The sequence below is a fragment of the Streptomyces sp. NPDC104309 genome, assembly GCF_055584025.1.
In genome coordinates this window covers 1-57113 of the sequence record NZ_JBVJMV010000046.1, presented here as the reverse complement: position 1 = coordinate 57113, position 57113 = coordinate 1, and the positions used below count along the sequence as shown (strand labels likewise).

48 protein-coding genes and 5 pseudogenes (1 of these 53 running past the window's edge) are annotated in these 57113 nt (G+C 68.3%); 25 read left to right on the top strand and 28 right to left on the bottom strand.

Going from position 1 to position 57113, the window contains the following annotated elements:
- From ACZ68L_RS38705 to ACZ68L_RS38695, 3 genes are all read right to left on the bottom strand, one after another.
- Window positions 1-1338 carry the 5' portion of an Ig-like domain repeat protein gene (locus tag ACZ68L_RS38705; RefSeq protein WP_469587298.1) on the bottom strand. It extends 651 nt beyond the left edge of the window, so 1338 of the gene's 1989 nt are visible here — the first part of the coding sequence; its start codon is at window positions 1336-1338; its stop codon lies off the left edge, out of view.
- 142 nt (window positions 1339-1480) lie between these two features.
- On the bottom strand, window positions 1481-1717 hold the full coding sequence (locus tag ACZ68L_RS38700) for a DUF397 domain-containing protein (RefSeq protein WP_469587294.1): 237 nt from the start codon (window positions 1715-1717) through the stop codon (window positions 1481-1483).
- Window positions 1714-2550 carry a helix-turn-helix domain-containing protein gene (locus ACZ68L_RS38695; RefSeq protein ID WP_469587318.1) on the bottom strand — a complete coding sequence of 279 codons (837 nt, stop codon included), beginning with the start codon at window positions 2548-2550 and terminating at the stop codon, window positions 1714-1716. Before ACZ68L_RS38695 ends, ACZ68L_RS38700 begins: the two co-directional genes overlap by 4 nt.
- A 175-nt stretch (window positions 2551-2725) precedes the next feature.
- Between ACZ68L_RS38695 and ACZ68L_RS38690 the strand changes: the two genes are divergently transcribed.
- The gene (locus ACZ68L_RS38690) at window positions 2726-3112 is read left to right on the top strand and encodes a hypothetical protein (RefSeq protein WP_469587316.1); all 387 of its coding nucleotides are present in this window, start codon (window positions 2726-2728) and stop codon (window positions 3110-3112) included.
- Here ACZ68L_RS38690 and ACZ68L_RS38685 read toward each other — a convergent pair whose 3' ends face one another.
- From ACZ68L_RS38685 to ACZ68L_RS38675, 3 genes are all read right to left on the bottom strand, one after another.
- Window positions 3113-4927 carry a serine/threonine-protein kinase gene (locus ACZ68L_RS38685; RefSeq protein ID WP_469587292.1) on the bottom strand — a complete coding sequence of 605 codons (1815 nt, stop codon included), beginning with the start codon at window positions 4925-4927 and terminating at the stop codon, window positions 3113-3115.
- Between the two features lie 361 nt (window positions 4928-5288).
- A complete protein-coding gene (locus ACZ68L_RS38680; protein ID WP_469587288.1) occupies window positions 5289-5777 on the bottom strand; it encodes a MarR family winged helix-turn-helix transcriptional regulator in 489 nt (162 codons plus the stop codon).
- A complete protein-coding gene (locus ACZ68L_RS38675; protein WP_469587285.1) occupies window positions 5774-6367 on the bottom strand; it encodes a type 1 glutamine amidotransferase family protein in 594 nt (197 codons plus the stop codon). The genes ACZ68L_RS38680 and ACZ68L_RS38675 overlap by 4 nt, the downstream gene beginning before the upstream one ends.
- Before the next feature lie 193 nt (window positions 6368-6560).
- Between ACZ68L_RS38675 and ACZ68L_RS38670 the strand changes: the two genes are divergently transcribed.
- The 3 genes from ACZ68L_RS38670 to ACZ68L_RS38660 all read left to right on the top strand — a co-directional run bounded on the left by ACZ68L_RS38670 (window position 6561) and on the right by ACZ68L_RS38660 (window position 9852).
- Entirely contained in the window at window positions 6561-7925 is a 1365-nt protein-coding gene (locus tag ACZ68L_RS38670) for an aminotransferase class III-fold pyridoxal phosphate-dependent enzyme (protein WP_469587283.1), read from the top strand.
- Window positions 7926-8037: 112 nt separating this feature from the next.
- Window positions 8038-8832, top strand: coding sequence for a GntR family transcriptional regulator (locus tag ACZ68L_RS38665; protein WP_469587281.1), 795 nt, complete (start codon window positions 8038-8040; stop codon window positions 8830-8832).
- A gap of 372 nt (window positions 8833-9204) precedes the next feature.
- The gene (locus tag ACZ68L_RS38660) at window positions 9205-9852 is read left to right on the top strand and encodes a hypothetical protein (RefSeq protein ID WP_469587312.1); all 648 of its coding nucleotides are present in this window, start codon (window positions 9205-9207) and stop codon (window positions 9850-9852) included.
- A 190-nt stretch (window positions 9853-10042) separates the two neighbouring features.
- On the opposite strand, the gene ACZ68L_RS38655 is transcribed toward ACZ68L_RS38660, so the two are convergent.
- Window positions 10043-10837 carry an SLATT domain-containing protein gene (locus ACZ68L_RS38655; RefSeq protein WP_469587276.1) on the bottom strand — a complete coding sequence of 265 codons (795 nt, stop codon included), beginning with the start codon at window positions 10835-10837 and terminating at the stop codon, window positions 10043-10045.
- A 359-nt stretch (window positions 10838-11196) separates the two neighbouring features.
- Between ACZ68L_RS38655 and ACZ68L_RS38650 the strand changes: the two genes are divergently transcribed.
- From ACZ68L_RS38650 to ACZ68L_RS38640, 3 genes are all read left to right on the top strand, one after another.
- On the top strand, window positions 11197-11532 hold the full coding sequence (locus ACZ68L_RS38650; RefSeq protein ID WP_351086067.1) for a YbaB/EbfC family nucleoid-associated protein: 336 nt from the start codon (window positions 11197-11199) through the stop codon (window positions 11530-11532).
- Window positions 11533-11593: 61 nt separating this feature from the next.
- Window positions 11594-12193, top strand: a complete 600-nt coding sequence (gene recR, locus ACZ68L_RS38645) for a recombination mediator RecR (RefSeq protein WP_469587274.1) — start codon at window positions 11594-11596, stop codon at window positions 12191-12193.
- Window positions 12194-12306: 113 nt separating this feature from the next.
- A complete protein-coding gene (locus ACZ68L_RS38640; protein ID WP_469587270.1) occupies window positions 12307-12966 on the top strand; it encodes a DUF5063 domain-containing protein in 660 nt (219 codons plus the stop codon).
- Between the two features lie 270 nt (window positions 12967-13236).
- Here ACZ68L_RS38640 and ACZ68L_RS38635 read toward each other — a convergent pair whose 3' ends face one another.
- A complete protein-coding gene (locus tag ACZ68L_RS38635) occupies window positions 13237-14292 on the bottom strand; it encodes a DUF2785 domain-containing protein (RefSeq protein ID WP_469587268.1) in 1056 nt (351 codons plus the stop codon).
- A 233-nt stretch (window positions 14293-14525) separates the two neighbouring features.
- Between ACZ68L_RS38635 and ACZ68L_RS38630 the strand changes: the two genes are divergently transcribed.
- The 4 genes from ACZ68L_RS38630 to ACZ68L_RS38615 all read left to right on the top strand — a co-directional run bounded on the left by ACZ68L_RS38630 (window position 14526) and on the right by ACZ68L_RS38615 (window position 19328).
- On the top strand, window positions 14526-15797 hold the full coding sequence (locus ACZ68L_RS38630; protein WP_469587265.1) for an aspartate kinase: 1272 nt from the start codon (window positions 14526-14528) through the stop codon (window positions 15795-15797).
- Window positions 15794-16858: an aspartate-semialdehyde dehydrogenase gene (locus tag ACZ68L_RS38625; protein ID WP_469587262.1), complete on the top strand. Its 1065-nt coding sequence runs from the start codon at window positions 15794-15796 to the stop codon at window positions 16856-16858. The genes ACZ68L_RS38630 and ACZ68L_RS38625 overlap by 4 nt, the downstream gene beginning before the upstream one ends.
- Window positions 16859-17217: 359 nt before the next feature.
- Entirely contained in the window at window positions 17218-17790 is a 573-nt protein-coding gene (locus ACZ68L_RS38620; RefSeq protein ID WP_351086048.1) for a SigE family RNA polymerase sigma factor, read from the top strand.
- Between the two features lie 116 nt (window positions 17791-17906).
- Window positions 17907-19328 (top strand): hypothetical protein, encoded by a 1422-nt coding sequence (locus ACZ68L_RS38615; protein ID WP_469587259.1) that lies wholly within the window; start codon window positions 17907-17909, stop codon window positions 19326-19328.
- 75 nt (window positions 19329-19403) lie between these two features.
- On the opposite strand, the gene ACZ68L_RS38610 is transcribed toward ACZ68L_RS38615, so the two are convergent.
- Together ACZ68L_RS38610 and ACZ68L_RS38605 are read right to left on the bottom strand one after the other, a co-directional pair.
- Entirely contained in the window at window positions 19404-20288 is an 885-nt protein-coding gene (locus ACZ68L_RS38610) for an SURF1 family protein (protein ID WP_469587256.1), read from the bottom strand.
- Between the two features lie 398 nt (window positions 20289-20686).
- Window positions 20687-22717, bottom strand: a complete 2031-nt coding sequence (locus tag ACZ68L_RS38605; protein ID WP_469587253.1) for a S9 family peptidase — start codon at window positions 22715-22717, stop codon at window positions 20687-20689.
- Between the two features lie 71 nt (window positions 22718-22788).
- On the opposite strand from ACZ68L_RS38605, the gene ACZ68L_RS38600 reads away from it, so the two are divergent.
- Window positions 22789-23625 carry a class I SAM-dependent methyltransferase gene (locus ACZ68L_RS38600; RefSeq protein ID WP_469587250.1) on the top strand — a complete coding sequence of 279 codons (837 nt, stop codon included), beginning with the start codon at window positions 22789-22791 and terminating at the stop codon, window positions 23623-23625.
- Between the two features lie 77 nt (window positions 23626-23702).
- A complete protein-coding gene (locus ACZ68L_RS38595) occupies window positions 23703-24092 on the top strand; it encodes a nuclear transport factor 2 family protein (RefSeq protein WP_469587247.1) in 390 nt (129 codons plus the stop codon).
- A 290-nt stretch (window positions 24093-24382) separates the two neighbouring features.
- Here the strand turns inward: ACZ68L_RS38595 and ACZ68L_RS38590 are convergent, their stop codons facing one another.
- Together ACZ68L_RS38590 and ACZ68L_RS38585 are read right to left on the bottom strand one after the other, a co-directional pair.
- Entirely contained in the window at window positions 24383-25189 is an 807-nt protein-coding gene (locus ACZ68L_RS38590; protein ID WP_469587245.1) for an SGNH/GDSL hydrolase family protein, read from the bottom strand.
- A 641-nt stretch (window positions 25190-25830) separates the two neighbouring features.
- Window positions 25831-26001, bottom strand: coding sequence for a hypothetical protein (locus tag ACZ68L_RS38585; protein ID WP_469587241.1), 171 nt, complete (start codon window positions 25999-26001; stop codon window positions 25831-25833).
- Between the two features lie 356 nt (window positions 26002-26357).
- Here ACZ68L_RS38585 and ACZ68L_RS38580 point away from each other — a divergent pair, with 356 nt between their 5' ends.
- Window positions 26358-26861 carry an FBP domain-containing protein gene (locus tag ACZ68L_RS38580; protein WP_469587239.1) on the top strand — a complete coding sequence of 168 codons (504 nt, stop codon included), beginning with the start codon at window positions 26358-26360 and terminating at the stop codon, window positions 26859-26861.
- 195 nt (window positions 26862-27056) lie between these two features.
- On the opposite strand, the gene ACZ68L_RS38575 is transcribed toward ACZ68L_RS38580, so the two are convergent.
- The 3 genes from ACZ68L_RS38575 to ACZ68L_RS38565 form a co-directional block, all read right to left on the bottom strand.
- The gene (locus tag ACZ68L_RS38575) at window positions 27057-27203 is read right to left on the bottom strand and encodes a hypothetical protein (protein ID WP_469587236.1); all 147 of its coding nucleotides are present in this window, start codon (window positions 27201-27203) and stop codon (window positions 27057-27059) included.
- On the bottom strand, window positions 27200-27382 hold the full coding sequence (locus ACZ68L_RS38570) for a hypothetical protein (protein ID WP_469587232.1): 183 nt from the start codon (window positions 27380-27382) through the stop codon (window positions 27200-27202). The genes ACZ68L_RS38575 and ACZ68L_RS38570 overlap by 4 nt, the downstream gene beginning before the upstream one ends.
- A 69-nt stretch (window positions 27383-27451) precedes the next feature.
- Window positions 27452-27688, bottom strand: a complete 237-nt coding sequence (locus ACZ68L_RS38565; protein WP_469587231.1) for a hypothetical protein — start codon at window positions 27686-27688, stop codon at window positions 27452-27454.
- Between the two features lie 531 nt (window positions 27689-28219).
- Between ACZ68L_RS38565 and ACZ68L_RS38560 the strand changes: the two are divergent.
- A pseudogene (locus ACZ68L_RS38560) lies at window positions 28220-28509 on the top strand (ATP-binding protein); the annotation flags it as partial.
- Window positions 28510-28526: 17 nt separating this feature from the next.
- On the opposite strand, the pseudogene ACZ68L_RS38555 reads toward ACZ68L_RS38560, so the two are convergent.
- Window positions 28527-29303: pseudogene (locus tag ACZ68L_RS38555) on the bottom strand (class I SAM-dependent methyltransferase).
- Window positions 29304-29417: 114 nt separating this feature from the next.
- Between ACZ68L_RS38555 and ACZ68L_RS38550 the strand changes: the two are divergent.
- The 3 genes and pseudogenes from ACZ68L_RS38550 to ACZ68L_RS38540 all read left to right on the top strand — a co-directional run.
- Window positions 29418-29537 (top strand): annotated as a pseudogene (locus tag ACZ68L_RS38550) (GNAT family N-acetyltransferase); the annotation flags it as partial.
- Window positions 29538-30334: 797 nt separating this feature from the next.
- Complete coding sequence (locus ACZ68L_RS38545) at window positions 30335-30523, top strand: hypothetical protein (protein WP_469587228.1); 189 nt, start codon at window positions 30335-30337, stop codon at window positions 30521-30523.
- A 203-nt stretch (window positions 30524-30726) separates the two neighbouring features.
- Window positions 30727-31230: a very short patch repair endonuclease gene (locus ACZ68L_RS38540; protein ID WP_469587227.1), complete on the top strand. Its 504-nt coding sequence runs from the start codon at window positions 30727-30729 to the stop codon at window positions 31228-31230.
- Between the two features lie 124 nt (window positions 31231-31354).
- Here ACZ68L_RS38540 and ACZ68L_RS38535 read toward each other — a convergent pair whose 3' ends face one another.
- The 3 genes from ACZ68L_RS38535 to ACZ68L_RS38525 are packed head-to-tail and all read right to left on the bottom strand — an operon-like array spanning window position 31355 to window position 39659.
- On the bottom strand, window positions 31355-36391 hold the full coding sequence (locus ACZ68L_RS38535) for an FtsK/SpoIIIE domain-containing protein (RefSeq protein WP_469587224.1): 5037 nt from the start codon (window positions 36389-36391) through the stop codon (window positions 31355-31357).
- On the bottom strand, window positions 36388-37827 hold the full coding sequence (locus tag ACZ68L_RS38530; protein ID WP_469587222.1) for a hypothetical protein: 1440 nt from the start codon (window positions 37825-37827) through the stop codon (window positions 36388-36390). The genes ACZ68L_RS38535 and ACZ68L_RS38530 overlap by 4 nt, the downstream gene beginning before the upstream one ends.
- Entirely contained in the window at window positions 37827-39659 is a 1833-nt protein-coding gene (locus tag ACZ68L_RS38525; protein ID WP_469587220.1) for a hypothetical protein, read from the bottom strand. The genes ACZ68L_RS38530 and ACZ68L_RS38525 overlap by 1 nt, the downstream gene beginning before the upstream one ends.
- A 143-nt stretch (window positions 39660-39802) precedes the next feature.
- Between ACZ68L_RS38525 and ACZ68L_RS38520 the strand changes: the two genes are divergently transcribed.
- The 4 genes and pseudogenes from ACZ68L_RS38520 (at window position 39803) to gltX (ending at window position 43750) form a co-directional block, all read left to right on the top strand.
- Window positions 39803-39964 (top strand): hypothetical protein, encoded by a 162-nt coding sequence (locus tag ACZ68L_RS38520; RefSeq protein WP_469587218.1) that lies wholly within the window; start codon window positions 39803-39805, stop codon window positions 39962-39964.
- Window positions 39965-40161: 197 nt separating this feature from the next.
- On the top strand, window positions 40162-41307 hold the full coding sequence (locus ACZ68L_RS38515; RefSeq protein WP_469587216.1) for a DNA cytosine methyltransferase: 1146 nt from the start codon (window positions 40162-40164) through the stop codon (window positions 41305-41307).
- A 145-nt stretch (window positions 41308-41452) separates the two neighbouring features.
- Window positions 41453-41551 (top strand): annotated as a pseudogene (locus ACZ68L_RS38510) (very short patch repair endonuclease); the annotation flags it as partial.
- 825 nt (window positions 41552-42376) lie between these two features.
- Window positions 42377-43750, top strand: coding sequence for a glutamate--tRNA ligase (gltX, locus tag ACZ68L_RS38505; RefSeq protein ID WP_469587307.1), 1374 nt, complete (start codon window positions 42377-42379; stop codon window positions 43748-43750).
- A gap of 7 nt (window positions 43751-43757) precedes the next feature.
- Here gltX and ACZ68L_RS38500 read toward each other — a convergent pair whose 3' ends face one another.
- The 9 genes from ACZ68L_RS38500 to ACZ68L_RS38460 are packed head-to-tail and all read right to left on the bottom strand — an operon-like array spanning window position 43758 to window position 53040.
- Window positions 43758-44744 carry a glycosyltransferase gene (locus ACZ68L_RS38500; RefSeq protein ID WP_469587214.1) on the bottom strand — a complete coding sequence of 329 codons (987 nt, stop codon included), beginning with the start codon at window positions 44742-44744 and terminating at the stop codon, window positions 43758-43760.
- Complete coding sequence (locus ACZ68L_RS38495; RefSeq protein WP_469587210.1) at window positions 44741-45355, bottom strand: HD domain-containing protein; 615 nt, start codon at window positions 45353-45355, stop codon at window positions 44741-44743. The genes ACZ68L_RS38500 and ACZ68L_RS38495 overlap by 4 nt, the downstream gene beginning before the upstream one ends.
- 5 nt (window positions 45356-45360) lie before the next feature.
- Window positions 45361-47085 (bottom strand): carbamoyltransferase family protein, encoded by a 1725-nt coding sequence (locus ACZ68L_RS38490; protein WP_469587208.1) that lies wholly within the window; start codon window positions 47083-47085, stop codon window positions 45361-45363.
- A 22-nt stretch (window positions 47086-47107) separates the two neighbouring features.
- Window positions 47108-47899, bottom strand: coding sequence for a radical SAM protein (locus ACZ68L_RS38485; RefSeq protein WP_398252696.1), 792 nt, complete (start codon window positions 47897-47899; stop codon window positions 47108-47110).
- Between the two features lie 17 nt (window positions 47900-47916).
- Entirely contained in the window at window positions 47917-49038 is a 1122-nt protein-coding gene (locus tag ACZ68L_RS38480) for a hypothetical protein (protein ID WP_469587204.1), read from the bottom strand.
- Window positions 49038-50147, bottom strand: a complete 1110-nt coding sequence (locus ACZ68L_RS38475) for a radical SAM protein (RefSeq protein ID WP_469587202.1) — start codon at window positions 50145-50147, stop codon at window positions 49038-49040. Before ACZ68L_RS38475 ends, ACZ68L_RS38480 begins: the two co-directional genes overlap by 1 nt.
- Before the next feature lie 3 nt (window positions 50148-50150).
- The gene (locus ACZ68L_RS38470) at window positions 50151-51149 is read right to left on the bottom strand and encodes a D-2-hydroxyacid dehydrogenase (RefSeq protein WP_469587199.1); all 999 of its coding nucleotides are present in this window, start codon (window positions 51147-51149) and stop codon (window positions 50151-50153) included.
- Complete coding sequence (locus ACZ68L_RS38465) at window positions 51146-52465, bottom strand: glycosyltransferase family 4 protein (protein WP_469587196.1); 1320 nt, start codon at window positions 52463-52465, stop codon at window positions 51146-51148. Before ACZ68L_RS38465 ends, ACZ68L_RS38470 begins: the two co-directional genes overlap by 4 nt.
- Window positions 52466-52524: 59 nt before the next feature.
- Window positions 52525-53040: an ATP-binding protein gene (locus ACZ68L_RS38460; RefSeq protein ID WP_469587193.1), complete on the bottom strand. Its 516-nt coding sequence runs from the start codon at window positions 53038-53040 to the stop codon at window positions 52525-52527.
- Window positions 53041-53243: 203 nt separating this feature from the next.
- On the opposite strand from ACZ68L_RS38460, the gene ACZ68L_RS38455 reads away from it, so the two are divergent.
- From ACZ68L_RS38455 to ACZ68L_RS38445, 3 genes and pseudogenes are all read left to right on the top strand, one after another.
- Window positions 53244-54689 (top strand): carph-isopro domain-containing protein, encoded by a 1446-nt coding sequence (locus ACZ68L_RS38455; RefSeq protein ID WP_469587191.1) that lies wholly within the window; start codon window positions 53244-53246, stop codon window positions 54687-54689.
- A 10-nt stretch (window positions 54690-54699) separates the two neighbouring features.
- Window positions 54700-55671: an FAD-dependent oxidoreductase gene (locus ACZ68L_RS38450; RefSeq protein ID WP_469587188.1), complete on the top strand. Its 972-nt coding sequence runs from the start codon at window positions 54700-54702 to the stop codon at window positions 55669-55671.
- Between the two features lie 55 nt (window positions 55672-55726).
- Window positions 55727-56942, top strand: a pseudogene (locus ACZ68L_RS38445) (damage-control phosphatase ARMT1 family protein).
- The last annotated feature ends 171 nt before the right edge of the window (window positions 56943-57113 follow it).

Below are 57113 nucleotides of genomic sequence, written 5' to 3'. Positions count from 1 at the left end.
GACCTTGCCGGAGCCGGAAGCCGCGGAGTGGGTCGCGTCGCCCGCGTACGAGACCTTGTAGGTGACCTGGCCGCCCGCGGTCGGGGTGTCGGAGAAGGAGAAGCTGCCGTCCGACTTCAGCGTCACCGAAGGGAGCGCCTTGCCGTTGGGCGACTCGATGTCGGTGCGCGTCACCGTGGCCTTGGCGCCGGCCGGGAACGCACCGTCGGACTTCACCCGGCCGGTGACGGTGAGCTTCTTGCCGAGCGCCGACTTCGCCGGGGCGCTGACCGTGACGGTGGTCGCGGACTTGACGGCGTCGGTGAGTACTCGCAGCGAGCGGACGCCGTTGTTGTTCTCGGTGACGGCGAACAGCCTGCTGGTGTCCGGCGCCCAGGCCAGCCCGGCCGGCACCAGGAGGTCCGATCCGCTGCTGGTCCCGGTGTTGGGGAAGTCGTACGTCCGGATCGGCTTGGTCGTGTCCTGCTTGTAGATGTACACGTCCGGCTCGTACGAGCCGTCGATGCCCGCGGCGACCGTCCCGTCCGGCGCGATGTCGACGGCGTTGGGGTACGCGTCGGAGGGGTACGAGGTCCCGAGCGTGAGGTCCGAGGTCCGGTAGGCCTGGTGGCGGTACGGGTACCCGCTGGCCACCACGACCTGCTTGCCGTCCGGGCTCAGCGCCAGGTCGCGCATGTTGGCCCCGTCGGTGCGGAGGTACGCGGTCCGTTCCGCCGCGCCCGAGGCCACGTCGTACACGGCCAGCTCCGTCGGGCTCTGGCCCTCGATACCGGCGGCCAGGGTGCCCGGCGCGCCGGGCGAGGAGGCCAGGGTCGGGGCCGAGTACCAGGTGCGGTTCGGCTCCTGGTCCAGGGTGACGACCGGCTCGGCGCCGGACAGGTCGAGCGAGCCGAGGTTGCCCTCGGTGGCCGCCCCGTAGCCGAACCAGAGCTTGCCGCCCGCCAGCGCCGGGTAGGCGGGGTGGGTGTTCGCGCCGGTCGCGTAGCGGGCGGACTCCACCAGCGCGGAGGTGTCGATCGCCGCGATGGAGTCGGCTCCGCGCACACCGGCGTACAGCGTGCCGGAGTCGGCGGACAGTTCGAGACCGGTCACGCCCGGCAGGGACGAGATCGTGGCGACGACCGAACCGTTGTAGTCGGCGACGAGGACCTTGCCGCCGGTCGGGTCACTGATGAAGACCCGCTTGTGCACACCGTCCGCGACGATGTCGCCGACCGATGCGGCGGGAAGGATCTTGCTGGAGTCGGCAGCGGCCGGATTCGCCGCACCGCCGACCAGGACCACTGAGCTGAAGAGGACCGCGAGCGAGGTCGCGGCCGAGATTCTGCGCGTACGCAAAATGATGTCTACCCCCACGGTAAGAGGGCCGCGTGGCACCCGGAGATGAGAGCGGGGTGCGGCCCGCCACCGCAGGGTATGGCATGGCGTCCACATCTCGTACACATTTGCGGGGCCGGGGCGACCCCGACCCCGCGCATCGTCAGTTCGCCCAGGTGAGGAACGTCGACCAGGCGTCGGGGGCGACCGCGAAGGCGGGCCCTTCGGGCACCTTGGAGTCCCGGACGTGGACGGCGTGGGGGCAGGTGGCGACCTCGATGCAGTCACCGCCGTTGGCTGCGCTGTATGAGGATTTGTGCCAGTCGAAGGCCACCTCGATGCATTCGCCGCCGCTGGAGCTGCTGTAGCTGGACTTGAACCACCGCAGAGTGTTACTCATTCCTCTACTCCTGCCAACCGCTCGATGAGGTCCAGCGATTCACGAGGACCCATGGCCTGTGACCGGATCTTCGCATAGCGCTGGGCATATGTACTCACCTTCCCCGGGTCGCTGATCAGCAGACTCTCGTCCTGCGGCTCCAGGTAGACGAGGTGCTCGTGTTGCGGAGTCTCCACCAGGGTCATCTCGCCACGGTCGCCTGCGTACTCTCCGAACTTTCCGCAGTCCAGTGCCAGCACGTGGAACGTGACGTTACGACGGCGGGCACATTCTGCGAGGTACCGCATCTGTGCCCGCATGATGTCTGCGTTGCCGATGACCCGGGTGAGCACCGACTCTTCGAGGATCAGCTCGATCATGGGCAGCGGTTCCCGGTCGAACAGCGTTTTGCGGACCATGCGAGCCTCCACCAGCTGCTCCACCCGCTGTTCCGGCAGCGGAGGATAGCCGCCGCCGACCAGTGCCCGTGCGTAGTCCTCCGTCTGGAACAGACCGTGCACCACGTGCATCGAGTACAGATGCAGGCTCAGTGCTGCCTGCTCCAGAGGCGCATGAGGCTTGAACTGCGGTGGGTACGCCTCCATCCGCATGTAGATCCTCGCCTGCTCGAACACGCCCATGCCGTCTCCGAGCACTCGCTCCAGCCCCGCCAGCATCTCGTCGCTGGCAGGTTGCGCGCAGGTCTCCATCGCGCTCACGGCCGCTGCCGAGAACCCGATTTCCCTGCCGAGTTGTTCCTGGGTCAACTTCTTCCGGATACGGGCTTTCTTGGCGACATCCGCCACCAGCTTTGCCGTCGGACTCGCCGTTTCCTTGTTTTCCGCTCGCGCCATCGTGATCCCTTTTCGACTCAACCGGTCTCAACCGGTCACTACCCGGCCCCACCGAACTCGACTGAAGTTCAGGGGAGTTCGCGCAGGTCAACGAGTGTGCGACGCCCCTCGTCAGTCAAGGGAAACGCTAGCCAACCGGGGACAGAATGGCCCCGTGAATGCACCGAAAAGTGAACTGAACCTTGAGTGGATTCCGGCCTCCGGATTTCAACTGCGCAAAGCGGGTGTGCAATTCGACGCCGTGCGCGTGGACGGGGACGAAGGGCGGCGGCTGGCCGAGATGATGGAGGCGATCACGGGCGGCGAGCCGGGGCCTGTCGTCACCGAGGCGAACGGGCGGCGGGCGGTGTACTTCCTGGTCCCGGCAGGGAGCACGGCCCACAAGTCCTGGCCCGGCGAGGTGACGGTGCTGAACTCGTGTGCGGGCCGGATCAGTTACGTGCCGATCCCCGCCCTGGCCGGCCGTACCTGGCCGTTGGCCTGGCACTTTCCGCCGACGGCGCCCGACAGGTTCGTCCACGCCCTGTTACTGCTCAACGCGGCGTCCGCGCTGCTGGGCTGATCAGTCGGTCTTGGTGTACGTGATCCTTTCGCCGGTGTCCGTGATCTCGCGGCTCAGGGTGCCGTCCGGGAGCAAGGTGAGCGTGGTGGCCTTCCCGGCCGTGCAGGACGACATGGGTTCGCCGACGGTGACCGTGGAGGGGCCGACCTCGACGGGGCCGCTGGGGGACGGTTCGGAGGTCAAGGCTGCCTTGAAGACGCAGTGGTAGGAGCCGCCGTTGTCGAGCGGGCCGTCCGCGATGAGGCTGAGGACAGGCTCGCCCACCGCGCCCTGCTGGATGACGAGCTTCCGTGTGGAGTGGCCCGAAGGGTTGTCGATGGAGCCCGACCAGGTGCCGAGGTAGCCGACCGGGATGGGGCCGTCGCCGTTCTTCTTCTCGTCGGAGGGGGAGGCGTCCGAGTCCGGGGAGGACGCGGTGGGGGACGGCTTGGGCGCCGGGCCCTTGTCGCTCATGAGCGTGTACACGGACCCGCCCGCGCCGATGGCGACGACTATCGCGATCACGATGAGGGCGATCGTCGCCGCCTGTCCGCGCCGGGCGGGTTCGGGACCGGGCTGCGGAGCTGCGCCGGGGTGGAAGGGGCCGTACGGGGGCGTGGCACCGAAGCCCGCCTGGTGCGGCGGCGCCGGTTGCTGAGGCTGTTGCCGCGGATATCCGTAACCGGCGTGGCTCTGCTGGGTGGGCGGCTGCTGCGGATAGCCGTACGAAGGGGAGGGCGGCGGCCCGGAGGGTTGGGCGGACGACGGCGTGCCGACCGTCGTGGGGGGTATGTGGACGGCGCCGGGCGGCGGCTCGGGGGCGGGACGGTCGATGGGCGGTGCGGGTGCGGCCGGCGTCGGCGGTGCCTTGTCCGGGACGGGGTCCGGTCCGGCCGTCTCCTCCGGGTCCTCGGAGTCCAGCAGTTCCACGGCGTGGCGCCCGAGTTGGGCTATGAGCGAGCCCGGGAGCCAGGGCTCCGCCGTATCGCCGTCGGCCAGGCGTTCCAGGAGGGCGTCCGTCGTCGGACGGGCGGCCGGGTCCTTGTGCAGGCAGTCCCGGACCAGTTCGACGAGGTCCACCGGGACGCCGGTCAGGTCCGGCTCCTCCTGTGCGATCCGGAACATCTGCGCGTGCGCGCCGCTGTCGGACGTCCCGAACGGCTGGCGGCCGGTCGACGCGTACGCCAGGACCGAGCCCAGACAGAACACGTCGCACGCCGGGGTCACGCGCTCGCCCCGTACCTGCTCCGGCGCCATGAAGCCGGGTGAACCCACCAGGGCCCCGGTGCGGGTGAGTCCGCCGTCGGTGACGGTGTCGAGCGCGCGGGCTATGCCGAAGTCGATGACGCGCGGTCCGTCGATGGTCAGCAGGATGTTGGAGGGCTTGAGGTCGCGATGGACGAGCCCGGCGGCGTGGATGGCCTGGAGAGCGTGGGTGAGACCGGCGCCCAGGATGTGGACCGAGCGCTCGGGCAGCGGACCGTACGCCCCGGAGGCATTCCCCACGGGGGCGCCCGCGCGGCTGGTGACGGTGGCCTGGAGGGAGGGCCCGGCGACGTACCCGGTCGCGACCCAGGGCACGGCCGCCTCGGTGTCGGCGTCCAGCACGGGGGCGGTCCAGACGGAATCGACCTGGCGGGCGGCCCGCACCTCCTGGCGGAAGCGGTCGCGGAACTCCTGCTCCTCGGCGAGCTCACCGCGTACCAGCTTGATCGCGACGGTCCGGCCACGGTCGGACCGGGCCAGATAGACCTGGCCCATACCGCCCGCGCCGAGCCGGCCCAGCAGCCGGTAGGAGCCGATGCGTTGCGGATCGGCGGGCCCGAGCTTCTGCATGGTGTGCGTCCTCCCCGTGCGGCGGTACGCCGGAACGCGTCGAGAATAGCTGCGTGCGTCGCGCCCCGGCGGGCCCGGGATTTCGGGGCCGTCGGTGGATACCCGGCGACTCCTCTCCGGTTCCGTCCGAGGCCGCAGGACGGGCCGGAAGCACCCGCCCGCACTCCCTTTCGGTCCGTTCGGCGACCGAGGACAGAGACGGCCGCCCGACGGTCCCGGTTCCCACAGCGCGCCCCGCCGCTCGGGTCCACCGCTCAGGCTCCCTGTTCACCCCGGCCGTTCATCCGCTCGGGCCCACTGCTCAGGCTCCCTGTTCACCCCGGCCGTTCATCCGCTCGGGCCCACCGCTCAAGCCCGCTGTTCACCCTGGCCGCTCATCCCCGCCCTCGCTCCCGGTCACCGCCTCCACGGCCGCCGACAACCGCTCCAGAACCCGTGCCGTCTCCGCGAACTCGGCCTCCCCGAGTTCCGCTGCCAGCCGCGCGGCGAACTCCGCGTGGCCGGGATTGATCCGGGACACCGCTGTCCGGCCCTCCTCCGTGGGGCGCAGCAGCTTCGCGCGCCGGTGGGCCGGGTTCGCTACGTACTCGGCGAGCCCCCTCCCGACCAGCAGATCCGCGATCCGCTGCACGCTCTGCCGCGTGATCCCCATGGCGCGGGCGATCCCGGACACGGACAACGGCTCCGCCAGCACCGCTCCGAGGACCTGCCACCACGCCGCGGTCAGCCCGGCCGGCCGGGCCAACGTCTCAGAGACCGCGAGGAATTGACCGTTCAGCCGGAAGACGCCGAGCGCGGTGCGGCTGAGCGCGTCCCGCTCCTCGCGCTGTTCGCGCTGTTCATGGCTCATCCCTGCAACACCTCGTATGCACGCGCGTCCGAGTCGTGGAAGAGCCGGTACCAGGCATCCAGCTTCGCGCCCTCGTACACCCCGAGCCGGGCGAAGACCTCGCGGGCGAACGCGACCGGTTCGGTCGGGCCGGCCGTGATGAGGTCGCCGTCCGTCACCGCGTCCGCGTCGACGTACCGCTCACCGCCCCCGTATCCCGTGGCCGCCAGGTAGAACGAGACCGCGCTGGTGTGGGTGCGGTCGTCGAGCAGCCCCTCGCGGGCCAGCCCCGCCGTCGCACCGCAGATCGCGGCGACCGGCACCCCCGCGTCCAGGAAGTCGCGGGCCGTCCGGGCGAAGGGGGCGAGGTCGTCGCCCGAGTCCCAGAGGTCGGCGCCCGTGAGGATCAGGAGCGCGCTGTCCTCGGGACGCAGTTCCGCGAGCGCGAGGTCGGGCCGGATGCGCAGCCCGCCCATGGTGGTGACGGGATCGGTGGTGGCCCCGACCGTCCGCACCGCGAAACCGGCGCGGGAAAGGTGGGCGGTGGTGTGCCCGGTCTCCCAGTCGGCGTAGGTGTCGTACACGGCCAGATGCACGGTCCTGCGGGTCATGGCGCCTCCTCGGCGGGAACTGCCTCGACATGCCTCGACAACGACCGAATCATGATGTCAGTGTGCTGTCATAATGACAACCTGCTGTCACATATGCGGTGTCGCGCCGACCAGACACCATGCCCAGCTGAGGGCCTCACGCCATACAAGGTGGCCATGTCGGGTCGCTCCCGGCGCGGCCTACGCTCACCGCATGACCCCTCATGCCCCTCATGTCGACCCCGCTGCCGGTGCGGCCGTGAAGGCCGCCGATCGCGCGCACGTGTTCCACTCCTGGTCCGCCCAGGGCCTGATCGACCCGCTCGCCGTCGCCGGCGCCGAGGGGGCGTACTTCTGGGACTACGACGGCAACCGCTACCTGGACTTCACCAGCGGCCTCGTCTACACCAACATCGGTTACCAGCACCCCACCGTCGTCGCCGCGATCCAGGAGCAGGCGGGCAAGCTCGCCACCTTCGCCCCCGCGTTCGCGATCGAGGCGCGCTCCGAGGCCGCACGCCTCATCGCCGAGCGCACCCCGGGCGACCTGGACAAGATCTTCTTCACCAACGGCGGCGCCGAGGCGGTCGAGAACGCCGTCCGGATGGCCCGGCTGCACACCGGCCGTACGAAGGTGCTCTCCGCCTACCGCTCGTACCACGGCGCCACCTCCACCGCGATCAACCTCACCGGTGACCCGCGCCGCTGGCCGTCCGACAACGGCTCGGCGGGTGTTGTCCGCTTCTGGGCCCCGTTCCTCTACCGCTCGCCGTTCCACGCCACGACGGAGGCCGAGGAGTGCGCCCGCGCGCTCCAGCACCTGGAGGACACCCTCGCGTTCGAGGGTGCCGCCACCATCGCCGCGATCATCCTGGAGACGATCCCCGGCACGGCGGGCATCATGACGCCGCCGCCCGGCTACCTCGCGGGTGTCCGCGAGATCTGCGACCGGTACGGCATCGTCTTCATCCTCGACGAGGTGATGGCCGGCTTCGGGCGCACCGGCAAGTGGTTCGCCGCCGACCACTTCGACGTGGTGCCGGACCTGATGACCTTCGCCAAGGGCGTCAACTCCGGTTACGTGCCGCTCGGCGGTGTCGCCATCTCCGCAGAGATCGCCGCCACCTTCGAGACCCGCGCCTACCCGGGCGGACTGACCTACTCCGGTCACCCGCTGGCCTGCGCGGCCGCGGTCGCCACCATCCAGGTGATGGAGGACGAGAAGGTCATCGAGAACGCCGCCCACATCGGCGAGACGGTGCTCGGTCCCGGCCTGCGCGAGCTCGCCGAGCGCCACCCGTCGGTCGGCGAGGTCCGCGGCCTCGGCGCGTTCTGGGCGCTGGACCTGGTCCGCAACAAGGAGACCCGCGAGCCGCTGGTCCCGTACAACGCGTCGGGCGAGGCCAACGCGCCGATGGCGGCCTTCGGTGCTGCGGCGAAGAAGAACGGCCTGTGGCCCTTCGTCAACATGAACCGCACCCACGCCGTTCCGGCCTGCAACGTCACCGAGGCCGAGGCCAAGGAGGGCCTCGCGGCTCTCGACGTGGCACTGTCCGTCGCGGACGAGTACACCGTGTAGCGGCAGGGTCCGCGCGGCCCGGCGGTGCGACGCCCCTCCCCTTCCCTTGCCCGGATCCGGGCAGCGCGGCCCTGCCTTAAGGTGACCGAAGGCGAAAAAGGGGAGGGGCGCCATGTGCGCGAGCGGAGCTGTAACCCGCAGTACGCTGCGGCAGCAGATCGCGGACGCGCTGCGGGACGAGGTGCTCGCCGGGCGTCTGCAGCCGGGACGGGAGTTCACCGTCAAGCAGATCGCCGAGCAGTACGGCGTCTCCGCGACACCGGTGCGCGAGGCGCTCTTCGATCTTTCCGCGCAGGGTCTGCTCGAATCGGATCAGCATCGCGGTTTCCGGGTGCGTGAGTTCACCGTCGACGACTACCGGTCGATGGTCGAGGCGCGGGCGCTGGTCATCGACGGAGTCATCCGCGGCCTCTTCCGGGGGCCCGCGCCGTCGGTCGCGCAGGTGGTGACGTACCGGGACGGCCTGGTCCCCGTACGCCGCAGGGCCCAGGAGGCCGCACGGGCGGCGCGGGGCGGTGACCTCGACATCCTCATCGGCTACGACCTGCGTTTCTGGCGAGAGCTGGGCGCGCTCATGAGCAACTCGTACATCAACGACTTCCTGCACCGGCTGCGCGTCCAGGCCTGGGTGTTCGCGGTGCCGTATCTGCGCCATGACGCGGGGGCCCGGGACTGGCTCTGGCACGGTCATTCGGAACTTGTCGCGGCGCTCACGCTCGGCGATCACGACGCGGTGCGCGCGGTGATCGACGACTTCAACGCACACGCGCTGAGCTGGGCGGACCGGCTCGCGGCCGGAAATCCCGGACAGCCGGACCACGACCCGCAGCCGACGGGGGAGCCCCCGACGGAACAGCCCCCGACGGCAGAGCCTTCGGCGGGAGAGACTTCGACCGGGCGGTCCTGACGGGGGTCGACGGGACAGGCGGGGTCTACGGGGCCTGCGGGGCCGGCGGGGCCTGTGGGACAGACGGGGCCTGCGGGGCCTGTGGGGCAGACGGCACAGGCTCCGACGGGCCAGTCCTCGGCCTCGGTCGCCGGAGGGCCGGAGCCGCAGCCTCCGACCGGCCGACCGCGGGGTCGGTGACGGCCGGGCTGACGTGGGTGTCGGTGACGGCCGCGCGGACGTGCCCGGCCGCGCGAACCGGGGTAGCGGGGGCATCCGGCCGCTACCGGCCCCTACCCGTGACCATCGGCCACTGTGCGCGACGGGCCTGCCGCATTACGCTGGCCCGACCGTCTGAAAATTCCAATGCGCACCGTGGGAGAGCGAGACTTCGTGGCCTGTGACCTGTGGCTGGTCCCCCTCGTCGATGTGCTGTGCCACAGCCCCGACAACCCGTTCGCCGAAGAGATCGCCGTCTACAACAAGGCGCTGGGCGCGGCCGGACTGCCGCCCGTTCCCGTGTACGCCTATATGCCGGGCCTGACCGGAGACGTCGCCCCGGTCGCGGGCTTCGACTACGACGCGCTGCACTTCCTGCGCCGCGCCTACCTGCTCCAGCTCAGCGGCTTCGCCGTGACGCCCGTCGATGAACTGGGCGGGGGCTACGAGCAGTTGCTGGAGATGTTCGAGGCGACGGCCCAGCAGTCCCACCTGGTCTGGCACTACGACCACGCGGGGGCGTACGTCCCGCTGGACTTCGCCGTACCGCTCTCCGACGACGACCTGCTCGCGGGCGGCGGCCCGCTCGGTTCCGCGCACGGGCTGCTGCGGGAGCTGGAGTTCGTCGCCCCGTCCATCGGCATCGACCCGGCGAATCCGCCGGCCGCCCCGCTGCCGCCCATCGGGCCGACCTCCCTGGAGGAACCGGCGGGCCCGATTTTGGACGACAGTCCGTTCGCACGTGAGCGGCACGTCTGGCTGGGCCTGCACGCTGCGGCCACTCGCAGCCTCGCCCAGGGCTCAATGATCATCTTCAGCTGAAGCGCACAACAGCCAGAAGACACACAGCGGCCAGAAGATGACGGTCGCAAGATGCACAAGGGCCTGACGATGACGGCCAGAAGACGCAGATGACGGCCAGAGGACGCACAACGGCCTGACGATGACGGCCGGAGGCAGCGGACCGTGGCGCCGGGGCGCGCCGCACACCTCCGGAGTCACCGCGGTGGGATCAACGCGGTGACTCCGGAGGCCGTTGCCTCGGCATGTTCGGCCGGGTCATCGTCTGCATCGGGAACCGTCCCGGCAGCGTCCCCTGGTCCGTACGCCCCCCGTTCCCGCTGCCCGACGACAGCGCCTGCATCCCCATCGGCGCGGGCCCGGCCCGGAACTCCACCATCCAGTCCGCGGTCTCGGTCCGTACGAGTTCCGTGATGTCCTCCGAGAACCGCCGCAGCACCCCCAGACACCGCTCGGCCGCCTCGCTGGCCGTCCCCTCGGTCGGGCCGAGCACCTCCCGTACGCACTCCGATGCCCAGTCGAACTGCAGCACCTGAAGGCGTCGCTGCACGGCCTGGGCGGTCGCGAGGTTCCTTATCCAGCCCGAGGTCAGGCCGAAGTACCGGTCGCACGCCATGCACGCGGCGCCCAGCAGCAGCGACAGATAGCCCCAGCCCGCCGCCCCGCTCAGCGTCCCGGTGAGGTCGAGTAACGGCAGCGCGGCGCCCGCGACCGCCCCGACCGCCGTGCCGATCCGCAGCGCCCTGGCCCCGCGCCGCTTCCGGATCCGGTCGCCCAGATACCAGTCGGCGGTGCGCAGCGCGTCGGCCTCGACCCAGCGGTACAGCTCGTCGAGGCGGTCGGCCGGTTCCCCCCAGTTGCCGAGCGGGAACGGTTGAGCGGTCAGATCCCCGCCCCGCGCACCCCGGCCGCGTACGCCGGAGCCAGAACCGGAGGAACCGGCCGAGCCGGCCGGGCCGGACTCGTTGCGGGGCGCTCCTTCGGGCTGCATCTCCGGCTGACTCACCGGGGTACTCCTCTGCATTCTGCGTAGCGACGCCTGATGTGTGGTGGTGTGTGTTCGACGATGGGCTGATCACTGCTCTCCGGCGTGGCCGACTGTCCCGCATACGTAACCTTGCGTGACGTGCGGTGCGCCTATGTGTCCTGATGCGCATGCCCTTCCTACCGCCGAATGGTGGGCTGCGGAGTCGGAATCGCGGCGTTCCGCGGTGCGCAGGGCCTGTGATCAGGTATAGGAGTCACGCCGACGCTGCTTGAAACTCACTCGAAAGAGTTGCTCGCCAGTGGGTGGGGCGCACTGCGCGGCGACCACGTAGGCTCGGCGTACCAAAACATTTTGTCGTCGAATTGCCAGGAGTGACCGTGATTCCCGGTGGTGGTCAGCCCAATATGCAGCAGTTGCTGCAGCAGGCGCAGAAGATGCAGCAGGATCTCGCCACGGCCCAGGAGGAGTTGGCCAGGACCGAGGTCGAGGGGCAGGCGGGTGGCGGTCTGGTGAAGGCGACCGTGACCGGCTCCGGTGAGCTCCGCGCTCTGGTGATCGACCCGAAGGCCGTCGACCCGGAGGACACCGAGACGCTCGCGGACCTCGTCGTCGCCGCGGTCCAGGCGGCGAACGAGAACGCGCAGCAGCTCCAGCAGCAGAAGCTGGGCCCGCTGGCCCAGGGCCTGGGCGGCATGCCCGGCCTCCCCTTCTGACCGCGCGACCCGCAACTCGGCGTTCGGCTCACCCAGGATCAGGAGAAGGAAGGCGTTCCCGTTGTACGAAGGCGTGGTTCAGGACCTCATCGACGAGTTGGGCAGGCTGCCCGGCGTCGGTCCCAAGAGCGCGCAGCGGATCGCCTTCCACATCCTGCAGGCCGAGCCGACCGATGTGCGCCGTCTCGCCCATGCCCTCCTGGAGGTCAAGGAGAAGGTCCGGTTCTGCTCGGTCTGCGGCAACGTCGCCCAGCAGGAGCAGTGCAGCATCTGCCGGGACGCGCGCCGCGACCAGACGGTCATCTGCGTGGTCGAGGAGCCGAAGGACGTCGTCGCGATCGAACGGACCCGTGAGTTCCGGGGTCGGTACCACGTGCTCGGCGGTGCGATCAGCCCGATCGAGGGCGTAGGACCCGATGATCTGCGCATCCGTGAGCTGCTCGCCCGCCTGGCCGACGGCTCGATCACGGAGCTGATCCTCGCGACCGACCCCAACCTGGAGGGCGAGGCCACCGCGACGTACCTGGCGCGAATGATCAAGCCGATGGACCTGCGGGTCACCAGACTCGCCAGCGGGCTGCCGGTGGGCGGCGACCTGGAGTACGCGGACGAGGTCACCCTGGGCCGTGCCTTCGAGGGGAGGCGCCTGCTCGATGTCTGATGCATTCACGACCACGACGTCTGATGTTCTTGCATCGACTCACGACGGCTTTACGTTCAGCGACGCTATGTTCTACTCACCGTTCGCGACCGTGCCCACGGGAGGTCCCCTCGATGTCTGACGCCACGCTGAACTCCGTCACGCAGGACCCGGACGACTTCGCCGTCCAGATCGCCGACCAGATCAAGACGTTCATCGTCGCGGTCACCGAGGTGTCCAAGGTCGAGGAGCCCGAGGAGGCCGTCCCCGTCCTGCTGCTCCAGATCTCCCAGCTGCTGCTGGCGGGCGGCAGGCTCGGTGCGTACGAGGACATCGTCCCGGACGAGCGCTACGAGCCGGATCTCGGCGCGGAGCCGGACGCCGACGGCCTGCGCGAGCGGTTCGCCGCCCTGCTGGAGCCGATCGATGTCTACTCCGAGGTCTTCGACCCGTACGAGCCCCGCAAGGCCCCGGTCCCGGCCCGTATCTCCGACGACCTGGCCGATCTGGTCACCGACCTGCGCCACGGCCTGGCCCACTACGAAGAGGACCGCACGACCGAGGCCCTGTGGTGGTGGCAGTTCTCCTACTTCTCCAACTGGGGCTCCACCGCATCCGCCACCTTGCGCGCCCTCCAGTCCCTGATCGCCCACATCCGGCTCAACCAGCCCCTCCAGGAACTGGACGGCCTGGACACCGATTCGGAGACGGTCGACGACGAACTGGCCGAGGAGGCGGGCCGGGTGATGGCCGCGGAGATCGCGGGCCCGCTGGGCCTGCGAACGGTGCAGTAGGGCAGTGGGGCAGTAGCGGCCGAGGTCGCGGAGCTCGGCATCCGCAAGGCCCGGCGGAGCAGCCGGACGGCGGCCAGGGTGCGGGGCACCGGATCGCCGTCGTCCAGGACGACGCGAAAGATCGGATCACGCTCTTCGGGACAGCCCTTGAGCGGAGACCGCGGGTACCGCCGAGTTCCACGAGGGCCGGACGAGCGGCGGCGGCCTCGTGGAACCAGGCTGTGCGGACGGAGCCGTACGACGCGGGTACCGATCGCCTCGCGCTCGTGGCTACCCGGCGTACGGGCACGGGACGGCGAGTGCCGCCGCCACGGCCTCGCGTACCGCCCTGGCATGGCCGAGGGCCAGTGGTTCGCCGGTGTACGGGTGCGGTCGGACCCCTCTGTCGGCGAGCAGGTGGAGCACCCGCAGCGTCCGCATGGTGTTGGAGGCGTGCGCGGGAAGCGGACCGGGCTCCCCGGCCTCGAAGTCGGCGACGATCGGCTTCAGCCAGTCCACCGACTGCTGTTCGCTCAGCTCCGGCCTGGTCAGGGTCAGAGCGATCGCGAGGCCGAGCCGGTCGTCCTCCATGGCGTCGAAGAGATGGGTCGTGGGCGCGATCAGCCGTGCGCAGGCCAGGTCCAGCAGCGGTACGGGGTCGGTCCGGGGGCAGCGGCCGAGGGCGCCCAGGAGATCGGCCCCGTGGGCGACGGCGTGCAACCAGCCCAGCTTCGCGTCGTACCCCCGAAGGTCCGTCTCGGCCGGATACCAGCGGGCGAAAGCCGTCTCCCAGCTCCGGTCGTAGTCACCACGCCGTACCAGAGCCGCGAGGATCAGAGGTGCGAACGTCCTGCTCTGAATCCCGGGGTCGGTGAAACGGGTCGCCATCTCGGCGCCGAGGGAAGCCCGTGTCGCCGCCGGGAGATCCGGGATCCAGCGGTTCAGCAGCACGTATGCCTGCTCGTCCCGGACGACCGGGTCGGCGGAGCGCAGGCCGGCACTGAGCTCGGCGACCAGCTCCGGCGTGGGGCGAACGTTGTCGTCGAGAAGGAGGTTCTGCCAGTCCGTCACGCGGGTCAGCCTAGGCTCTTTCGTTTGGATCAGGCCGGGGCGCGCGAGCCGGGGGCACGCGAGCGCGTGGGCGGGAGACGCGGCCGGCGGGACGGTGGCCAGGGCCAGGGCCAGGGCCAGGGCCAGGGCCAGGGTCAGGAGCGCCGGGAGCGCCGGGAGCGCCGGGAGCGCCGGGAGCGCCGGGAGCGCGGGGAGTGCGGCGAGCGCGGCGAGCACACGGGGCGGCTTACGCAGGGTGGGGGCCTCCGAAGGGCGGACCGCAGGGTTCCGGTCCACGCTGGAGGGAGCGGCTCCTGAATCGTGGGCCCGGCCGGCCGCACGTGTGGGCTGGACCACATCCGGGAGTGCGCGCCCGATCGGCGGGCAGCAGCCCCGTACGAGCAGTTCGGAGCGACACGCCGATGATCACGTGTTGAGCGGGACATCTCACCATGTGATATCGGCGCGGCGTTTCCGGACTGCTCGTTAAACTGAGCCGACCGCAGTAATGGACTGAGCGAGGAGCGCACGTGGGCCTTGTCGTGCAGAAGTACGGAGGCTCCTCCGTAGCCGATGCCGAAGGCATCAAGCGCGTCGCCAAGCGAATCGTCGATGCCAAGAAGAACGGCAACCAGGTGGTTGTCGTGGTGTCAGCGATGGGCGACACGACGGACGAGTTGATCGATCTCGCCGGACAGGTATCCCCGATCCCTGCCGGGCGTGAGTTCGACATGCTGCTGACTGCCGGAGAGCGGATCTCCATGGCCCTGCTGGCGATGGCGATCAAAAACCTGGGCCACGAGGCCCAGTCGTTCACCGGGAGCCAGGCGGGCGTCATCACCGACTCGGTCCACAACAAAGCGCGCATCATCGATGTGACGCCGGGCCGTATCCGTACGGCGCTGGACGAGGGAAACATCGCGATCGTCGCGGGGTTCCAGGGTGTGTCCCAGGACAAGAAGGACATCACCACCCTCGGCCGCGGCGGGTCCGACACCACCGCGGTCGCGCTGGCCGCCGCGCTGGACGCCGAGGTCTGTGAGATCTACACCGATGTGGACGGTGTCTTCACCGCCGACCCGCGGGTCGTCAAGAAGGCCCGGAAGATCGACTGGATCTCCTTCGAGGACATGCTGGAGCTGGCCGCGTCCGGTTCCAAGGTGCTGCTGCACCGGTGCGTGGAGTACGCACGCCGCTACAACATCCCGATCCACGTCCGCTCGTCCTTCTCCGGACTGCGCGGAACCTGGGTCAGCAACGAGCCGCAAGGGGACCAGAAGGTGGAGCACGCGATCATCTCCGGAGTCGCCCATGACGTCTCCGAGGCCAAGATCACCGTCGTCGGCGTGCCCGACAAGCCGGGCGAGGCCGCCGCGATCTTCCGCACCATCGCGAACGCCGAGGTCAACATCGACATGGTGGTGCAGAACGTCTCCGCCGCGTCCACCGGTCTGACCGACATCTCGTTCACGCTGCCGAAATCCGAGGGCCGCAAGGCCATCGACGCCCTGGAGCGCAACCGCGGCACCATCGGCTTCGAGTCGCTGCGCTACGACGACCAGATCGCGAAGATCTCCCTGGTCGGCGCCGGCATGAAGACCAACCCGGGCGTCACGGCGGGCTTCTTCGAGGCGCTGTCGGACGCCGGGGTGAACATCGAGCTGATCTCCACATCCGAGATCCGCATCTCGGTGGTCACCCGCGCCGACGACGTCATCGAGGCCGTGCGCGCCGTGCACACCGCCTTCGGTCTCGACAGCGACTCCGACGAGGCCGTCGTCTACGGGGGCACCGGCCGATGACTGCCCGCCGCCCTTCGCTCGCGGTCGTCGGAGCGACCGGGGCGATCGGCGGCGTCATGCTCCAGATCCTTTCGCAGCACGCGGATGTCTGGGGCGAGGTGAAGCTGATCGCCTCGCCGCGTTCGGCCGGCCGCAAGCTGGTCGTGCGCGGTGAGGAGATCGAGGTCCTCGCACTCACCGAGGACGTGTTCGACGACGTCGACGTGGCGCTGTTCCTGGTGCCCGACGACGTCTCCGCGCAGTGGGCGCCGATCGCCGCCGCCAAGGGCACGGTCGTCATCGACGACTCCGCCGCGTTCCGGCTGGACGCGGACGTGCCGCTGGTCGTGCCCGAGATCAATCCGCATGCCGTACGGATCAGGCCGCGCGGCATCGTCGCGAGCCCGAACTGCACGACGCTCTCGCTGATCGTCGCGGTCGGCGCGCTGCACGCCGAATTCGGGGTGCGGGAACTGGTCGTCTCCTCGTACCAGGCCGTGAGCGGGGAGGGCCGCGACGGCGTCGCGGCGCTGCGCGAACAGCTGTCGATGGTGGCCGGTACGGAGCTGGGGACGAAGCCCGGAGACGTACGCCGGGCCGTGGGGGACACGGAAGGCAGTCCCTTCGCCGCGCCGGTGGCCCTCAACGTGGTGCCCTGGGCCGGGACCGAGGCCGGGGACGGCTGGTCGTCGGAGGAGCTGGCGATCCGTCAGGAGTGCCGCAAGATCCTGGACCTGCCCAGCCTGCGGGTGGCGGCGACCTGTGTGTACGTGCCCGTCATCGCGACGCACTCGATGTCCGTGCACGCGCGGTTCGAGAACGAGATCGCGGTCGACCGGGCCCACGAGATCCTGGCGACGGCGCCGGGTGTCGTGCTCTACGACAGCCCGGCGGCGGGGGACTTCCCGACGCCGTCCGACGTCGTCGGTACCGATCCGACCTGGGTCGGGCGGGTGCGCAGGTCGCTGGACGATCCCCGGTGCCTGGAACTGTTCGTCTGCGGCGACAACCTCCGCAAGGGCGCGGCCTTGAACGTGGCGCAGATCGCCGAGTCGGTGGCCGCCGAATTCCCCCGGTCCTGATCGAACCTGTTTTGTACTCTCTGTGAATGACCTGTGAGCAAGTTGAAGGTCTGAACCTCTTGAGCTGGGGCGTCGAGGTGTCCGACGATGACCTTGCTGCCCACTGCAACCGTTGGCCGGAAAGCGCGCGTCTATGCGGTCATCTCTTGCGCGGTGGGGCGCATATTCAGGGCACTTGTGGAAGAGCAGGTATGTATGAGGGCATGTCGCATCGCGTCAAACGCGGTGCCGCGCGCGTACAACCCTGACGGGGGGAAGCGTGTCCAACTGGCGTGGCAGAGGTTCTCGATATCACAGTGGTGGGCCCCTTGCGCGGCGCTTCGGTGCGTCCGCTCAGACGGCCCCGCGCACCCGGCGGTATGCCGGTGATCGCGCCCATGCCCGCCGCGCGTCCCGCGCGGCTGCCGTCGCAACGCGAGGGCGCTGAGGAGAGCGTGGCTGCCGGAACCACGGTCGACCATCTCACCGAGACCTATCGCGCCCACTACCGTTCGCTGCTCGGCCTCGCGGCGCTGCTCCTGGATGACACCGCGTCATGTGAGGACGTGGTGCAGGAGGCGTTCATCCGCGTGCACTCGGCGCGCAACCGGGTACGGGACCCCGAGAAGACGCTCGCGTATCTGCGCCAGACCGTCGTCAATCTGTCTCGTTCCGCGCTGCGCCGTCGCATTCTCGGGCTGAAGCTGCTCTCCAAGCCGATGCCGGACATGGCGAGCGCGGAGGAGGGTGCGTACGACCAGCTGGAGCGGGACGCGCTGATCAAAGCGATGCGGGGGCTGCAACGGCGCCAGCGGGAGGTGCTGGTGCTGCGTTACTTCGCGGACATGACGGAGGCTCAGGTGGCCGAGACGCTCGGCATATCCCTGGGCTCGGTCAAGGCTTACGGCTCCCGTGGGATCGCGGCGTTGCGCGTCGTGATGGAGGCCCAGTGATGAGCCGGCGCGACCACAGGGACGAGAGCGGCCACGAGCGCGAGCCTCGGATTGACCGGACTGGAAACGGAATTGTGAATGACGGGCCGGAGAGCACTCCGGACGTGAACGCGGACATGGACGATTCGGACATGCGCGGCTCGGGCATGGACGGCACTGCCGTGAATGGCTCGGACGGGGGCGGCTCGGCTGCGGACGGTTCGGTTACGGGCGGCTCGGCCAGGGACGGCTCGGACAGCGATGGTTCGGTCAGCGATGGTTCGGTCAGTGATGGTTCGGACACGGACACGGACACGGACACGGATGCGGATGTGCGCCGTGCGGATGGTGCGGATCGTGGGCGTCGGGACCTCGTGTCCGTGGGGGGTACGGACAGGGGCACCGGGGCCGCCGGGGTGGCTGAGCTCGGCGGGCTGAGCAGCCTCTTCGGCGCGGGCGCGGGCGCGGGTACGGGTTCCGGCCTGGGCACGGGTTCCGGTACGGGCATGGGTTCCGGCGCGGGAGACGGTGGTGGCACGGGCATGGACGAGGTCGCACTGCGCCGCATGCTGCACGGGGCCGTCGAGCACATCGAACCCCGCGACGGCACCCTCGACCGTCTGTACCGCGCGGTGCCAGCCCGGCGCGCCCGGCGGCGGCAGGCCGTCGTCGGCATGGCGGCGGCGGCGCTGCTCATCGGTACCGCGGTCCCCGCCTTCGTCCATGTCGCGAACTCCGACGGCTCGAACGCCGCCAATCCCGCGATAGCCGGGCACGGCGAGCAGGCACAGGGCGGCAACGGCACCGAGAACGGCGCGGGAACCGGCGGGAAGAGCAACGGCGGCAGCGGCGACGGGCAGGGCAGCGACCAGGACCATCCCGCGAGCACGAGCAGCCCGTCCGACAGCCGTGGCCAGGGCTCCGGCGGCAATCCGGCCGGCGGGGTCTCCGACCCGGCCGCCTCCGAGGCGGCCGCCATGCCGACCTGCGACCCGGGCCAACTCGCGGTCGCCTCGGCCGAGACGGGCGCTGCCGGAGCCGACGGCACGGTGTACGGGACCTTCCGGATCGCCAATGCCTCCGGCACGGACTGTTCGATGAGCAGTAGCGGCAACGTGGGCTTCCAGGCGATGGGCGCGGCCGACCCGGCGAGGATCACGGTCGTTCAGCACACCGCGGGTGACGCGGCGTCCGGGCTGCCCGACCCTTCGCAGGAGCAGGGGACGGTGCTGCTGAAGCCGTCCATGGCGTACGAGGTGAAGTTCGCCTGGGTACCCAATGACACCTGTCCGACCGTCGGAGGCTCACCGAGTCCGACACCGACGGACGGCGCGGGCGGCTCCGGCGGTGCCACTGCCGCCGGTACCGGTGCGGGCAGCACCGACGGGACCGGGGAGACGGCTCCGCAGCTCGGCGGCGAGGACGGCGGTGGAACGCTGGACGGCAGCGTCGCCGTGACGCATACGCCGGAGGCGGGGGCGCCGGTCGCGGAGACCAAGATCGCCAACGCTTGTTCGGGCACGATCTACCGGACCGGGGTGCTCGCCCCCGCGACGTGACGCGGGATACGGCGTACGCCATATGAGTGAGGGGGCCGACCGGTTCAACCGGGCGGCCCCCTCACGCGTGCGCCCTCAGCCGGAGCCGGCGCTCACATGGGGATCGGCTGTGTCGGCGGCGGCTGCGTCGGTGGCGTCGGCGGGCCGGGCGTCCGCTTCGGCATATGCGGTCGTGCCCGTGTCCGTGCCCGTGTCCGGGTCTGAGACGAGGCCCAGACTCAGGTCGCGTGCCGCTTCGGCCTCGCGGCGGACCAGCCGGAACCACATGAAGAGCACGAACCCGGCGAAGACGAACCACTCGCCGGTGTAGCCGAGGTTCTGGAAGGCCTTCAGGTCGAGCCCGGTGCCCTGCGGTACGGCGGCCGGTACGGGACGCAGCGAGCCGGTGGCGTCGGTGTCCTGAAGTGTCACCCAGGCGTCGTAGACGTCGTACGGGACGAGGTTGACCAGGGACGCGGCGCTGATCATGCCGAGCTGGCCGGACGGGAGCCCGCCGGCCGAGTCGACGCCGGTGGTCCCGGCGTTCTCGGATGCCTGAAGGTCGCCGGTGACCGTGACCTCGCCGGTCGGTGCGGCGGGTACGGCGGTGTGGCCCGGCCGACCGGGCAGCCAGCCGCGTACCACCGGCAGGGCCTTGCCGCTGTCCGTACGGAGCATGTTCAGGACATAGAAGCCGCTCTTGTCGTCCAGCTCCCGGTCGGGCACCAGGAACTGGTCGGCGTACCGGCCGGTGGCGGTGGCGGGGCGGCCCGAGGTCACCGTGTCGACGGGCAGGAGGTCGTCGATGGGCTTGGCGGCCCTCGTGCCCGGGGCGGGCTGCTTCTCGGCGGCGTCGTGCGTCTGCACGCGATCCTCGAAGCGGCCGAGCTGCCAGGTACCCATGAAGATGCAGAACGGGATGGCCAGTACGACGAAGAGGTTGATCCCCCACCATCGCGGGGTCAGCAGGAACCGGTACACCCCTCCACGGTACGGTCCCCGCTCCGGTCGCCCGGCGCGGGGTGCCGACTGGGGCGCGGCAGCGCCGCCGACGGAGCCGCGAGGCGGAGCACCGCGGGGCGGGCGCTGGGGGCGAGGGCACCGCGGGGCGGGGGCTGGGCGGCGGGGGCCTCCGCGACCGCACGGCGTCGCCCCCGTCGTGGGCCCCGTCGTGGCCTCCGCGCGGCGACCCCACCGGCCGCCCTGCACATCGTCCGGCCCCGCGTCCGGGGCACCATTCCGCACGGCGTCGCTCACCGGCCCCCCCCCGCCCCGCTGCGTCGGCCGTCGCACACCGCTTCCGCTTCGCTCTCGATTGCCGGACGGCCTGAGACGGCCTGTGGTGGCGCCGGGCGAGAGGAGGGAGGAAGCGGACGTCCTTATTCGCTGGACAGGATCGATTCGCCGGACGGGCTCGAAGAGCCGACGGTGGGGGCGGCGGAAGGGACGGGGGAGGAGACGGTGGAAGCGGCGGGGATGGCGGAGGCGGCGGAGGCGCCATCTGTGGCCAGGTGGCGTCGGGCGAAGTCGAGTTCCAGGCGGACCTGCTTGATCCTCTCCTCCACCACGAGCGAACCGTGCCCCGCGTCGTACCGGTAGACCTCGTGCACCGCGTCACGGCCCTTCAGCCGGTCCACGTAGTTCTCGACCTGGCGGATCGGGCATCGCGGGTCGTTGACGCCCGCCGAGATGTAGACCGGCGCACGGACGGCGTCGACGTACGTCAACGGGGACGAGGCCTCGAAGCGCTCGGGAACGTCCTCCGGGGTGCCGCCCAGCAGCGTCCGGTCCATCGCCTTCAGGTCCTCCATCTCGTCGTGATACGCCGTGACGTAGTCCGCGACCGGGACCGCCGCCAGGCCCAGGGCCCAGTCGTCCGGCTGTGTGCCGAGGCCGAGCAGGGTCAGATAGCCGCCCCAGGAACCACCGGCCAGGACCAACTTCGCCGGGTCCGCGAGACCGGACTTCACCGCCCACTCCCGTACCGCGGCGATGTCCTCCAGCTCGATCAGGCCGACCCGGTGCTTCAGCGCGTCCGTCCAGGCACGGCCGTATCCGGTGGAGCCGCGGTAGTTGACCCGGACGACCGCGTAGCCCTGGTCCACCCAGGCGGCGGGGCCGGAGGCGAAGGCGTCGCTGTCGTGCCAGGTCGGGCCGCCGTGGATCTCGAAGACCGTGGGGAACGGCCCCTCGGCCGGGGCGGCTGGCCGCTGGACGAGCGCGTGGACGCGGCCTCCGGGCCCGTCCACCCACACGTCCTCCACCGGCACGGATGCCGGCGCCTTCGGGCCGGGCGGATCGAGCACCACCGCACCCGAGGTCGACCGGATGACGGGCGGCTGCGCGGCCGACGACCACAGGTACTCCACCGTGCCGTCCGGCCTGGCCGTGGCACCCGACACCGAACCCGCGGGGGTCTCCACCCGGACGGGAGCGCTGCCTGCCCCCGGCTCGTACCGCCACAGGTCGCTGCGGGCCTCGAAGCCGTGCACGATCAGCAGTGCGGAGGCGTCCGGATACCACTCGGCGCCCACGTCACCAGGCAGATCGATCGCGAGGTCCGTCTCCGTCCCCGTCATCGGGTCCCAGATCATCGGCTCCCAGCGGCCCCGGCGCTGATGCCCGACCAGCAGCCTCGTGTCCCCGGCGACGGGGGCGAAGCCCAGCACGGACAGGCCCAGTTCCTTCGTGCCGCCCTCGGTGTCGTCCAACTCGGCGACCGTCGACCCGTCCGGCCGCACCACACGCAGCGCGGAGTGCATCGCGTCGCCGTGCTCGGTGTGCTCCAGGGCGATCAGCGTGCCGTCATGACTGAGGTCGCCGACGCCCGCCGACTCGCGGTGCCGGTAGATCTCGACGGGCGACGCGGCCCCGGGCCGTACGACATGGATCGTCGTCCCGTCCTCGTCGGTCGAACGGCCGACCACCGCCGTACCGTCGCGCCCGATCGCGAGCCCGGCCGGGTACGAGGCACCGAGACCGGGCGCCGCCGGCTCGTCCACCGCTTCCTCGCCCTCGCCGCCGCGGAACGGCTGACGCATCCACCCCCCGAACTCGTCCCCGTCGGTGTCGTTGAACCACCAGATCGACTCGCCGTCCGGTGTCAGCACGCCGTCCGTCGTCCCGTTGGGCCGGTCGGTCACCTGGCGCTGCTCACCGGTGGCGCGGTCCCACGCGTACAGCTCGTACGTGCCCGTGGCATTGGAGACGAACAGCGCGCGGTCCGGTGCGTCCTCCGCCCAGTCGGGCAGCGACACCCGCGGCGCGCGGAAACGCTGTTCCCATTCCGGCTCAGAAGCCGACGCCGGCACAGAAGCCGACGCCGACGCGGACGCCGGAGCCAGAGCCGGAGCCGGAGCGGAAGCGGACGCCGGGGCGGAAGGGGCCGTCGAACCAGTGATCTCAGTCATGTCCCCCATTCTGCGCCGGAACGCCGACAATCCGTTCGCATCGCCCTCAGCCTGTGGATAACCTCCCGGGCATGCATGCACCGACCCCCGCCGACTGGCACGAGGCCAACCGCGCGCACTGGGACGAGCGGGTCCCCATCCACGCCATGAGCGACTTCTACGACCTCGAATCCTTCCGCGCGGGCAAGGACACCCTGCGCGACTTCGAACTCGCCGAGGTCGGGGAGGTCACCGGCAAGTCGCTGCTGCACCTGCAGTGCCACATCGGGGTCGACACGCTCTCCTGGGCGCGGCACGGCGCCGCGCACGTCGTCGGTCTGGACTTCTCCGAACCGGCCGTCGAGACCGCGCGCAGCCTGGCCCGCGAGCTCGGGTTCACCCAGGACCGGGCGGCCTTCGTCGCCGCCGACGTCCATGACGCCGCGGAGGCCGTGCCGGACTCGTCGTACGACATCGTCTACACCGGTGTCGGCGCGCTGAACTGGCTTCCCGACACCCGCCGCTGGGCCGAGACCGCCGCATCGCTCGTCGCGCCCGGCGGCTTCCTCTACCTTGCGGAATTCCATCCGGTCACGGACTGCCTCGACGACTCGACCGGCACGAAGGTCGTGCACGACTACTTCAGCCGTGACGCGTGGGTGGACGAGTCGCCGGGCACGTACGCGGACTTCGACGCACCGACCGTCCACAACCGCAGTGTCGAATGGCAGCACCCGATCGGTGACGTGGTGTCGGCACTGGCGGCGGCCGGGCTGCGGATCGAGTTCCTGCACGAGCACGACATCTCGTTGTTCGCCCGCTTCCCGTCGCTGGAGCGGCAGGGCGACGGCTCCTACCGTTTCCCCGCCGACCGTCCGCGCATCCCGCTGATGTACTCGATCAAGGCGTCGCGGCCGGCCGACTCCTGATCGAAGGTCGACACCAGGGCCCACGGGCGATCCCGTTCTCAAGGCCGATTGTCAGTGGTGGGGTTCAGACTCGAACCATGACCACGACTGCTGATCTGCGCACCGCGGTGGAGACGTACTGGACCGCGGCCGACGCCCGCGACTGGGACACCTTCGCCACGACGCTCGCCGACGAGGTGCTGTACGACCTGCCGCAGACTCGCGAACGCATCCGCGGGAAGGAGCGGTACGTGCGGTTCAACCGGGAGTACCCGGGGGACCGGCGCGTCCGTGTCGAACGGGTCGTGGCCGACCGGGAGGGGCAGCAGGCCGCTGCCCGGACGCTCTTCACGGTCGGTCTGCAGGAGCTGCACGCCATCCATTTCTTCACGTTCGACCAGGAGGGCCGGATAAGCGGGATCACCGACTTCTTGCCCGAGCCGTACGAGCCCCCGGCGGGCCGGGAGCACCTCGTCGAACGGTACTGAACCGTCCGACGGGAGACAGGAGATGCCGGCTGTGCTCCGCCCGGCATCCGGCCCCGGCCGTCCGCCGCGTCGGAGTCGGCCGCGGCCACCGCCGTGCTCGCCACCGCTGTCGCCCTTGCCGTGCACCGACCGGGCACAGCCGCCCGGATCTGGAGCAATCCACCCATGGGCCGTGGCGACGCGTCCGAGCCTGGGACAACGTGCCCGCGCCCGAACGCAACAGGAGCGCGGCGGGCCGCCGGAGCTACCCCGGCAACCCGCCGCATTCCTGTACCTCCCTCGTCCGCGTCCTACGCGGCCGAGCGGAAGGCCGGAAGATAGCCGCCCGATTGCCCGGCGGCCTTGGGGTGGTACGAGTTGTAGACCGGGATCGACACACTGTGGAGCCAGGCGTCGCCGGAGCACAGCTCATGTCCGGTGAATTCGTCGACCACGCTGGAGAACGTGAATCCGGCATTGGCCGCCTGCTTGGCGATGACGCCGTTCAGGACGTCCGACGCGTTGTTGATGGCCGACCGTTCCTTCTCCGAGAGCCCGGCGATGCAACTGCCGCTCAGCTGGTAGAAGCGCGGGTAACCCAGCACCACGACACGCGCCTGCGGGGCCCGCGAGTGGATGGAGCCGTAGAGCGAACTCAAGCCGGACGGAAGCGAGTTCTGGATCTGTGACACGGCCGAGCTCACGCTGTTCAGGCAGGTGGCCTCGCTCGACAGTACGCAGGTCTGCATGACATCGGCGAAGCCGACGTCATTGCCGCCCGCGGTGACGCTGACCAGGCCGGTGGACGAGTTCAGCGCGCCCAGCTGGCTACTGGCCACGGAACTCGTCGTGGCGCCCGAACAGGCGACGAAGGCGAAAGAGGAAGGTGAGTTCGCCGCTGCCCAGAGGTAGGGATAGGCATTGGTGCTGCGGCGGCAGTCACCACTGTCGGAGAGGTAGCTCCCGGCGCCGACGCCGGAGGAGTACGAGTCGCCGAGAGCGACGTACCCACCGGCGGCGGCCGAGGAGGATGCCGAGGCCGGCTGGGCGATGCCCAGGGCGGCCGCGGTGGCGAGGAGCAGAGTGGATGCGGACGCCCAGAATCTCCGTACTGACATGGCTGTCAGCCCTCCGAAGTGTGGGGGGTGGGTGGGGGGTTGATTGAGCGCCACGTTTCTAGCAGCTCTTGGTACTCGCCGGTAATAGCTGCGCAAGAACTGGTCTGATTTGCCCGAATGATCGTTCGGTGGCGGTAGCTCCGCGCGTAGATAAACCTCTCGACGCGCCTGGATCTTCGCGTGACGAGCGCACTTCCGGGCTGCGGAGTCGGGTCGGCGGGAGCGGGGGCCTCAGGGCCGGGCAAGGCCGGCGATGCCTCAGTCGCTCACGTCCCCCCGAGCCGCTCGGCACTCGCTCGACGTGTTTACGGGGCGGGGCGCGGTGGGCCCTCTCGCCTCGAACCGGAGCGGCCGGCAGCAGTGGTGGGTTCTTCGTACGGAGGGGGCGACGTCGACCCCGCTGCCAGGTGTGCCGGACAGCGGGGTCGACGGGGGTGGGCGGCGGGGCCGGCGGCGGGCTCGGTGGGGCGGACCGGGTCGCCGGGATCGTCAGGGAGCCCCTCGTCTCCATGTCCGCACGGATCCGGACGCCGCGCGCCGAGACCGAACCGTAGGCCCCACGAAAACGCCCCCTGTGGAGCGGCCGGCCCCGGGCTTACGGGCTTGCCGCCACAGAGGGCGTTCTCGTGGATCTGCGGGGGTCAGTTGTGGCCGAACCTCCGCTGCTTCCGGTGGGAGACCTGTTCTGAGATCGAGTGCACCGTGTTCTGGGCCGGCGACTGCTGCGTCTGCTCCTTGGTCTCAGGGGCAGCGCTGCGTTCGTGGCCGCCGGTGCGGGCGCCTCGGTTCTGCCGACTCTGCTTCTTGCCCACGATCGTGCCTCCTGTAGCGGATCTCGGACGATGGGCCATTACTAGATTCGCATATGCGTGCGAAAGGTGCATATTGGGTAGCTGCTGCCGAGTGCGCTCGTATCGATGCGGCGTGGGAGAAGCGGGCGACCGTGCGTACGACGTGGCGCCGCGACGGGCCGGACCAAACCGGCCTCCGCGGGGACCGCCCTCTGTGGACAGGCCCTCTCTCGCGAATCAGTCGAATCGGTCGAATCGGTCGGATTGGTTGCATCGGTCCGATCGGTTGGATCGGGTGGATGGGGCGGATCAGGTGGATGTGGATCAGGCAGATATTGGGGTGCGGCCGGGTCGGGGCGGACTTAGGGTCGATGCTCGTGGAACCGCTCAGTGAGAAACAGATCCGTTCGTCCTTCGTGAACTGCACCAAGGGCGAGGCGGCACGGCTGCGGCTGCCGCTCGACTTCGGCGAACTACCATGGGAGGACCTGGACTTCCTGGGCTGGGTGGACCCGGGAGCGCCGCTGCGGGCGCATCTCGTGCTCCCTCGGGAGCAGGGCCCGTTGGGGATCTCGCTGCGTGTGCCCTCCGTGGGTCGCACCAGTGCGGTGAAGTCCAGCCTGTGCCAGATCTGCCTGACGGGCCACGCCTCCTCCGGGGTCGCTCTGCTCGCCGCCCCGTTGGCGGGCGCCCGGGGTCGCGAGGGCAACACGGTCGGTATCTATATGTGCGTGGACCTCGCCTGCCCCCTGTACCTGCGGGGCAAGCGGCAGCCGAAGCTGCGTTCCGGGCGGTACGAGGAGTCCCTGACCCTGGACGAGCGTCGCGCGCGCATGTGGGGCAACCTGGACGCCTTTGTGGCCAAGGTTGCCGTGGCGTGAGTGCTGATGGGCGTGTCCCGTCACCTCGCGGGGAAGCCCGCGCGACCGACGGAATCACCAGAGCTGTGACAGAGATCGGTCACAACGCGTCCGTCGGCAGGACACGGGCCGGATCGGTGGCTCCGAAGAAGGAGGCGAGTCGGCTCGGGGCGCGGCCGTCATCGTCGTCGGTGACCCAGCCGACGGCACCGGAGATCACGTAGTCGGGTGTCCATCCGGGCTCTCCAGGATGTGGACGCGGTCGTTGTATCCGGATCTGCCGGTGTCCGTCACGATGCTGAAGCGCTCCTCGGCGGTGGCGCTCCGGATGACAAGACCGTCGTAGAGCATGCGTGCCTTCATCGCCTCGACGGGCTTGAAGAGAACATCCACCCGTGGACCGCCCCGATGAGCGCGCTGCGCAGCGGGAGTTGGCTGTGACTGAGGGAGTACGCCCAGACCTTGAACGTCCGATGGGAGCGGAACAGCACCTGGCCCGGTGCGAAGTGGTTGTCCTGATCGAGCCGCGCGTCGGTCTGCATCCGGGGATGCTGTCGGACCGCCCAGGAGCCTCTCGCTCAGGCTGTGGCGACCGGATCAGCGGGACCGGATTACCGAAGGCTCTTCCAGAAGGCGTAGTTGTGGTCAGCCGTGAAGTCCGCGCGCTTCCAGGCGTCAGAGGACAGTGTCTGCACGTATCCGCGCTCGCCGAGGAAGGCCGGCCAGCTCGTCCTGCCCGAAGCGGCGAAGTCCACCCCTGCGTGGAGCATCCGATCACGGAACCCCCTCTGCCCGTCCTTGACGTTCTCGAAGAGGGCCAGGTCGAACAGGTAGGGCAGTTCGGCCATGTGCTGGGCGCGCGGGTCGAAGCTGGGGGCCGGGTACCCCTTGAACCAGGGGGTGTCGTGTTCGCTGAACTCGTAACATCCGCGTGGGGGTCCACTTCGACAGCAGGCGCGCGGTGTCGAGTGTCGGGACCGACCACGTCGCGTCGGTGCGGACCGCGGCCAGGGTTTCGCCCGCTGAGGCGAACCTGCTCAGCGGATAGCGCTTCAACACGGCGTCGGCCCGGTCGCCGATCCGGCGAGGTCCTCGAAGGGCTGTGCGACCTGGCCGATCTCGCACGCTGACGCCGCACCTCGGTCCCGTCCCGGGCCAGGGTGCCGCAGAGGTCCCGAAGGAGCCCTCCGTGCCGTCCCCGTCCCCGTCCAGGGGCGGCCTGGAGCCCGTCGGTCTACCGTGTCCACGGGCCAGCTGGGGCTTGTCGGTCGACCCCGGCGCCTCCCCTGCGCGCCGCCGCCGGTCGGCCCTCGCCGGCACCTGAAGAACTACCGGGACGGTCAGGAGGTCTCGTACTGCGACGTCCGTCCGGGCGAGGTGATCGGGCCCGACGCAGGTCGGAGAGGCGTATCAAGGCGGCGGTCTTTCCCCGCGAGAAGCCCCTGCGGACCTTCGACTCCGAGGCGAACCCGAACATCGACCCGGCCACGATCCACACCCTCGCCGGCTGCGAGTGGATCAAGGAGGGTCAGCCGCTCTGCCTTGCCTGATCGGTGACGCCGGCACGGGCAAGTCCCACATGCTCATCGCCCTGGGCACCGAGGCCGCGATGAAGGGCTGCCACGTTCGTTACACCCTCGCCGGGAAGCTGGTGAACGAGCTGGTCGAGCCAGGCTGTGGCATCACCTACTCGCCGACGCGGGCCACGAGCAGCGGCTGGAAGTAGCCCGTCTCCTGCGGCATCCGCCAGCCGAGGTCGACAAACCCGGCCTCGGCTGCGAGGCCGACCAGCCGGTCCCGGCCGAGCGCCCAGTAGGTGGTCCGGCGGACCTGGACGCGCCATCCTCCGTTTGCCGGAAGAAGTTGGAAGTGCTCCAAGTCGTAGTGCTCGCCGTCATCGTGCCATTGCCAGAGCTGGAAGGTCACGGACCGTTCCCCGCCGTTGGCACAATCGGTGATCCGGTGGACTTGTGGAGGCGTCGAAGACGGGTGGACGCGCAACAGGTCGTCGTAAGGGCGTGTGCTGACGAGCAGCAGGCCGGCGGGACGCAAAACGCGCCGCATCTCGGCCAGGGCCGCATGCACATCCTGCTCTGTCAGCAGGTGAGGCAGCGAGTTGTCGGCGCAGACGACGGTGTCGAACTGGCCATCGGAAAACGGGAGGCGTCGCATGTCGGCGGCGGCTGTGCGCAGGCTCAGGCTCCGGCGGGCGGCCTCACGGGCAGCGCGGGCGGCGGCGCGGGGGCTGAGATCGGTCCCGATGACGTGATGCCCGCGCAGCGCCAGGCCGATGGCCTGTGTGCCGATGCCGCAGGAACAGTCGAGCACCTTCGCGCGATCCTAGCCGATCAGCGTGTCCAGAGCGTCTCCCTGCCGACGGATGCTCGCGTCCCAGTCGGAGTAGATCAGGTGGTAGTCGTCGGCCAATTCATCGTAGAAGTGCGCCACTGATCTCTCGGGCATGGGTCGAGACTACTGTGCCCTGTTCCTCGGAGGCGCTGATCACCAACTGCTGCTGAAACTCCTCGACAAACGCTGCTCCTGAACGTGGACGAAGCCGACTGAATCCAGGGCGCGCAGGAGCGGTGGCGCATCGCCGAACTCCCGGACGTGGGCGCTCCGATGGGATTCGTGATGTCGACGCGCAACAGCTACCACCCCGTCATCGCGTACATCGAGGTCCTGCCCGCGCACCGCGACCGCTTCGGCGCAGCCCTTACCGAGGTACCCGGCACGAGTCTTCCCGAAGGGGCCTGTGCGGGGCCTGCGGTGGACCTGTCGACGGGACCGGTCGGGTTCGCTGCCGGGCTCCTGACGTCGGTGACCACCGCGCCGGTGGGCGGCTCCGGTCGGTCGAGTCGAAGCCGGTCAGGGCGGGGGCGGCGAGCTGGGAGGCCCCGACCAAGATCTTCTCCCGGATTTCTCCCAAGCGATCTCCGGAAACGAGTCAGGGGCCTGATCCACTTAGTGGATCAGGCCCCTGACCTGGTGTTTCAGCTGTCGGGGTGGCGGGATTTGAACCCACGACCTCTTCGTCCCGAACGAGGTTCGGGCGTGATCGACACCGGGCGGTTTGGCGTTTTGCCTGTTCAGAGGGTTGGGGTGCGGTGGTCTTGGGTGGTCTGGGAGGGGCTTGGGGAGCAGGTTGGCTCCCAGATGGCTCCCAGCGGGACCTCAGCCAACGGCCGCTGAGTCCGCGTTTCGCGCAGTGTCCACGGAGGCCGGCGAGGCGAGCAGGTCGACATTCGGCTGAGCCACGCGGAGCAGGCCCAACATTCTGCAGCAGGCGACCACGCGACACACGGCGCATGGAACAACCTTGGCAGCCCCTGACCTGCCCTGGACCGGGGTCTGCGCTATGTCCGTTACCCAACGCTATTCCCTCGTCGCGCCTGCGGATCTACGTGTCACAGAGGGTGATGCTCCTGGGCTGCCCTGATCGCCGGACCGGTCAGGGCAGCCCAGTCCTACCTGGAGACTGGCAGACTGCGATTGTGATACGCGAACCAGCAGAACTTCAGATCGATGACGACGGCCGTGTGTCCCTGCCGCTGGGGCTCCTCGCGGAGGCGGGCCTGGATGCAGGCGTCCGGATCCTGGCGTTCAGCGACGGCGACGGGCGCATTGTGCTGCAGCGAGAGGTAGACGCCTTCAAGGCACTGCTGCAGGACGGGACTCTGTGAGTGGAGATCCCGCCGCCGCGAGGCCACTCCCGTTGCAGCGATCGGGGATCGTCGGTGCGCGGCCGCGTGGCGTCCGTGGGTGCGAGGCTTGCGACCGCCCGCCCTCGCCACAGGGGAGCGCCGAGAATAGAGCTGGACGGACAGGAACGGGTGCTCGCCAGGCGGGACGCCCCGGAGGAAGCTGTCTCTGAGCTGCTGGAGATATGAGCGAGCAAGAACTACCAGAAGCGCCGGCCGAACAGTGGACACCGCCGGAGGGGTCGTGGGCGTCGTCGGCCGCGACCCGGCGGAGCATGCTTGGCAACCGGAGTCGTGATACTGCGCCCGAGCTGCTCCTCCGCTCGCTTGTCCACGCCGCTGGACTGCGCTACCGGGTAGCGGCAAAGCCGCTCCCGAAGATGCGCCGCACAGCCGACATGGTCTTCCGCCCTGTGAAGGTCGCAGTCTTCATCGACGGCTGCTTCTGGCACGGCTGCCCGGAGCACTTCGTGATGCCCAAGACGAATCAGCCGTACTGGGAAGAAAAGATCGGCCGGAACATCCAGCGCGACCGGGACACAGACGACCGCCTCGCGGAGGCAGGTTGGCTGGTGCTCCGTTTCTGGGAACACCTCGAACCAGAGGCGTGTGCAGCCACTGTCATCAAGGCAGTGGCCGCTCGGCGGCAGGAGGTCCAAGCCTCGAAGCGTCCGAGGAAGACCTCCTGACCGTCGCGTTGCTGGCGACAGCAGTCAGCTGAACTCCGCCGGGTTCAGGGAGAAGAGCTCGTACCGCTGGTGGCCTTCTTGGCCTCTCTACGAGATGGAGTTGATCAAATATGACGGGACCTGTTCAGCTCCCGTCGTAGGCCACCTGCAGTCGTGTGGTGCTCTTGGCCGTGTGCAGAAAGGCGTCGCCCTGTCCGGCCAGAGCTTCGGCTCCAGTCTCGTCCAGAATGATGCGGCTGTCGGTCGCCGTCTTGACGCGCAGGGCGAGTTGGGCAGGGAAGTTGGAGCGGATGGTCGTAGAGATAACGTCCGCACTCGGTCGCTGCGTGGCTGTGATGACGTGGATGCCCGCAGCGCGGGCCTTCTGCGTCAGACGCTTGAGCAGCGCTTCGATCTGCTTCTTCTCTTCGGGATCGCTAGTGAGATCGGCGTACTCGTCCAGGACGATGACGATCCAGGGCTTTCGGTCTGCTTTGTCGACCTTGGCGTTGTACTCGACGAGCTTGCGTGTGCGGATCGCCTTCATATCCTTGTAGCGCACGGCCATCTCTTCGACGGTTTCCTCAAGAATCTCGATGGCGTCGGCGGCGTCCATACCGATCACGCCGTCAAGGTGCGGGTCGTCCTCGAAGTCGACAAGTTCGGTGCCCTTGGGATCAACGAGGCGGAGTCGCAGGGTGCTCTTGTCGTACCGGACCAGGCCCTTGAGGATCGTGTCCAGCGCGACGGACTTTCCTGATCCGGTAGTGCCGGCCACCAGCAAGTGCGGTGAGTCTGCGGAGGACAGGTCAATGGTGACCGGGTTGCCTTCGATGTCGGCGCCCAGCGGGGCGATGAGACTCTCGGGGTTGGCCGGGCACCGCTGCCACAGCGCCTTGGCGTCGACCCCGTACTTCTCGTCGTCGATCTTGGGAATCTCGAAGAGCACGGAGCCGCGGTCGCTCCGGGTACGAATGCTGAACCCGGAGGGCAGTGCCAGGGCCAGAAAGATCTCGTCGCGTCGGTTGGTCAGCTTATCCACGGTGACCCCAGGATTGGGGATGAACCGGAAGATGTAGAAGCCGGGTCCCTCCTGCCACTTGCCGACCTCCGGTGCGGTGACCGCGACCTTGTGGCGGGCAAAGACGTCAACGATCTTGTTGTATCGAAGCGCCAGCTCCTCCTCGGAGAGCCCACCGCGATAAGCCTTCAGAGAGACAGGGGCTACCTCTGAGGCAGGGTGACGCGCAAGTACCGGTCCTGGCGGGGCTGTTCGAGCGGCCGCCCCGCCAGCCTCGGCAGGTGCCGTTGGCTCTTCCGGAGTGGGTAGTTCGGCGGAGAGGCCCACAGAAGTAGTTTTGACGACAGCATTGACGGCCTTCACGGTCCCGCTGAGGTCCCCGGAGACAACAAGGGGATCGGCGTTGTTGGGGTCTTGCTTGGCGCGCAGAGCACCGATGAGGTTCAGCAGTTCCCGTTTGTTCAACCTCACCAGGGTGTGCCTGCCGAGGCTTCCGACCGCGGGTGCCGGCTGATCATCCTCTGCCGAGATAGCCACGGCAACGCCAGTGACGTGGCCAAGCTGGACGTCCTCGGAGCGTAGGGCATCAAGGACCTTCGCCTCGACCTGGCGGTGGTCGTCATTGCCGATCAAGGTGCGAGCTGGAAGGTCTTCGGCCTGCGTGGTCTTTCCACTGGTCTGAGCGATCGCGGCGGCAAGCTCGTCCAGCCAGAAGGGACGGTCGTGGCGAGCCTCGCCGGCCGAACGGAAGGCATCCCTACACAGGTCGGTCGTGCGGTTGAGCTGTTCTTCAGCCGAACCGACGTCGAAGGTCTGGCGGAACTTGGACTCGGCGACCAGGACATCCAGGCGGACAGTGCCGTCGTCCTGGACCGTCAGCACAAACCGGCCGAGGTCGGCACGGGTCTTGTGTCCGCGGCCGAACCAGCGGTGGTGCTCGTCGAAGCTGATCCAGGTGACCAGGCTCGTGCCCTGCCGAGAGACGGGAAACTGCTGGTCGATGACAAACCGCGTGGCAACCAGGCCGACGACTTCGTTGACCGTGGTGCCAATGCCGAGGGAGCGCAGCACGGCGCCAGGGGCCACGTTGCGGCCGACCTCGTAGATTCGTTTAGCGGTGCTTTCCGAGTCCTGCGGGGTGACGACACCGATCTGCTCAAGGCGGCGGCGCAGTCGCTGGACGACGAACTGCCGACCGGTCTGCGAGCTGACAATGAGGGTGTAGGACTCGTTCTTGCCGACGCTGGGCTTGACCAGAATGACGTCAGGGCGGTTGCGCAGGGCGTCGATCTGCTCACGGCCGATGAAGCTGTCGAGAGTGACGACCCAGTGGGCCACACGGTGGAGGGTCTCGAACAGGTCCTGGTGCTGGTCGAACTGCACCTGCATCTCGAAGTAGTCGATGCCGTCGACACTCTCCCGGGAGACCGGGGAACGGCGGTCGTAGCGCACGCACAAGGTCGACCAGGACTCAAGAGTCTCGTCGGCGGTCTCAGGCAACAGCGCTCTCACGACGTTCTCGCTGGTCTGAGCCAGGTTGTGTGAGGCTGGGTGCTTCCAGGGGTTGAAAGAACCCGACAAGGACTCCTTCTTGGTGCTCTCCTTCATACTGGTCTGCGTGCCGAACAGTGCCGGCGCCAGAGCGAGGTCGATGGTGTCCTCCAGCCCTGACAGGTCTGCTTCCTGGTCGGGCTCCCACGCCTGAAGGATCAGTTGGACATCGGGCAGGAAGCCGTCGTCGGACATCTCCGCACCGGAGAACTGCAGGTCGAAACCCTGGATGATCTCGTGGTGGGTGGCCTGCGGAGCCAGTACGACTAGATCGACTTTCAGACGAGGGTTTTTGGCCCGCATCTGCTTTGCCACGCGCATCGGCAGGACAGGGTCGCCGTTGCGGTCCAGAAGCAGTACGCGCAGCCCATCAAGCTTGTGGGGGTAGGTCGTCAGGTAGTCGGTGATGACGCGGACCATCTCGTCGATCGCGGTCTCGTCGACGCTGGAGAGCCAGTCCTTGGACTCGTTTCCGCCGTAGCGGACCGGTGCGTACTCCTCGTGCCCGGCCGATTCCCGCATCGGAATGGCAATCGTGCCGCCGGGACCGACGAGGACCGCCGGTGTCCCATGAGGGGAGATACGGTCGATGGCGTCGAAGAAGAGCTCCTCGTTTTCCTGGTTGAGGCTCAGGCCTCCCTCCTTGTTCAGGGCAGTTCCGATGCTGCCGGCAGCCCCCTCGTAGTTCTTTGCCAGCCAGCGCAGCTTCAGCGGGTGAGTGGCCAGCATCATCATGCGGTGGTCGGCCAGCCCGACGACGTCGGTCAGGACGACAGCCTCGAGGTCTGCGTTCGGGGCGTTGTCGGGAACCAGAGTGGTGCGAGCTTGGCGGAGCACGCCTTCCCACTCGCGTACGTAATCGTTGATCTTCCCGGCATCAAGCCCGTCGCAGAACCGGTTGAAGTGCTCCAGCCTGAGGCGCTCCAGCTGACTGGCGAACTGTGACGCGGGAACGGGAACGGGCTCGTCGGCCTGCCACTGCCGGGGGTCATTGAACTGCTCGAGGAATGTGTCGAAGGTCAACTTGCTGGCATAGCCAGGGGGAGTTCGCCAGCCGTGGATGAGGGCCGCCAGCGCGATCTGCCCCGGGATGCCAAGAGGGTCCCAGCGAAAGCGTCGCTGGGCGCCGTCCATCTCGACCAGGATGCGCAGCGGGGCCCACTCCGTGTTCGGGTCGAACGGCTCGTCTTCCTCGGGCAGGGGCGGCTTGGTCAGGTCCAACAGGCACTTCTTGACGTCCAGGGTCAGGCGAAGACCGGTGGATTCCCGGACGTCATCCAGGGTGTTGGCGTACAGGAAGGCAAACAGCCAGCGGCTCCACCGCCCGGCTTCCTGGTTGCCTTCAAGCCCGACGACGACGGAGCCTTCGTCTTCATCGGAGAAGTAGGTAAGCTCGCGCAGCAGGGCACGCAGTGGGTCCTGGACGAACTGAGAGTCCGGAAAGGCAAGCTTCTCGACTTTGCGGCGCGACCGCTTGGACAACAGGTCAGCCAGCGGCTCCGCTCCGCCGATAGGAGCCTCGTCAAGGAAGCGCTGTGCGGCTTCCTGATCTCCGCGGTCGAGTGCATCTTCGATCACCATTGCGTCGAACTCGTCGACCCGATCTGCGTCGGCCTTCTCGATCTCCTGTCGGACCTGCTGGCCCAGGCCGATCTTCTTGGACTTCTGCTCGAAGACTTCCAGCCAGAGGGTCAGGTCCTGCTCGCGGCGCAACTGACGAGAATCCTGCGGAGTAGAGCCACTGCGATTGAGGTTGAATACGAGGCTGCGCATGAGTGCCTTGGCAGTCTCGGAATCCGTACCGATGTGGTCCAGGGACTCATCGCTGAACTCGGTCGCGCTTATGCGGTCTATCAGGTCGTCCTCGGTGATCTCCTTGCCCGTGGGCTGTTTGAAGGCACTGACCGAGACGTTCTTCTTGATCCGGGTGGGCAGCGCGGCGGGCTTGATGAACAGTCCGCGGTCTGGGAAGAGATCAAGAGTCGGCAGGGCAGCAGAGATCTCCGGGCAGACCATGTCAGGGGTGTGGACCTGAGTTGCTGCGACCTTCTGCGCAGTGTCGACCAGGAATGCCGCCCAGCGGTGCAAGGACCGGGGCTCCTCATCGGTGACGGCACCCCAGATCTCCGGCAGAAAGGTGCCCATCACGGCCGGTACGGTGCCGATACCCCCCGCCTCCTGCCATGCTTCCGCCATGAACCTGTCGAATCCGCGCTCGCCGGCAGGATCGCGGTAGTTGCCCAGGATCGTGGCGTCGTTCAGGGCGTTCATGGCCGCCAGTCCCTGTGCGTCCGGAGACTGCCCCCACTCGAACAGCAGCACTGCCTTGCCCTGTCCCGAATTTCGCCACTTGGTCAGTTGGTCCTGCGGCCCCAGCAGGTATTCAGCAGGTACACCTTCGATTGGCTCTGAGGTGCCGACCTTGACGACAACCTGACGGTCCGGCGCGCCCGACAGCTGCTGGGCGGTGCGGCGGAGAGCCTCGGCCACGGTCGGCCGGTCGAAGCCACTGACCCGTAGCACGGCGCGGGCCCCGTTGGCCTCAGTGACCTTGCGGAGTGCTTCGTCGGCGACGAACCGGCCGAGCGCTCGGATGCTGCTGTCGGTCACCGGGACTCCCCTCGAACCATGCTGGTTGCATCTGAATATTGAGTGAGCAGACCAATAGCGGCGAGCTTCTCCCGGAACGCCTTGCCGTTGTGGTCAAGGACCGATGGGTCGACTTCGTAGGCCAACGGGCTCGCTGCCGCGACCTTGTCCTCCATCACAAGCCCATACTTCTCGTACAGCAGCGTGCAGAACTTGTCGAACTCCATCTCCGCGTCCTGCGCGACGGTGGCAGAGACCAGAGCCTCGAGCATGGGAGGCTTCATGGTGAAGTGCCGGCGCCCGGCCGTCGCGTTCAGGGCTCCGACTGCGGCAAGGGTCTCGCTGAAGAACGCTCGGGGTGAGGCAACCGCGGTCCCACCCTCCTTCGTGAATCTCCCGTAGCGGCGCTTTTTGTCCTCGTCGCCTTCGGCTTCGCCGATCATCACCCGAGCCTGGACGTTGATCGCATTGACGATGTCGTTGCGGAAGCCAGCGAGGTTCTTCTGCGATTCTCTGCGCAGCGGGGTTGCCTCGTTGCCGAAGTCCAACAGGATCGACTCGCGGTTGGTGGCACCGAGCTTGGTGCGTGCGAGGTGGAGCTGGTGGCGTGCCAAGCAGTAGGGGACCCAATGCATGAGGCTCTCAGTGCGCTTGGCCCTCGGGACCGAAGCGATCCGAGTGACGATGTTGCAGGTCCCCTCCCTCAGCAGATCAGGCCACGGGCTGAGGTCCTCATACAGCTCGATTCCTGTGTCTGAGCCCTCCACAGGCGCTTCGTCGTAGTCGAAGTCGTGCGCGCTGAGGGCCTTGGCGAGATTGCCCAGCGGGGTTCCGCTGTCCTGCACGAGGTCGCGCAGGCCCTGTCGGGTCGCTTCCTTGCGGTCAGGATCGGGGTCGGCACGAAGGACTTTGTAGGCCCAACTCCCACCATCGCGAAAGAGGTAGCGCTCGATACTCGGAGCGTTGATGCCGACAGCGACCTTGGTGGCCTGCTTGCGCTTCTTCGCGCTCTTCTTGGCATCGATTTGCTTGACTCGTCGTTCGACTGCGTCGTAGTGGATGAGCTCACCGACGAACGGATAGATGTGCGCGCCGAACCAACTGGGCTGGCTGCGACGTCCTGGGATCTCAACCAACAGGGACGAGAACAGGGCGTGGAGCGTTTCCATCGTCTCGGGAGAGTCCAGCTCGACGGCCTTGCCGAGTTCCTCATCGCCCTCGACTATGCGGGCCTTGGTCGCGATCCGCCGGGCCAGGTCGTGCGAGGTCCTCTTGTAAGCCGTGCCAGCTCCGTTGTCTAGGAGCTCTGCGAACTTCTCCGGGTCTTCCTGATGCGCCAGGTAGACGCCGCGGGCGATAGCGAGCATCTCAAGCGGGACGTAGAAACCGCGGCCCTGCTGTTCGAGATTCACCCCGAAGAGGCGAAGGACGACCTCGGCCTTGGAACGATCAGCCATTACGCACGCACCGACCTGATCTTGTCGCCGACGTCGATCATGAGCTTTCGCATGACGTTGCCCACCAGTACCTGGATCTCGTCGTCCTTGTTCGACGAGTCAGCCAGCTCAGCCAGGGACGCACTCAGGCCGCGGATCTCTGCCTCGTGCTGCACCTCGCTGCGCAGGCCCGCGGCCCACCGCGTCAACAACTCGAAACGCAAAAGGTCCGCTTCCACCGACACTGCGTCCTGGTCAGGGGCGACGGCCGGGATACGGATGTAGATGGCCCGGTTGAGCCACTCGACGGCGTTGCGCATCTCGGGGGTGGTGCTCGTGCCGGCTTCCCTTTGCCACTGGGTGACCTGGTCGACCACCTCGACGCCCTTGCTGGGCACTCGCCGGGAGATCACGGCCGCGCGGGAGCGGTGCGTGAAGAAGGCGGGGTCAAGTACGAAGAAGTCAGGGTTGCTCGCTGCCCGGTGGATGCCCTGGACGGCCTCCAGTCCCTTGAGGAATCGGTCTCGCACTCTGGTGTCTGCCGGATCCCGGTTCTTGTCCTGGACACGCACAAAGTCGTCGCCAGCCTGCAGGCCCATGCGGGCGAAACGGTCGGTGTCGTCGTCACTGTTGAAGAAGTCGGCTCGCCGCAGGAACGTGTACAGGCCCCGCAACTGTTCGGCCTGCTTCTGGGCGTCCCGATTCGTGCGGACCTTCTGCAGGTAGCTGCTGGCGTCCGTGGGAGGGAAGTCGCCCGCCGTGTCTGGGTCCAGTCGGTCGTCGACCTGGCGGCGGGAGACCCGGCCCGGGTCCAACTTCCGTAGCGCGAAGAAGGCAGGAACCAGATGACGCTGTTGCTGACTCAACCGGTCGCCGAAGAGCGCTTGGTGGTACAGGTGGGGAGCTTGCCACAGCCGGTTCGAATGCGACCGTTGGTACCTGGCGTGGACGTCATCGCAGGACAGGCCGCCGGTGAGCATGTAGCTCGTCACCGACAGCGCCTGACGTGTCGTGACTACGGCCCCGGTCCGCTCGGCCGCAGCGAATATGTCCCGGATCGCGGCCCGGCGCTGAGGCCCGCGGGTGGGATCGCTCAGTTCGTTGCGGTTGGCCAGGATCGGGCAGACCTCGCGTGCATCACAGGTCTCGCACCGCTTCCACCGCGACGACTGGGTAGTTGTCCACTGCTTCAGGACCCAAGGGATGAGCCCGCCGTTAGCGCTGTCGGACGCTACGGACTGGTAGTTGAGGTTGATGACGGTCACTGCACCATGAGGATCACTGACCTGCCCGCGAACTATGCCTTCCGTCAGGGTCTGCACCAGAACCTTGGCACGCCCAGTGCCGACTTTGCCAAGGTTGTCATCCTCGGCAACGCACTTGCGCAGTTGGCCCTCGTTCGCGCAGATGATCGCGATGCCTTTGTCCGGAGGGTCGAGAAGCTCCACGAGCTTGTGAGCACCGGCCTGCGGGCTGAGCTCGCTCAGATCGCTGAGGATGTACAGCGGGCGGCCGCTACGGGTCCGGCCGACAGGGCGGCTCGCGCCTTTTGCCTCGGACAGCTCGAGGAAGACCGCCTTCCGGACATCTGGCGTGATCGGCTCATCGCCGGCCCGCAGTTTGGCCAGAAGGCTGGCGCACAGGCTCGTCTTGCCATGCCCGGCGTCTCCGGTGAGGACGATGGTCTTCGTGGTCTGTCGCTCGATGGCACTCAGCAGGTAGTCCAGCGTCACAACGGGGAACTGTGGCTGTGTCCAGTCTGCCTGCAGCTCGTAGACCATCTCAGAGGCGTCGACGTCGAACGGCTGGTAACGACGTATCCGTTGGACGTGTTTGTTGACCTCTAGCGGCATGCTGCTGTCCTTCGTCGTCCGGGTCGGGAGCGCTTCAGAATTTTAGCTGCCCGCGCTCCTGACGGTAGATCAAATGACGTGTGAGGGCGCCGAGGTGCGACTGGCTCGCCAGCGCTTGTCTGCGTAGCGGACCTTAAGAATCCTTGATCATCGCGCTTGGTGCTGCGGTGCTCGATGTTGACTGCGATCCCGTTGGGGAAGTGCGAGACGTCGGCCTTGTCGAGGCCGCGGTAGCAGCAGCGCCGCAGATGACGGCGGTTGATGAGCTGGTTGAGGGGCCCGTGATGTCGGAAGGCGAGGCGTAGAACCGTCGTGCTCGGCACGTCAGGCGACACTTAAGGTGTCGGTCAACCGCACGCGCTCACCCTTGATCGAGTACGATGACCGCTCGTTCCGCCGGTTCTACAAGCAAGCGCAGAGGGGGTCACACGTGGGTGAGCGGTACCCCTTGCGGGCCAAGCGGCGGCCGAAGTTTGAGGAGGGTATCGGCTCTCTGCGAGTCGTGGACCTCTTCGCCGGCTGCGGTGGCCTCACCCTCGGTATTGCCCAGGCAGCCCACAAGCTTGACATCTCGCTGGATGTTCGTCTCGCAGTTGACTTTGAGGCCGCTCCCACCAGGGTCTTCAAGGCTAACTTTCCCAATGCCAACGTCCAACAGGGAACGGTCGAATCCTACTTCGACGGTGACCTTGGCGCCTCGTTGACCGCTCAGGAGGCCGAGACTCTCTCGATGGTGGGTGAGGTGGAGCTCCTGATCGGCGGGCCCCCGTGTCAGGGGCACAGCAACCTCAACAACCACACCCGCCGCGATGATCCCAAGAACCGGCTGTACCTGCGTATGGCTCGCGCCGCAGAGGTTCTGCGCCCCAGTGTAGTCGTCATCGAGAACGTGCTGGCCGTTGTCAATGACAAGCAACAGGTGGTCTCCCGCGCCATCGTTCACCTCAAGAAGCTTGGATACGATGTCGCCACCAGTCGTATCGACCTACTCAAGCTCGGGGTCGCTCAGACACGCAAGCGTCACATACTGCTGGCCGTCCGCGAAGACGCGCTGCCTTTTGGCTTTTCGGCTGCTGACCTGCTGCAGATCGAAGACCGCAATGCCACACCCCATGACCTGCGCTGGGCGATCGGCGACCTGATCGACGTTCAGCCGAAGTCATTCTTCGATGAAGCTGCCGTACCCAACGCGGACAATCAACGGCGTATGAAGTATCTCTTCGAGAATGACGAGCATAATCTGCCGAACGAAGAGCGCCCCGAGTGTCACCAGGGCAAACACAATTACACCTCAATGTACGGCCGTTTGTGGTGGGACCGCCCGTCTCAGACCATTACCAGCGGTTTTGCGACGATGGGTCGCGGACGCTTTGTCCACCCTGGTGTTCCCCGATGTCTGACCGCCCACGAGGCCGCGCGTATCCAGGGCTTCCCGGACTATTTCAAGTTCGTCGACGAGAGGGTCAAGCCTCGCTACGAGCTGACTCGCACCGAGGTTCAGGTCATCATCGGCAACGCCGTGCCCCCGCGTCTAACCGAGGCGCTGACCTCCAGGCTCTTCGACGCTGACGTTCTGCAGGCGAAGGACGACGCTCCTCAGTTGCTTGAGGACGACTTCGCTGCTTCTGTCGTCGACCTCGCCTGCTGAGCCTTCAACGGGCTCTTCCATCCTGGGGCATTTGAGGCAGGTGAAATACCCGCTGCGCCGAGGATAGAGCTGGGTGGGAAAGGATGGGTTGTCGCCAGGTCGGATGACCCGGAGGAAGCTGTCCCTAAGCTGACGGAGATATGGACTGCGCTACCGGGTGGCTGCAAAGACGCTCTCGAAGATGCGCCGTACGGCTGACATGGTCTTCCGCCCTGTGAAGGTGGCCGTCTTCATCGATGGCTGCTTCTGGCACGGCTGCCCGGAGCACTTCGTGCTGCCCAAGACGAACCGGCCGTACTGGGAAGACGGGATCGGCCGGAACATCCAGCGAGACCACTGGGATACGGATAACCGCCTCGCGGAGGCGTACTCCGCTTCTGGGAGCGCCTCGAACCCACCCGCAGACGGTGACGGTACGGCTGACGTGTTCTCGCAGGTCGGAGACGTGTACGCGGCTTTGGATCATTGCGGTCCTCCGAAAAGTATCGTCGTGATCCCTTGGGAGTGCGGGCGAGAAGGGAAACTCGCGGTACCACCGCACTTTCACCGCCACCAGGTGGCGGCCTCCTTCGGGCCCGGTGACGGGGGCTGGCTGGCGGGGCGTTGGGCCAGCGGAGGCGGCCGTTCCTCCCCGCGCTCGGGAGGGTCTTCACCTCGGGGCGCGAGACCGCCTTCCCAGCTACCGGCGGTTCTCTCTGCTCGCGTGATCCCTGGCTACCCGTCTCCGCCAACGCGTTGCCCGGAAGAATACGAACGCCGCGATCGCGTTCGCAATCGAGAATGCGGGGGCAGCGTCGCGGGGCTTGTATCCGGCGCGGCGTCGCACATCCAAGCGAGTGCGCAGCGCGTCCGAGTGGCTGCGGCCGAGGTCGGCTGGGGCCGTGTGCGGTCAGACGAGAGGGGTACCAACCTACAGTGGAAGGGGATGGGTGAGGGAAGTACGGGGTCGGCCGAAAAACGTCGGTACGGAGGTAGGGCGAGTGGTCTGGGGCGGGTGTCGGGCATCGGTACTCTGGAGCGCATGTCTACTGCCCCGGTTCGCGTTCGTTTCGCCCCGTCCCCGACCGGCATGTTCCATGTCGGTGGTGCACGGTCCGCTCTCTACAACTGGGCGGTGGCGCGACAGTCCGGCGGCACGTTTGTTCTGCGGATTGAGGACACCGACGCGGCCCGGAACCAGCCGGAGTGGATCGACGGGATCATCAACGCGCTCGCGGCGATCGGCATCCACAGCGAGGACGCGGCCTTCGAGGGGCCGTACTTCCAGTCGCACAACGCTGACCGGCACCGGGAAGCGGCCCAGCAGCTCTTCGCGGCCGGCCGGGCGTACTACTGCGACTGCACCCGGGAGCAGCTGAAGGAGCGCACCGGGTCGGATCACCTCGGGTACGACGGGTTCTGCCGGGAGCGGGGGCTGGCCTTCGAGGAGGGCCGGGCGCTGCGGTTCCGGACGCCGGACGAGGGCGAGACTGTCGTGGTCGACCTGATCCGTGGGGAGCCGGCGTTCCCGAACAGCGCGATCGAGGACTTCGTGATCGCCCGTGGTGACGGGTCCCCGGTCTTCCTGATCGCCAACGTGGTTGATGACCTGGACGAGGGCATTACGCAGGTCATCCGCGGTGATGAGCACCTGTCGAATACGCCGAAGCAGCAGTTGCTGTGGGAGGCGCTTGGTGCGAAGCCGCCGGTGTGGGCGCATCTGCCCGTGATCGTGAACGAAAAGCGGCAGAAGCTCTCGAAGCGGCGGGACAAGGTCGCGCTTGAGGACTATCTCGCCGAGGGCTTCCTGCCCGAGGCGATGGTGAACTACCTCATGCTGCTTGGCTGGGGGCCCGGCGATGACCAGGAGATCCTGCCGTACGAGGAACTGGAGCAGCGCTTCCGGATCGAGGACGTCGGCACGTCGCCGGCCTTCTTCGATGTAAAGAAGCTGACGGCGTTCAACGGTGAGTACATCCGCGACCTGGCGCCGGAGCAGTTCGCCGCGGCGTGCGCGCCCTGGCTGGTGGCCCCGTACGCGCCGTGGCGGCCGGAGGCGTTCGACCGGGCCGTCTTCGAGACCGTGGCGCCGCTGGCCCAGACGCGGCTGGCGCTGCTGTCGGAGATCACGAGCTACGTGGACTTCCTGTTCCTCGACGAGCCGGTCAAGGACGAGGCGTCGTGGAACAAGGCGATGAAGGCGGGCGCAGCCGATGTACTGCGTGACGCCCGTGCCGAGCTGGACAGCGTCGCGGAGTGGCGGGCGGACGACCTCAAGGCCGTGCTGCTCGCCGTCGGCGAGCAGCACGGCCTGAAACTGGGGAAGGCCCAGGCGCCCATCAGGGTCGCGGTCACTGGGCGGACGATCGGCCTGCCGTTGTTCGAGTCCATGGAGGTGCTCGGCAGGGATAAGGTTCTGGCTCGTCTGGACGCAGCGTCGAAGAAGCTCGTGGCTCAGGCGTAGACCCTGGTCAGGCGACCTGCGCGAGCAGGTCGCCCCAGGCACTTCCGAAGTACCCCAGGTCGAACCGGGCCAGGGCGTCGTAAGCGCTCTTGGACTCGGCCTGGGGGGTTGCGGCGCGTTCCCGGACCTGCTCCTGGAGGCGACCGAGGTCGGGAGCCGGCTGGCTGGTCAGGGTGGCGAGATCGCCGAGCCCCGCCAGAGGGCGGATCAGACACGGCAGTCCCAGGAGGAGGGCCTCGGCCGCGCAGCGGCTCCAGCCCTCCCGCATCCGAGGGGCGAAGACACCGACGTCGCAAGCACGCAGGAGCCTGAGGTACTGGTCGCGCGGCACGTCGTAGTGGGCGCCGTCGAATCCGATCGTGTTGCTGCCGCTCGTGATCACTCGCATCCTGTACGCGTCGGCCAGGGCGCCGGCGACCTGGCCCGTGCCCTTCCAGTGGACGGCCTTGCCCGTGTAGACGGCGATCGTGTCCGGATCAAGGCCGAACTCCGCGCGGCACGTCGTCCGGTCGATGCGCCGTGCTCGCTCGATCTCAGTCAGGTCGAAGGCGTTGTAGATGACTCGTACGTTGCGCACGCCTCTGGACCGGAGGAAGTCGGCCCAGTACGGTGCCACGCACACGACGGCCGCGCATTGAGGGAGAACGCGGAACAGCTTCTCCCACAGCATCGCCTCGAAGGGCGCGGAGTCGTGTTGCAGCGGCTCATAGTGGTGGAGGAGGAACACGGTGCGGGCCCGCATCTCCGGCGTGAAGAGCAGCAGACTCAGGTCGTCCCAGACGAAGGTGCCGACCGCTCCGTCCAGGGCGCGGACGGTCGGAGCCAGGCGTGCGAGGTGGCGTAGCTTGCGCCAGCGCCGGACGCGGTAGGTTCGCTTGTGGTCCGGCACCGTGTGCCACTCGACGTGCTCGGCCGTCGCTTCGTGGAGCATTCGCAGGTAGACCCGTCCTCCCGTGCGGCCGACCGGTTCCAGCGAGTGCACGATCTGTTTCACGGGCGTACCTCCTGTTGATGGCGGATGTACTCGGTGTGGAGCAGTGCGTATGCGGCTTCCAGGTGGGGGCTGAGGGGCCGGGCGGCCTCGGCGAGCGGGAGGTAGAAGTCGGCCAGGCTACGGAGGTACTTCCTCTGACGGTCGAGGTTCGGCGAGGCGCTGAGGTCGCGCAGGTTGTGGATTCGGTCAGCGAGCCGGACGAGGAGTTCCTCGGACGGCAACGCTGCCTGCTTGGCACGCCAACCGGCCTCGTCTCCGGCGTCCTTGGGCCGCCCTTCGAGGCGGTGGTCGGCCGTCATCGCTCGCAGGCGGGTCGTGAAGGTCCCGCCCAGCTGGTGGACGAGGAGCGCTTCCGAACCCGCGTCTACTTCCAGGGCGTCGTGCAGGAGACCGAGGACGAGGGTTTCGGGAAGCGTCACACCGAGCTCGCTCCGAAGGACATCGACCACGGCGAGCGGGTGGAGTAGGTAGGGCGTTCCCTGGTCGCGGGTGTGGCCGGCGTAGACGGAGAGGGCGATGCTGGCGGCCACGCGGGCGCGGGACTGGCTACGCGCTTCCCACGCGGGGGCGCCGAGCGTGGTCAGGATGTGGTCCAGGTCGATGATGGCCATTCGTCTCACCGCGACCGCAGACCCGTTCGGGCCGGCTCGTGGGGATCAGGTACGTGATCGGCGAGGAGCAGCGTGTCGCCGACGGCGAGTGCGTCGAGCCCGAGGTCGGCTGTGGCGAGCACCGCCTGTGCGGCGGTCCGCAGGATGGGGGCGCCTTTCCGGTTGAAGGACGTGTTGAGCAGGAGCGGCAGGCCGGTGCGGTGGTGGAACTGTTCCAGCAGCTCGCGCAGGCCCTGGTGATCGGCGCCGACGGTCTGGACGCGGGCTGTGCCGTCGTGGTGGGTCACCGCGGCGATGTGCCCGGCGCGGTTCTGCCGTACGCGGGCGACGCGGTTCATGAATGGGTCGCCCGCCGTCTCGAACCACTCCGCGGAGTGTTCGGCGAGGACCGCGGGTGCGAACGGGCGGTACGCGGCCCGCCTCTTGATCGTATTGAGTCGGTCGCGAGTGCTGGCATTCCCCGGGTGGGCGAGGATCGAACGATGCCCGAGGGCACGTGGGCCGAATTCGAGCGGTCCCCGCACCCAGCCGACCAGATGGTTCTCGGCGAGGAGAGCGGCCACCGTCGGGGCGAGCGTTTCACCGAACCCATTGAGCGCGCGGTACCCGGGCGGTACGGCCGTTTCCGGCACGGCGCCCGGGTACGGGCCCCAGGCCGCGTCGGTCGGCACGGGGAGTCGCTCCTGCCCGAGTTGGTAGTGCCAGCCGTACAGTGCCGCGCCGATGGCGGTGCCCGCGTCGTGGGGCGCGGGGGCTATGAAGAGGTTGGCGAACCCGCTCTCGTCGGCCAGGCGGCCGTTGAGGTGGGAGTTCAGCGCGCATCCACCGGAGAACACCAAAGTGCTTGCGTCGGTGATCCGTTGAACGTGACGGGCGACGTGGACGACTGCTTCGGAGAAGATCTCTTGGACGGCGGCCGCCAGGTCCGCGCGTTCCGTCTCGGGCTGCTCTGTGGCGTTGCGGGCGGTCCAGGACCGCCCGCCGATCAGGAGCGGCGTATCGCCGTCGGCTGAGCCCATGGGGTGGGCGACGCGGATCTCGCCCTCGTCGCCGAGTCGGAGCAGCTCGCGGAGCTGCGGACCGAAGCGGTGAGGGTCTCCGAAGGCGGCCAACGCCATCATGCTGCCTTCTGGCTCGTCTCCGGGTGGGACGACCCGGCGGGCGAGGTTGCGGTAGAAGTGGCCGAGCGAGGAGTGGACGCGTCGCGGCCCGACCGGGCCGGGAACGACGACGGGCATGCCCTGGTGCACGCGGTCGATGCGGTCGGGCCGCAGGTCGTAGCCGGTGATGCGCTCGCGGCCGGGCCCGAAGTCGGCGCCGAGGGACGAGCCGCCGGCGTCAATGACGAGTCCGGCCGCGTGGTCGTGCCCGGAGAGCAGGTAGCCGGAGAGGACGTGCGCGGTGTGGTGGGACAGCAGCCGTAGGTGCTCGCCGAGCGGGGCGGGAAGCAGAGCGGCGAGTTCGTCGCGTTCCTCCGCCAGCCACCAGCCGGCGGCAGGGTTGGGGCGCATGGATGCCGCCCACACCGTGTCCACGTCCTGCGGTTCGATCCCGGCGGCCTCCAGACACCACTGGAGGGAGCGGGTGGGAGCGGTGAGTACACCCTTCCTGGCGTACCGGTGGTGTTTGATTCCGCTCCAGCGTTCCTCTTCGGCCGCGTAGAGGTGGCCGTCGACGACTAACGCGGCGGATGTGTCGTGGTGGAAGTTCAGTCCGAGGACTGCGGGCATGACAGAGACCTCCAGGCTGTGTTCAGACGGCGAGGGCGGGCAGGACCGGCGATCCGGAGTCGGTGTACTCGTGGCAGCGCAGGCAGAACCGGAAGTGGTGGCTTCGAGGCGCGAACACCTTGGCCGTGAAGTCCTCGTCCCAGACGCTGAATTCGCTGTCGTCCTTGGCCATGGCGTTGAAGCAGCGGTAGCAGGACCCGTCCATCTCGATCATCAGGTGCTGGTCGAGGTAGCGGTCGCAGATTCCGCCCAGCTCGTTGACCGGCTGTCCGACATCGACGTGGTGAACGTGGTTGGTGACGTGGATCGCTCCGTGCTCCGCGCACAGCTTCGCGATCTCCATGAGGTGGGTGGAGCTGATTCCCTCCAGGACGCTGTTGACGACCACGGTCTTCCCGGCCGCGCGGAGGCGGGGGACGACGGCGTGTACTTCGTCGTAGTTCTCGTGCTCGTCGTCGCAACCGATGAGGACCTGATCGTACGACCGAAGCGTGGCGTCCATGATCCGCTGGTTGCGGGCGAGGGTGATCGCGTTGGTGCCCAGGACCATGACCGTGTCGGGCAGACGAGTGCGCGCCTCGTCGCTGAGCGCAGGGAAGTCCCGGTGGACGGTGGGCTCGCCGCCGTTGATGTGAAGCTGCTGGAATGGAATGCTCTCCAGACGGGTCAGGATGGTGGAGAACAACTCCAGGGAGATGTTCTCGCCCTGGGCGCCGTCGGCGAAGATGCAGAAGTCGCAGGAGCGATTGCACTTCGTCGTGATCTTGACCTTGGCTGTCTTGAGGGATCGGGGTCGAAGGTCTCGCAGGGACATGGCGCTGGCTCCTTGCGTCAGAGGTGTCGTGTCGGCGGCAGTGTGAGGAAGTCCTGCACCACGGATCGCTCCTGGTCCCAGAGCGCGAGCGACTCGCGCAGGGTGTCGGCGGTGGTGGGTCCGGTCGGGATCAGGGTGGCCATCCGGCCGGCCAGCCCCCGGGCGGGGTCCGCCTCGTCGGCGGCGAGAGTACGCAGGGTTTTGGCGGCGGCGCGCAGCTCCTTCGCCTCGCGTGCGATCAAGTACTCGGTCGCGACACCGGGCGGCGGATCCAGGTAGTACAGCCAGCGGGCGATTCGTACGCGGAGCATGCCGGCGGTCATCACCCAGGCGATGCGTGAGGAGTCCTCGTCGGCGTCGACGGGTGTGTCTCCATGGGGAACGCGGCGCATGACTGCTTCGAGAGCGGCATGAGCGGCTCGGAGTAGATGCCGTGCGCTGCGTACGGGTGCGTCGGCGGAGGGGACTGTGTGGCGCAGGAACAGCTCGGCATACCCTTCCAGCCCGTCGGGATGCCACTGGGTGAGGGCGGCTGTTTTGCCGGGGCAGCGGGTCCGGGTCGCCAGCGCGGCGGCGGCGAACCAGCACGGAGCGAGGTAGTGCCAGGCGACGCAGTGACGCCGGTACGCGGCGACATCCTCAACTACGTTGTCCGTGCTGTCTGCTGCTAGTTGGTACCGGCCCCCGAGCCGGGCCTGGAGGATGCCGCGGTAGAACCGCTCGTCGAGCCAGGTCCAGGGAGCCATCTGCGCGTGCGACTTCCAGCGCTGGAACCCTCGTGTACTGGTGCCGATCGGGCTCCAGGTGGCGAGTTCAGGGGCCGCGATGAGCCCGCCGTCCGCCTCGGCGAGGGTGAACGCGAACCCTGGCGGATGCTCAAGGAGACGCCGGTGGGAGATCTCGCCGCTGACGACGTTCCGGTGCGCGGCGGCCAGACGGTGGTTCCATTCCCACCAGTCCGGTGGGGCGTCATGGAGCAGGACGCGTACGTCGAGGTCGGAGTGGGGTGCGAGCAGGTCGGCTGGCTGCCACTTGTGCGTGAGCGTCGCCGCCCCCACACCCTGTGCTTCCAGCTCGTTTCCGTAGAGGGTTCCGAGCGCCGCGTACAGCGGCAGTGTCTCGGTCGCGGCCGTAGCCATCACCGCTCTCCGGGCTCACGACGGGCGCATGACGGTTGGGCCGTGCCGGTGTTGATGACGGGCAGCAGAGGGAGTACCGGGGCGCCTTCGGGGCGCTCCATGCGATCCCAGCGCAGGTCGTAATCGACGTAGTGGAAGCCCTGCCAGGCATCGTTCGTGTTGCGTTCGAGCATGGCCTGGAAGAGGTGGGCGAAGGCATCGGCGAGTGTGCCGTTGGCCAGGTGGGCCTTCAGGGGGATGTCGCGGTTGTGGAGGATGCAGGGCCTGGCCACGCCCGTAGGGGTGATCTTGATTCGGTTGGCGTCCGAGCAGGTGGCACAGCTGGAGTTGGAGATGAAGCCGATCGATCCGGCCCAGCCGTCGGGGCGCAGGTACTGGCCGGGGCTTCGGACTCCGAGCTGGTCTCGAGAGACCTCTCCCGCGTCTGTGAACCAGTCATGGAGACGGGCGCGGACCTCGGCCTCGCTGATGAACTCGGTATCGAACAGAGCTTGCGCGGGGCCGATGTTCTGCAGCTCGATCAGACGGACGGCGATGGGGAGGTCACGTGCCAACTCGGCGACGGTGAACCCGTCTTCCAGGTAGGTGCGCTGAAGGACGCAGTTGACCTTCACTCGCAGGCCCAAGGCAAGGGCGGTGTCGATGGTTTCCCGGGTCGTACGCGGGTCGCCGCCGCCCATGATCGTGCCGGACCGCTCCGGATCAAGGCTGTGGAGGCTGACGTTGAGGTAGGTGAGACCGGCGCGCTGGAGCTGCTCGACGCTCAGCCCGCGTCGCAGGTTGCCGTGACTGGTCATGCCGATCGCGGCCCCGGGCCCGAGGCCGTCAGAAAGGCCACCGATCACGTCGACGATGTCCGCCCGCAGGGTCGGCTCCCCGCCGGAGCAGTGGGCTTTCCTCACCTGCCAGGAGCCGGCTTCCGATGCGATGGCCGCATAGTCGGAGGCGGTCAGTGGCCGGTCCTTGTGTCCGTAGTCCGGCATGCAGCGTGGCTTGCAGAAGACGCAGTCCAGGTTGCACAAGGAGTTCAGGGTGAAGGCCAGGTATGGGTGGTTGCGGCCGACGTTGGCGAAGGCGGCGGCGAGGTCGTGGTGCCGGATGTCGAGCATCGGTCAGCCTCCTGCGAGGGGAGAGAGGGCAGGGGAAACGTCGGCCAGTCCGTTCAGAGGCCGGTCGGTGAGATAGCGGTGCAGGTTGTCGGCGAAGAACGCGACCGCCTCGTCCATGTACGTGTGGCAGAACGTCGCACTCTTGGGCGTCAGCACGACGCGAGGGTGGAGCCGCAGCGGGTCGCGTGCGGACAGCGGTCTTGGGTCGGTCACGTCCAGGGCGGCGCCGCGCAGGTGCCGGGAGTCGAGCGCGGTGAGCAGGGCCTGCTGGTCGACAGTTGACGCCCGGCCGAGGTTGAGGAAGACCGCGCCGCGTTTGCACGCCGAGAACAAGCCTTGGTCGAAGAAGCGGTGTGTGGACCGCGTGGCAGGCAGCAGGTTGACCACGACATCGGCCACTGCGACCGCCTGGGCGACCGCGGACGCGTGGAACCACGTGATGCCGTCACCCGGCACGGAGGGTGGGGTGCGACGAACGCCGATCACGTCCATGGCGAGAGCGCGGGCGGTACGGGCGAGGTGTCCGCCGATGCTGCCGCAGCCGACGATGGTCATCGTTGCACCGGCCAGGTCGAAGAACTCCTCGGCCAGATCGTCCTTCCACCAGCTTCGGTTCCGCTGGAAGCGCTGGCTCAGAAACAGGCCGCGGGAGAAGCCGAGGACGAGTCCCATGGCGTGCTCGGCCATGGGGCGGCCGTGGAAGCCGTACGAGCGGGTCAGGGCAACCCCGGCAGCGTGCGCCTCGGCCACCGGAAGATGATCGGTGCCTGCGGCCGGTGAGGCGATCCACCTCAGATGCGGTACGCCGGACAGCCACGTCGGATCGAACCGCCACCCGAAGAACACCTCCGAGTAGCGGAGCTGACCTTGCAGGTCCTCGGCCGTCGCGGTACGGAACTCGACGTCCGGGAAGGCAGTACGCAGGGATCGCTCGTGCTCGGTCGACAACCGCCAGAAAGCATGGGGGGACTCAAGGCTGATCAGTACGACGGGGCGGCTCATCGTGTCGCATCTCCCGTCGCGGACGAGGAGGCCAGGGCCCAAGGAGCGACGCGGCCGAGAGCCGAGGCGATGCTGACCTCGTAGTCGTGCCGTGAGCGAAGAAGCGCGGTCGCGGAGCTCCTGAGCCGGGCGCGTTCTCGGGGCAGGAGCGTCAGGGCCCGGTGGATGGCGACGGCCAGGGATGCCGGGTGGGCCGGAGCCGCGGTGAAGCCGGTCTCGCCCTCGATGACGGTCTGGGCCAGCCCGCCCGCGGTCGTCGCCACGACCGGGCCTGCACCCGCCGCGAACGCTTCCAGCGGTATCCGGCCGAAGGGTTCCTCCCGGGAGGGCACGACAACTGCTCGCAGCGCCGGGCTGTGCAGCCAGCTGCGGATCGCCGGGCTGAAGCGGGTGATCAGCGTCGCGTCCAGCCTGTAAGCCTGGATGGTGGCGGTCAGCCGTTCCTGGTACGGGATGGGACGCTCGGCTTCGTCGGCCGTCGCAGCGACCAACAGCAGGTGGGGAAGTCGGACGCCTCGCGTCTTCAGGATGCGTAGCGCCTCCAGTAGATCTTCGAAGCCCTTGGTGGGGACGGCACGTCCCAGGGCCAGGAGAAACCCTCCCCGGGCATTGACGGGAAGAGGGAGCGCGGCGGCGGGTGTGCCGGTCTCCTCCAGGATCAGCCCGTTCGGGATGCTGATCACGCTCGAAGCGGGGACCGCGCAGCCCACGACGAGGTGCTCTCGCATGTGGGTGGAGATCGCGCCGACTCGGCCTCCCCGCGCGGCTGCGGCTCGCAAACCGGACCGCTCCCAGCTCACGCGTACCCGGTCGTCGCGCTTGGTCAGCGCCGCGGTCGAGCGCGGGACAAGAAGCAGCTCCATGGTTGGGGGCGTGTATGGGGCAAGCCCAAGGAACGGCACGTCGAGCCCGACCAGCAGGGAACGCCCTGCGCGGCCGGCTACGCGCACGGCACCTTCCGCGACGAGGTCGCACAGCCGCTCACAGCCGTGGACCGATTCTGTGAGCTCATGGCCGTCGGGGACCGTGATGATTTCGGCCCCTGCCCGACCGAGCATCTGCTGGACTTCGGCGGCCCACTGCGCGTCGTGGGCACCCGAGGTCTGGGGGACTCGCGTCGCGATCACTGCCAGTCGGCCGGGTGGCAGCAGACGGGCGAGTGCGGTGAGGAACGCTCGGTTGCTGAAGCCGGTGCCCGAACTGGTCCCGTAGAAGCCCTCGTGGAGCGCGACGATGATGCGTGGCTCCCAGGGGGCGTTCGGGGTGCTTGGAACCTCGGTAGGGGCCGTAGGCGTGATCGGGTGCTTGAGTCGCACCGTGGGGTGCCTCCTTCGAGACGAGATACCTCGGGCGAGGAATGTCAGGGAACGTGGGGTCAGTGCTTGCCGACGGAGCGACTCAGCCGGCACCAGGCGCGGCTTCCGTGGACGCTGGTCGTCAGAGACCAGGAGTCGGCCAGGGCCTCGACGATGACCAGCCCTCGTCCCGACTCGGCTTCGTCTGGAGGCTCCGGTGGGGGAGGGGTTACGGGGAGCGAACAGCCGCCGTCAGTGACGGTGATCTCCACCTCCAACCGGCCAGCGCTCGGCCTCTGGTGATCGACGCAGAGGACCAGGGGCGGGGTGCCTGAGGTGAACGCGTTGGTCGCGAGCTCCGATCCGATGAGGCGGGCGTCGTCGAGCAGTTCGGTCGCCGCTTCCCCGTGGAGCGCGACAGCGATGGCTTCGCGGGCGACTTCAGCAGCTCTCGGGCCGAAGGGCAGGTCGGTGATCAGCGTGGCCGTGATGTCACGGTTCGACCGTGGGTGCGTGGGCTCCGGTCTGATGCGGCTGTTGCCGCGCTCCAGCACACTGCCCGGGCGGTCTTGGGAGGTGCTTGCCTGGTGTTTCAAGACCCGATCCCTTCTCCGTCGGCGGCTGAAGAGCTGTCTTCTGCCGGGAACCAAGAACATCGGAGAAGGAAGCTGGGCAGGACCCGATGAGTCGGTCAACTCGGTCAACTACCGTGTGATGCAGGTGAATCAGTCGCCCTCAGGTATCACCATGGGGAGCGCAAGGGGGACTGACGAACCACTGGGGCGTGAGGCGGTCGGACGTGGCAATGCAGGTCAGCGAGCCCAATGCCGTACTGGCGAGATGCTTGGACGAACTCGGGTGGAGCCCCAAGGCGCTCGCGCGAAAGCTCAACAGGGTCTTCGGCACAGGGACTGTCGCGGAATCGGCCCCGTATCACTGGCGAGACGCCGGATCTCTGCCACGCACACCGCTGCCTGTCATGGCTGCCTATGTACTGTCACAGGAGCTGGGCCGAACGCTTTCGGTGGCCGAGCTGTGGCAGGGGCGCGCCGGTGACTCCTCGGCTCTCATTCCGGCGGATACGGATCTTGCGCGGCCCTGGACCGTGCAGGGGCTGGAGGCGATTGTGGAGGACTGGGTCATGGGAGGACTCGTCGACCGCCGACGCTTCCTGGCGATCTCCGGGGCAGGTCTGATCTCGGTCGTCGCCCAATATCTCGACGGCACCGCGGGACGCGGGCAGTACACGCCCAGGCTGACGGAGGTCGTCGGAGGCGACCCGCTGATCGATCAGGTCGAGCAGCACTTGCCCATGCTCCAGATGCTCGACGACGAGCACGGCGGCGCACGCCATCTTCCGTACGTGGGAGCCCAGTTCCGGGCCGTGGGCCTGTTGATCCACGAGGGCGGGCACTCCCCCTCCGTCACCACCCGGCTGATCCGCGCCCTCGCAGAGATCGGGCAGCTTGCTGGCTGGATGGCCTTCGACGCGGCCGATCACGGCTTGGCCCAGCGTTATTTCGCCACAGCCCTACGAGCTGCCCACCAGGTCAACGACCTGCCTCTCTGCGCGCACATCCTGGGAGACCTCTCGTTCCAGGCAGCCAGCCGTGGACACCCCGCCGACGCCATCGCCCTCGGCGAGGCAGCCCGACGGGCCAGCGACGCGGCCCCGGCCGCCGTCCGGGCCTCTGTGCTGTCCCGGGTTGCCTACGCGTACGCCACAGCAGGCCGCGACAACGACTTCGCCCACACGCGAGGTACAGCACGGGACCTGATCGCGAGCCGCGACGATGGGGCCGACGAGCCGCGCTGGATGTACTTCCTCACCGACAACCACCTGGACTGCCAGGCCGGGTACTCCCTTGTAAAAATGGGGCGCGTCCAGCAGAAGGCGGGGAACACCGCGAAGGGCCGACGCTTCCTCGATGAAGGAACGCAGCTGCTGCGATCGGGGGCGTACGAGGTTCCGCGCGGCGACCCGAGCCAGCGCAGGGCCATGTTCGAAGGTGCGTGGCTGGCCCTCGGGCACAGCGCCCACGGTGAGCTGGAGACCGCATGTGAGGTCGGGCAGATCGCGGCGGATCGACTCGACGCCGTCCGCTCGCCCAGGAGCGCTGGGCTGCTCAGGCAGCTCGCGGAGGACCTCCGCCGCCGGCAACGGAACCCGTACGTCCGCAGTTTCCTCCCCTCGTTGGAGAGCGCCCTCGACCGGCACGACCCATCGGCGTCTCACGGCCGTTAGGGTCGTGGCCATGACCGCAGGGGAGCGAGTTGTCGTTGCCGGGGCAGGCGTGGCGGGGCTGACGACCGCCGTCCTACTCGCCGAAGCCGGTACACCGGTACATGCGATCGCCGAGGGAATTCCAGGCGTCACGTCGTTGGCCGCCGGCGCGATGTGGGGCCCGTATTTGGTCGAGCCGAAGAACAAGGTCGACCGGTGGGGACAGCTGTCGCTGGAGATCTTCCGGACGCTGGCGGAGGACCCAGCTACAGGAGTTCGGCTTACGAACGGCATCGAGGCGTCGCGTACGGCCGAAACCCCGCCGGACTGGGCCACCACACTCCCCGGCTTTCGCTCCTGTGAGGCGGCCGAACTCCCGGCCGGGTTCACCGCGGGGTACCGGTTCACCGTTCCGCTGATCGACATGCCGGTCTATCTGGACTACCTCCTGTGCCGCCTCCGCGCCGCCGGAGGCACCATCGAACAGCGGACTCTCAGGTCACTCGATGACGTCGGCTCCGCCACGGTGATCGTCAACTGCACGGGCCTTGGTGCTCGTGCGCTGGTCCCGGACCCCGATCTCCGCCCGATCCGTGGCCAGCATGTCGTCGTGACCAATCCGGGCCTGACCGAGTTCTTCTCCGAGGACACAGGCGCATCGCCGGATCTGTTGTGCTTCTACCCGCATGGCGACACCGTTGTCCTGGGCGGCACGGCCATTGACGGACAGGGTGACCTGGCCCCCGACGAGAAGGCAGCGGCCGCGATTCTCGCCCGCTGTGCCGAGATCGAGCCCCGGCTTGCCGATGCCCGCGTCCTCGAACACCGCATGGGTGCCCGACCGACTCGCGCCACGGTCCGAGTGGAGACGCAAAGCTGGGAGGACGGGACGGTGGTCGTGCACAACTACGGGCACGGGGGAGCCGGGGTCACGCTCTCGTGGGGGTGTGGCGAGGAGGTCAGGACGCTGCTGGCGAGTGACGGCTTGGCCGCCCGTCACTGAAGTGAATCGCGAATCCCCTAAGACACATGTGCGACAAGCGGAGGGCTTGGAAACCATGGCAGAGAAGACTTCCCGCACCGCGGGCGATGAGGCCGGCCGCGGCTCCGGCCCGGCTGCCGGAACCGGCGCGCCGGTCATCCTGAGTAACGAGCCTGGCTCGTTCGCCTGGGGTGTCCTGGCCAAACGCCATCCGGCCCTGATCCAGCAGGTGCGAAACGCCTTCCCGTACGGCTGCCGACAGCACGAGGCCCTCGATGCCCTCCTGGACGAGATCACCAACGGTGTCATCGAACCGCTCGCCCCTGCGGAGCACGATCACGGGCAGTGGTCGGACTGGGGGCGGGAGCACTTCGGGCGATCGTGGTTCGACACCCCGTTCCTGTGGGCGGAAAGCTACTTCTATCGCAGGCTCCTCGGCGCGGTCGGGTACTTCGGTCCCGGGCCGTGGCAGGGAGTCGACCCCTTCGCGCCGTTCAAGCAGGCCGAACTGCGCGGCGAGCCGGTGGACGAGGAGCTGCGGGCCCTCGACACACTCGCCGACGAGTCCGCTACGTCTCTGCTGCACGCCTCGCTCTGGGGCAACCGAGCTGACCTCGGCTTCTGCGTTTCGGCGGGGGAGTCGGCGTCCGGCGACGCTGCCGATGGCCTGGTCGCCGACGATAGCGCCGTACTGTGGCATCTCCTGCCCGCCGGAGCCGGCTCCACGGTCCGCCGTGGTAGCGGACAACGCGGGGCGGGAGCTGATCCCTGACTTGATCCTCATTGATCACCTCCTCGTGCACCGGCATGCCGAGCGGGTCGTGCTCCACGTCAAGCCCTACCCGTACTACGTCTCCGACGCGATGACGTCGGACGTCGTCGACTGCCTCCGCCGCCTCAACCACGCGCCCGGTGAAGCCGGCAAGATCGGCGGGCGCCTTTGGGAGGCCATGGTGACAGGCCACTTGGAGGTGCGGACCCATCCGTTCTTCTGCGCTCCGCTGCCGTACGAGGATATGCCCGAGGACCTGCGGAAGGAGTTCGAGGCCGTCACGCTCACCATCCTGAAGGGCGACCTCAACTACCGCCGCCTTGTGGGCGATCGAATGTGGGACGCGACGGCGTCGTTCGCGAACCTCACCACGTACTTCCCGGGGGCTGTCTCGGCGCTCCGCACCCTGCAGTCCGATGTCATCGTGGGGGTGGAGCAGGGGACGTTGGAGGTCCTCGAACGGTCCGGCTCCGCCTGGCGTACGAGTGGCACTCACGTTCTGATCCAGGTTCGACGGTAGATCTGGCGGCGATACGAATCCTCACTCATCGGACTTCACGCTGCGAGCGGCCGGGCATTGTCTGCCCGGCCGCTCGCGTTGTGCGCCCAGCATGGGCGATTGCTTGGGGGTGGAAGTCCCCTGGGGGAAGAGGTGGTGCTAACCCCGAGCCGGAGGCAAGGGCGTCATCGT

Excerpts from the sequence above, each read along its gene's own strand:
- ACZ68L_RS38700 (WP_469587294.1), bottom strand. The coding sequence starts at position 1,717 with ATGAGTAACACTCTGCGGTGGTTCAAGTCCAGCTACAGCAGCTCCAGC.
- ACZ68L_RS38695 (WP_469587318.1), bottom strand. The coding sequence starts at position 2,550 with ATGGCGCGAGCGGAAAACAAGGAAACGGCGAGTCCGACGGCAAAGCTG.
- ACZ68L_RS38685 (WP_469587292.1), bottom strand. The coding sequence starts at position 4,927 with ATGCAGAAGCTCGGGCCCGCCGATCCGCAACGCATCGGCTCCTACCGG.
- ACZ68L_RS38680 (WP_469587288.1), bottom strand. The coding sequence starts at position 5,777 with ATGAGCCATGAACAGCGCGAACAGCGCGAGGAGCGGGACGCGCTCAGC.
- ACZ68L_RS38675 (WP_469587285.1), bottom strand. The coding sequence starts at position 6,367 with ATGACCCGCAGGACCGTGCATCTGGCCGTGTACGACACCTACGCCGAC.
- ACZ68L_RS38670 (WP_469587283.1), top strand. The coding sequence starts at position 6,561 with ATGACCCCTCATGCCCCTCATGTCGACCCCGCTGCCGGTGCGGCCGTG.
- ACZ68L_RS38665 (WP_469587281.1), top strand. The coding sequence starts at position 8,038 with ATGTGCGCGAGCGGAGCTGTAACCCGCAGTACGCTGCGGCAGCAGATC.
- ACZ68L_RS38640 (WP_469587270.1), top strand. The coding sequence starts at position 12,307 with ATGTCTGACGCCACGCTGAACTCCGTCACGCAGGACCCGGACGACTTC.
- ACZ68L_RS38625 (WP_469587262.1), top strand. The coding sequence starts at position 15,794 with ATGACTGCCCGCCGCCCTTCGCTCGCGGTCGTCGGAGCGACCGGGGCG.
- ACZ68L_RS38620 (WP_351086048.1), top strand. The coding sequence starts at position 17,218 with ATGCCGGTGATCGCGCCCATGCCCGCCGCGCGTCCCGCGCGGCTGCCG.
- ACZ68L_RS38615 (WP_469587259.1), top strand. The coding sequence starts at position 17,907 with ATGGACGATTCGGACATGCGCGGCTCGGGCATGGACGGCACTGCCGTG.
- ACZ68L_RS38605 (WP_469587253.1), bottom strand. The coding sequence starts at position 22,717 with ATGACTGAGATCACTGGTTCGACGGCCCCTTCCGCCCCGGCGTCCGCT.
- ACZ68L_RS38600 (WP_469587250.1), top strand. The coding sequence starts at position 22,789 with ATGCATGCACCGACCCCCGCCGACTGGCACGAGGCCAACCGCGCGCAC.
- ACZ68L_RS38595 (WP_469587247.1), top strand. The coding sequence starts at position 23,703 with ATGACCACGACTGCTGATCTGCGCACCGCGGTGGAGACGTACTGGACC.
- ACZ68L_RS38590 (WP_469587245.1), bottom strand. The coding sequence starts at position 25,189 with ATGTCAGTACGGAGATTCTGGGCGTCCGCATCCACTCTGCTCCTCGCC.
- ACZ68L_RS38575 (WP_469587236.1), bottom strand. The coding sequence starts at position 27,203 with ATGAAGGCACGCATGCTCTACGACGGTCTTGTCATCCGGAGCGCCACC.
- ACZ68L_RS38570 (WP_469587232.1), bottom strand. The coding sequence starts at position 27,382 with ATGCAGACCGACGCGCGGCTCGATCAGGACAACCACTTCGCACCGGGC.
- ACZ68L_RS38565 (WP_469587231.1), bottom strand. The coding sequence starts at position 27,688 with ATGGCCGAACTGCCCTACCTGTTCGACCTGGCCCTCTTCGAGAACGTC.
- ACZ68L_RS38540 (WP_469587227.1), top strand. The coding sequence starts at position 30,727 with ATGAGCGAGCAAGAACTACCAGAAGCGCCGGCCGAACAGTGGACACCG.
- ACZ68L_RS38530 (WP_469587222.1), bottom strand. The coding sequence starts at position 37,827 with ATGGCTGATCGTTCCAAGGCCGAGGTCGTCCTTCGCCTCTTCGGGGTG.
- ACZ68L_RS38525 (WP_469587220.1), bottom strand. The coding sequence starts at position 39,659 with ATGCCGCTAGAGGTCAACAAACACGTCCAACGGATACGTCGTTACCAG.
- gltX (WP_469587307.1), top strand. The coding sequence starts at position 42,377 with ATGTTCCATGTCGGTGGTGCACGGTCCGCTCTCTACAACTGGGCGGTG.
- ACZ68L_RS38495 (WP_469587210.1), bottom strand. The coding sequence starts at position 45,355 with ATGGCCATCATCGACCTGGACCACATCCTGACCACGCTCGGCGCCCCC.
- ACZ68L_RS38490 (WP_469587208.1), bottom strand. The coding sequence starts at position 47,085 with ATGCCCGCAGTCCTCGGACTGAACTTCCACCACGACACATCCGCCGCG.
- ACZ68L_RS38485 (WP_398252696.1), bottom strand. The coding sequence starts at position 47,899 with ATGTCCCTGCGAGACCTTCGACCCCGATCCCTCAAGACAGCCAAGGTC.
- ACZ68L_RS38480 (WP_469587204.1), bottom strand. The coding sequence starts at position 49,038 with ATGGCTACGGCCGCGACCGAGACACTGCCGCTGTACGCGGCGCTCGGA.
- ACZ68L_RS38475 (WP_469587202.1), bottom strand. The coding sequence starts at position 50,147 with ATGCTCGACATCCGGCACCACGACCTCGCCGCCGCCTTCGCCAACGTC.
- ACZ68L_RS38470 (WP_469587199.1), bottom strand. The coding sequence starts at position 51,149 with ATGAGCCGCCCCGTCGTACTGATCAGCCTTGAGTCCCCCCATGCTTTC.
- ACZ68L_RS38450 (WP_469587188.1), top strand. The coding sequence starts at position 54,700 with ATGACCGCAGGGGAGCGAGTTGTCGTTGCCGGGGCAGGCGTGGCGGGG.